Origin of the sequence: Lentzea sp. NPDC005914 (assembly GCF_040629405.1) — a bacterium.
Classification (GTDB): Bacteria; Actinomycetota; Actinomycetes; order Mycobacteriales; family Pseudonocardiaceae; genus Lentzea.
The window spans coordinates 1-56,930 of record NZ_JBEXVQ010000029.1; the positions used below are offsets into that span (position 1 = coordinate 1).

Sequence of the window (56,930 nt, forward strand, 5' to 3'; positions counted from 1 at the left end):
TTACTCTCAAAGGAACTACCTCGACGAGGAGGTAATTCATATATTACTGGCTGTGTTATCGGCACGCTGTTGAGTTCTCAAAGAACACGCGCTCATCATCACGAGGACGCCAGACGGCGACTCGATCCAAGGCTGTGTCGTACATAAGCTTGTATATGAAACTTCGACGCCCTTGGCCTCTGAGCTCAGACGAGCTACCGGCTGGGTCTTCATCGTTTCGCAGTCACCCACTCTACCACAGTCCGCGGAAGCTTGGTTCGTGACCCTCGTCGCGCTCCGTTCCGGTGTTCCCGGCCCGTTCCGCGCTGACATGGAGAAAGTTACACGCACGCCAACTCGGGGTCAAATCGGGGGCAACCCTGCGCCCTGCGGTTTAGAAACCGCAGGTCAGCAGCCCCATACAGGACCCAGGAACACGCTATCGCAGGCCCACTCCCGCGCACACTGTGGCCGCCGTCACACCAAGAAAGATCGAAGGCCGCCGGTCCCGAGTGGGACCGACGACCTTCAGAGCACCGAACGTGCTGGTCAGAGCTCCACCTGGACGCTCGCGTTGTTGCGCTTGCCGCGACGAAGCACCAGCCACTTGCCGTGGAGCAGGTCCGACACCGCCGGCTTCCACTCCTCGTCGGTCACCTTCGCGTTGTTCACGTAGGCACCGCCCTCCTTGATCGTGCGCCGCGCGGCACTCCGGCTGTCGGCCAGCCCGGACGCCACCAGCAGGTCGACGATCGTGGGCTCGTCGGCCAGGCGGACAGTGCCCTTCGGCGCCTCGGCCAGCGCGGCGGACAGCACCGACTCGTCGAGGTCACGCAGCTCGCCCCGGCCGAACAGCGCCTGCGAGGCCAGCTGCACCTGCTGCGTCGCGCGCTCGCCGTGCACCAGATCCGTGAACTCCTGCGCGAGACGCTTCTGCGCGGTGCGCAGGTGCGGCGCCTCCGCCGTCTGCTTCTCCAGCTCTTCCAGCTCCTCCCGCGAGAGGAACGTGAACAGGCGCAGGTAGTTCAGCACGGTGACGTCGTCGACGTTCACGAAGTACTGGTACCAGGCGTACGGCGAAGTCATCTCCGGGTCGAGCCACACGCGCCCGCCACCGGTCGACTTCCCGAACTTGCGGCCCTCGGCGTCGGTGACCAGCGGTGCCGTCAACGCGTGCACCTGCTTGCCCTCGACCCTGCGCACCAGGTCGACACCGCTGACGATGTTGCCCCACTGATCGGAGCCGCCGATCTGCAGCGAGGTGCCGTACCTGCGGTTGAGCTCCAGGTAGTCGTTCGACTGCAGCAGCACGTAGCTGAACTCGGTGTACGACATGCCGTCGGTCTCGAGCCGCCGCTTCACCGTCTCGCGCGACAGCATCACGTTGACCGAGAAGTGCTTGCCGACGTCGCGCAGGAACTCCAACGCGCTGACCTGGCCGGTCCAGTTCAGGTTGTTCTCGACGACCGCGCCCGTGGGCGAGTCGTCGAAGTGCACGAACCGCTCCAGCTGGCCGCGGATCCGGTCGGCCCACTCGGCGACCGTGTCCAGCGAGTTCAGCGTGCGCTCACCGGTGTCGCGCGGGTCGCCGATCATGCCCGTGGCCCCGCCCGCCAGCACGATCGGCCGGTGGCCCGCCATCTGGAAGCGCTTGAGCATCAGGAGCGGGACCAGGTTGCCGGCGTGCAGCGACGGCGCCGTCGGGTCGAAGCCGCAATAGAGCGTGAGCGGGCCGGCGTCCAGGTCCTTCCGGAGTGCGTCGAGGTCGGTGGACGTCGCGATCAGGCCGCGCCAGGACAGTTCGTCAAGGATGTGCTCGCTCACGTCACTCATTGTCGCCTACCTGGTCGAACGGGTTTCTACCCGGTACTCGTACGGGTAACCGGCGGTCATGACGGAGCCACGTGACGAGTTGCGGCGGCCGACCGAGCGCATGCCGCGCGCGAACGAGCCAGTCGTCGAAGAGGTTGTCGAACGCGACGACACCTATCGAAGGGTGCGCACGGTCAACACCGTCTGCGCCGTGATCGACATCGTGTGTTGGGCGTTCGCCATCGTGCTGTTCGTGCACATCTTCCTAGTGGTGGCAGACGCGAACGCCAGCAACGGGTTCTTCCAGTTCGTCTCGGGCTGGGCGAGCGGGATCACCCTCGGCCTGGACGGTCTCTTCACGCCGGAGAGCCCCAAGGTCGCCGTGCTCTTCAACGAGGGCCTGGCCGCCGTCCTGTGGCTGGCCATCGGCGCGTTGCTGACCAACCTGATCGCACGTCTCGCGCTGCCGGTCGAGCATCGGCGAGCCTGGTACCGCCGGACCGTGCGGCCCTAACAGAATGACGGGGTGACCGACTACCGCTGGGACGTCGCCCCGTCGTTCGCCGAAGAAGACCGCACGCGCGTGGAGCCGATCGTCCGGCGTCTGGAAGAGCTGGGCGTCAAGGTCTACTACGACGAAGACCAGATCGTCGCGCGCTGGGGCCTGAACCTGGTCGAGCACATCGCCGAGACGTTGACGCACAAGGTTCGGTACGTGCTGATGTTCGCTTCCCAGCACTACGTCGGGCACTCGTGGGCGCGGCACGAACGCCAGACCGCCCAGGCGAGGGCGTTGGCGCAGCAGAACGAGTACGTGCTGCCGATCAAGCTCGACGACACCGAGGTGCCGGGATTGCTGTCCACCACCGGTTTCCTGGACCTCCGGGTGCACTCGCTCGAAGTGATCGCGCAGGCCGTGGTGCAGAAGCTCGCGCAACACCGCGCGGAGTTCACCGCCTCGACGCCGATCACGCCCAAGTCGGTGGCGGCACTGGTGCGGGAGAAGCCGCGCGGCTGGGAGTACCTGCTCTACGTGACCGTTGTGTCGCAAGGACTTGCCGAGCTGGAGTCGAAGTACTGGGAGCACTTCCTCCGCTATGCGCCGCGCAACGGGGACGTCGAGCACGGCAACGGCATCGAGCTGATCCGCGACCGCAACGTGGTGCTCAGCGAGATCATCAAAGTCGCGGTGGAGTCGGTGTTCACGGGCGACACGCAGGAGGCGGCGTTCGGCGCGCCCGGCGAGGCCGGCGATCCGGAGCGGATCGTGCACCTCGGCGAGCTGTTCGTGCGCACGTTCGACGAGATCCTGGAATGGGCCCGGCGGATTCACGGCACGAGCTACGCGTCAGAACCCGCGCGGTTGGCGGCTCGGATTCAGGCTCAGTTCGCGGACCAGCAACTGCGGGCGATGCACGCGGTGGCACAGGACCTGCGGCGGGTGGCGGACACGCTGATCGAACGGCTGGCGGCCGGCGAGCAGATCAACATGACCGTGCCGCTGGTGTTCGAGGTGGATCCGGAACTGGAGCAGGAGTTCCGGGTGGCGCTTGATCGGCTGTCCCCCTGACGACCTCACGCGGCAACTTCGCTCCCAAGCTCTCGGCCCAGTCGAGCGCACGAGCGAGAGAAGGTTCGCCCACCAGCCGTGCGGCCGCGGGACGCACGTCGCAACGCCGCCACTGCTCGGTGTTGAGCACGAGGTAGTCGAGATCAGCAGGCAGCCGAGTCACGTCGACGTCGGCTTCGGCCACCTCCAACATCCGCACGTGGGGTAGCGATGGCAGGGCAACGCGCGCACCGCGGACCTCCACCGAGGTCAGCTGGTCCAGCTCGCTCAGGTCCGCCGTGGTCAGGTCGACGTCGTTCTTCGCGATCACGGTGAGCTTGCGGATGTCCTTCGGCAGCGCTTCGAGCTCGGCCGGAGTCGGGTCGTGCACCGTCATCGACACGTTGTTGTAGTACGGATCCACCTCGAGTGGCGTCGGGTCGGCGATCCAGTCGGTGACGGAGTCCGCGACGAGCCGGCCGTGGTCGACCAGCTGTCCGACCCTGCCGTTGGGGCCTGGAGCGAGATCGACGCAGCGTGCGCCCTGGTAGCGCGGATTGTGGGAGATCGGCACCCACAGCGGATGGAACCCGACCCTCTGAACCACGCCGGGGTGGCTGACCGACGTCGACTCCCCGCGGTCCCAGCGGCGTGGCTCCTCGTAGAGCCAGTGCTCGATCTCCAGCATCTCCTGCCGGATCGCGAGGATCTTGCCGGCCGGGATGATCTCCTGGTCGGCCAGTGTCGTCCGGCCGCTGCGGTACAGGTCGTGGACCTCGGCCGGGATCTGTACGCCGAGCTCGGTTTCGACGTGCGCCAACGGCCCGTCGCCGACCACTTCGGTGCGCTCGTACGGCTCGAAGAGGTGACGTGGCCGCGGTTGCAGGACAACGGTGTACGACGGCGGCAAGTAGCCGGTGAACTGCTTGATGCCGTCCGTCAGAAGTGCTTCGAACGTGCCGTCGCGCTCGATGCGCATGTCCAGGACGACGTCCGGCAAGGTGCGCAACGCCAGTGGATGCCTGCAACGAACGTGTTCCTCTGACGGTCCAGAGGTGAGCCGGTGGTTCATCCGGTTGTTGGACTCCCTCGCGCCACGACAGACCGTGGCGCGCAAGCGAAGGAACTCCCACGGCTTGCGGGTGCTGGCGATGGCGTCAGCGGCCAGTGCCGCCAGCTCGTGCGCAACAGCTGCGAACTCAGCCTGCACGGCGCTTGCCTCCGCGTTTGTAGGTCGACACGGCCGGCGAGTCGATCCAGAACCGCCACGGCACGTCCATCGCCACGGCAACGCCCACCCGCGGCCCCGAACGCACCTCGGTGACCGGATCGCCCGCGTACAAGCGCACCGGCGAGTCGGCGGACGTCAGGTCCACGCCGTTGGACGAACGATCCAGCCCAAGAACCTTGCACAGCCGTGCGGGTCCCTTGGCCAGTTCGGCAGCCGAGCGCGAGGCGGGGCGTCGAGAGAACGCAACGTCCTCGCCCTCGACGACTTCGCCCGCGCGCAACAGCACGGCACCAGGCACACCATCGACCAAAGACACCACGTTGGCGCAGAAGTGCATGCCGTAGACGAAGTAGACGTACAGGAAGCCCGCGGGGCCGAACATGACCTCGTTGCGCGGGGTCATGCCTCGATAGCAGTGGGACGCGGGGTCGTCGCCGCCCCGGTACGCCTCGACTTCGACGATGCGCACCCGCAGGTCGCCCGCTTCCAGGAACGAGCCGAGGAGGAGCTGGGCGGCATCGACCGGGTCGATGGCCAGCTCCTCCCTGGTCAGCAGCCTAGAACTCACGTGCCGCCGCAGCCTTGGCCACCAGCGCGTCCAGCTGCTCGCGGACGCGTTCCGGGGCCGTGCCGCCGTGGGCGTTGCGGGAGGCGATGGAGCCTTCGACGGTCAGCACCGAACGGACCTCAGGGGTCAGCGCGGGCGAGATGGCGAGGAACTCGTCGTCGGTCAGGTCTTCCAGGCCCACGCCGCAGGACTCGGCGGCACGCACGCAGGCACCGGCGGCCTCGTGCGCCACGCGGAACGGAACTCCTTGGCGCACAAGCCATTCCGCGATGTCGGTGGCCAGTGTGAACCCGGCCGGAGCCAGCGAGGCCATGCGGTCGACGTCGAAGCGCAGAGTCGCGACCATGCCCGCGAACGCCGGGAGCAACAGCTCCAGCTGCTCGACCGAGTCGAACAGCGGCTCCTTGTCCTCCTGCAGGTCGCGGTTGTACGCCAACGGCTGGGCTTTCAACGTCGCGAGCAGCCCGGCCAGGTTGCCGATCAGGCGCCCAGACTTGCCTCGCGCGAGTTCCGCGACGTCCGGGTTCTTCTTCTGCGGCATGATCGAGCTGCCGGTGGACCAGGCGTCGTCCAGCACGGCGAAGCGGAACTCCGCCGTGGTCCAGATGATGATCTCTTCGGCGACGCGCGAGAGGTTCACGCTGATCATGGCCAGCACGAACGCGATCTCAGCGGCGAAGTCGCGGGAGGCGGTGCCGTCGATGGAGTTCTCGACCGGGGCGTAGAAGCCCAGGTCAGCGGCCACCTTCGCGGGGTCCAGGCCCAAAGACGAACCAGCGAGCGCACCCGAGCCGTACGGGGAGAACGCCGCGCGCTTGTCCCAGTCGTGCAGTCGGTCGACGTCACGCAGCAGCGAGTGCGCGTGGGCCAGCAGGTGGTGCGACAACAGCACGGGCTGCGCGGACTGCAGGTGCGTGCGGCCCGGCATCACGGCACCGAAGTGCGTCTCGGACTGCGCCGCGAGTGCGTCGACGACGTCCAGAACACCAGCGGCGACACGGCGAGCGGCGTCGCGCAGCCACATGCGGAAGAGGGTCGCGACCTGGTCGTTGCGGGAACGGCCCGCGCGGAGCTTGCCGCCGAGGTCGACCCCGGCGCGGTCGATCAGGCCGCGCTCCAGCGCCGTGTGGACGTCCTCGTCCTCGAGGACCGGCGTGAACGCACCGGACTCGACGTCGGCCAGCAGTTCGTCCAGCGCCTTCTGCATGCCGGCCAGCTCTTCGTCCGTCAGCAGACCCGCCGCGTGCAGCACACGGGCGTGCGCGCGCGAGCCGGCGATGTCGTACGGCGCCAGACGCCAGTCGAAGTGCGTCGACAGCGACAGGCGGGCCATCGCCTCGGCCGGCCCCGACTCGAACCGGCCACCCCACAAGGAACTCATTGCACGCAACTTTCTAGCTGGCGAAGTCGTAAAGAGATTCTTCCGAACGGGCTACGAGGCCGACCACGCGCCCCTCGTACAGGGTGATGTCGACCTCGCCCGAGCCCGAGGGCAAAGCCATCCGCGCGACCCGGACCGCGACGGATCCCAGGCTGGACCTGACCACGCCCGCGCGAAAGTTGAGCTCGCGGACCGCCTCGGCCACGGAGACGGTCTCGCCGTCCACCGCGACCGGGACACCCGCGTCGAACGTCAGGACGGCGTGCACGGGGTCATTCATCGACAGAACCCGACGAGAGCGCGGCGATCCGCTCGGCGAGTTCGGCACCCGTCATCGGCTCACGGGCCACGACGAGGATCGTGTCGTCACCGGCGATCGTGCCGACGACCTCGTGCAACGCCGCGCGGTCCAGGGCCGAGGCCAGGAACTGCGCGGCGCCCGGCGGAGTCCGCAGCACCGCCAGGTTCGCGGACGAGTCAGTGGACACCAGCAGCTCACCCAGCACGCGCGCGAGACGAGTGGTGCCGCCCTGCACGCCGCGCACCGGGCTGCCGTCCTCGGGAATCACGTAGATCGGCGCACCGCCGTCGGGACCGCGCAGCTTGACCGCGCCGAGCTCGTCCAGGTCGCGCGACAACGTGGCCTGGGTGACCTCGATGCCTTCCGCGGCGAGGAGTTTCGCGAGCTCGGACTGGCTGCGGATGACGAGCTGGCTGACCATCTCGACGATGCGGCCCTGCCGTGCGGTGCGGGTCATGACGACTGCTCCAGCAACCACACGAGCAGCGCCTTCTGCGCGTGCAGACGGTTCTCGGCCTCCTGCCACACGAGCGACTGCGGGCCGTCGAGCACGTCGTCGGTGATCTCCCAGCCGCGGTGGGCGGGCAGGCAGTGCAGCACGGTCGAGTCGGGCTTGCCGGTGGCGGCCAGCAACGAAGCGTTCACCTGGTACGGGCGGAACGGGCCGACGCGGTCCTTGCCGTCGTTCTCCTGGCCCATCGACGTCCACGTGTCGGTGACCAGCACGTCCGCCCCGTCGACCGACGCCTGCGGATCGTTGATCAACGCGACCGAGCCACCGGTCTCCGCGGCACGCTTCTTGGCGTCCTCGAGGAACTGCGGGTTCGGCACGAACGATGCCGGCGCACCGATGCGAACGTGCATACCGGCCGTGGCACCGCCGAGCAGCAGCGAGTGCGCCATGTTGTTGGCGCCATCGCCCAGGTACGTCAACGTGAGGCCGGCCAGCTTGCCGTAACGACGGCGGATCGTCTGCAGGTCCGCGAGCACCTGGCACGGGTGGAACTCGTCGGTCAGCGCGTTGACCACGGGAATGCGCGAAACGCTGGCCATCGCTTCGATGCGCGCCTGCGCGAACGTCCGCCACACCACCGCGTCGACGTAGCCGGATAGGATCCGCGACGTGTCCTCGATCGTCTCCTCACGGCCCAGCTGCATCGAGCGGCCGTCGATGATCACCGGGTTGCCGCCGAGCTGCGCGATGCCTACCTCGAACGACAACCGGGTGCGCGTCGAGTTCTTCTCGAAGATCACCGCGACGGACTTGGGGCCTGCCAGCGGTTTCGCGGTGAACCGGTCCGCCTTGTAGGTGTCCGCGAGGTCCAGGACCGCCGACTGCTCGCCGGGGGTCAGGTCGTCGTCGCGGAGGAAGTGCCTCGGGCTCATGCCTGCTCCTCAAAGAAAGTCGGGAGCGCGGCCACGAACGACAGCGCGTCGGACTCGTCGAGCACCAGCGGCGGTGCGAGGCGGATGACGTCGGGCTGAATGGGGTTGATCAGGTAACCGGCCTTCTGCGCGGCAGCCGCGGCCTTCGCCGAGACCGCCTCGCGCAGCATGATGCCGAGCAGCAGGCCGGCTCCCCGAACACCGGAGATCGCCGGGTGGCGCAACGCCTCCACACCGGCCGCGATCTCCTTGCCCACGGACGAGGCGTGCTCCAGCAGGCCTTCCGAGGCGATCGTGTCGAGCACCGCGAGGGCGGCCGCGCAGCACACGGGGTTGCCACCGAACGTCGTGCCGTGGTGACCAGGCTGGAACAGGTCGGCCGCCGCGCCGAACCCGATCGTCGCGCCGAGCGGCAGGCCGCCACCGATACCCTTGGCCAGCGTCATCACGTCCGGCACGATCCCGGCCTGCTGGAACGCGAACCACGTGCCGAGGCGGCCGATGCCGGTCTGCACCTCGTCCAGGATCAGCAACGCGCCGTGCTCGGACGTGATCCGGCGCGCCTCCTGCAGATAACCCTCGGGCGGAACGACAACGCCCTGCTCGCCCTGGATCGGCTCGACGATGAACGCCGCAGTGTCGTCGTCGATCGCGGCTTCCAGCGCGGCCACGTCACCGAACGGGATATGCGAAACGCCAGGCACCAACGGTTCGAACGGCGTGCGCTTGCCGGGCTGCCCGGTCAGCGTCAGCGCGCCCATCGTGCGGCCGTGGAAACCGCCGATCGTGGCGACGACCTTCGTGCGGCCGGTGCGGCGCGACATCTTCAGCGCCGCCTCGTTCGCCTCGGCACCGGAGTTGCAGAAGAAGACCTTGCCCTGGACACCGGAAAGGTCCAGCAGGCGCTCGGCGAGCTGCAGCGCGGGCTCGTTCACGTAGAGGTTCGAGGTGTGGCCGATCTTCGAGATCTGCGCGGTCACCGCCTCGACGATCTTCGGGTGCGCGTGGCCGAGCGCGTTGACCGCGATACCCGTCAGCAGATCGAGGTAGCGATTGCCGTCGGTGTCCCAGACGTAGGCGCCCTCACCTCGTTCCAGCGCCAAAGAAGGTGTGCCGTAGTTGTCCATCATGGACTGTTGCCACCGCGAGGTCATTTGTCCCCCAAGACCATCGTTCCGACACCTTCAGTGGTGAACACTTCGAGCAACACGCTGTGGGCGAGCCTGCCGTCGATCACGTGCGCCTGCGGGACCCCGCCGCGCACCGCCCGCAGGCAGGCCTCCATCTTCGGCACCATGCCGCTTTCCAGGTCCGGCAGCATCTTCTCGAGGTCCGAGGCGCGCACCTGGTTCAGCAGCGACGACTTGTCCGGCCAGTTCGCGTACAGACCCTCGACGTCGGTCAGCACGACGAGCTTCTCCGCGCCGAGAGCAACCGCGAGAGCGCCCGCCGCCGTGTCCGCGTTCACGTTGTGCGGCACGCCATGCACGTCCGGCGCCACCGACGACACGACCGGAATCCGGCCCGCGCGCACGATGTCGAGCACGGCGTCCGGGTTGACCTCGGTGATGTCGCCGACGAGACCGATGTCGACCTCTTCGCCGTCCACCAACGCGCCGCGACGCGTGGCCGTGAACAGGTGCGCGTCCTCGCCGGAGATGCCGACCGCGTAAGGACCGTGCTGGTTGATCAGGCCGACGAGCTCACGTCCGACCTGGCCGACCAGGACCATCCGCACGACGTCCATGGCCTCGGGGGTCGTGACGCGAAGACCGCCGCGGAACTCGCTGTGGATGCCGAGCTTGTCCAGCATCGACTTGATCTGCGGGCCGCCACCGTGCACGACGACCGGGCGCAGTCCGCACAGCCGCAGGAACACCATGTCCTCGGCGAAAGCCTTCTTCAGCTCGTCGTCGACCATGGCGTTGCCGCCGTACTTGACGACGACGATCGCGCCGCGGAAACGCTGCAACCACGGCAGGGCCTCGACCAGGACCGCCGCCTTTTCTTGTGCGTTCATGAGGAGTAAGCGCTGTTCTCTTCGACGTAGTCGTGGGACAGGTCCGTGGTGAGGACGGTGGCCTCGGCGTCACCGACGTTGAGGTCGATGACGATCTCGATGTCACGCCCCGAAAGATCCGCCTCGGATCGGTCTCGGTCGCGGGTTCCGTTGCGGTACAACGACACGCCGTTGATGATGATCTGCAGAACGTCCGGGTCGATCTCGGCGTCCGCGCGGCCCAGCGCCATCGCGATGCGGCCCCAGTTCGGGTCGCTGCCGAACAGCGCGGTCTTCACCAGGTTGTCCTCGGCGACCGTCCGTCCGATGTGGACGGCCTCGGCCTCGGTCGCGGCCTGCTTGACCGTGATGCTGATTTCCTTGGTCACGCCCTCGGCATCACCCTGCAGCTGCTTGACCAGGTCGGCCGAGACCTCGGTCAGCAACGCGGTGAAATCCTCGAACGAGGGCTCGACACCCGATGCACCGGAAGCCAGAACCAGCACCGTGTCGTTGGTGGACGTGCCGCCGTCGACGTCGAGCCGGTCGAAGGTCCTCGAAGTGGCCAGGCGCAACGCCTTGTCCAGCGAGTCGCCGGAGATCTTGGCGTCGGTCGTGATCACCGACAGCATCGTGGCCATGTTCGGCGCGAGCATGCCCGCGCCCTTCACGAACCCGCCGACCGACCAGCCCTGCTCGGACGCCTTCCACGACTGCTTGGGGCGGCTGTCCGTGGTCATGACGCCGGTGGCGGCGTTGAGACCGGCCTGGTCCGTGGAGTCCAGTTCCTTCGCGACGTTCTCGACGCCGGTGAGGATCTTGTCCATCGGCAGGCGCTCACCGATCAGGCCGGTGGAGCAGACCGCGACGTCGACGGCGCCGGTGCCGAGCACCTCGGCGACCTTCTCCGCGGTGGCGTGGGTGTCCTGGAAGCCTTCGGGACCGGTGCACGCGTTGGCGCCGCCGGAGTTGAGCACGACCGCGGTGAGCCGTCGGGACCCGATCACCTGCTGCGACCACAACACCGGCGCGGCCTTCACCTTGTTCGTGGTGAAGACACCCGCAGCGGCGTCGGCCGGCCCGTCGTTCACCACGAGCGTGAGGTCGAGTGCACCGGATTCCTTGATCCCGGCGGCGATCCCGGCGGCCCGGAAGCCCTTGGGGCCGGTCACGCCCTTGTTGCGGTTCACGGAGCGACTCCAACGATCGAGAGGCCGGACGTTTCCGGCAGGCCGAGAGCGAGGTTCATGCACTGGACGGCGGCACCCGCGGTGCCCTTGGCCAGGTTGTCGACGGCGGCCACGACCACGAGCCGGCCCAGGTCCTCGTCGACGGTGACTTGCATCTGGACGGCGTTCGAACCGAGAACGGCGTTCGTCGTCGGCCAGAAACCTTCGGGCAGAACGTGCACGAACGGCTCGTTCGCGTACGCCTTCTCGTAGGCCTCGCGAACGTTTGCGCCGTCTTTCAGAGTCGCTGTGCAGGTCGCGAGGATGCCCCGCGACATCGGTGCGAGCACCGGCGTGAAGCTGACCTTGATCGGACGGTCCGCCGCGGCACTCAGGTTCTGGGTGATCTCGGGCGTGTGCCGGTGCGCGCCACCGACGCCGTATGCACTGGCCGAGCCCATGACCTCGGACCCCAGCAGGTTCGGCTTCAAAGACTTGCCGGCACCACTGGTGCCCGACACGGCGACGATGACGACCTCGTCCTCGATGAGGTCCGCGGCCGGTGCGAGCGCCAAAGAAGAGACGGTCGGGTAGCAGCCGGGAACGGCCACACGGCGCGCGTTGACCAACTTGTCCCGCTGACCGGGAAGCTCGGGCAGCCCGTACGGCCAGGATCCGGCGTGCTCGCCGCCGTACCACCGCTGCCAGTCATCGGCGCTGGTCAGCCGGTGGTCGGCGCCGCAGTCGATCACCACCGTGTCGTCGCCGAGTTGCTCGGCGAGCTCGGCTGAGTGACCGTGGGGCAGTGCGAGGAACACCACGTCGTGGCCCTTGAGGGTCTCGGCTGTGGTGTCTTGCAGCTGTCGGTCGGCGAGCGGCAGGAGGTGCGGCTGGTGCTTGAGCAGCTTGTCGCCGACGCTGCTGTTGGCGGTCAGCGCGCCGATCTCGATGTCCGGATGAGCCAGTAGCAGGCGGAGCAGCTCGCCACCCGCGTACCCGCTGGCGCCCGCGACCGCGATCCTCACTGTCATACGCATGATTATGCACGGTCATGCAAACTCACTCAACTGGAATGCATGGCCGGGTGGCTGTGTGATTGAGGACAGGTGGCGCTGGGGTCGTGAGGCGGGGGCGGCCATGATGATCAGCGTGAACGTGAAGGTGCGCGACGGGCTGTGGGCGGCAGGTGCGTTGCTGTTCGGGCTGGTGACGCTGCTGGCGCCGCTGGGCAGGCCCGTCGAGTCGTGGCTGGTCGTGGCGTCCGCGGTGTGGGCGGCCGCGCTGGTGCCGATCAGCGCCCGCTGGCCGAAGTGGGCGATGGTGCTCACGGCTCCCCTGCACGCGGTGAACAACCTGCTCGCGATCGCCCCGACGTCGCTCGTGATCTTCCGCGCGGCCCGCACCGTGCGTTCGCAGGCGCAGTTGTGGGCGTTGCTGGCCACCACCGCCGCCCTGCAGGCCGGGTTCAGCGCGCTGAACGCCCTGCGCGCCGGGGACGCCCTGGACGAGTACCTGGTCGAGACCGCGTTCACGACCACGTTCCTGCTGGTCTTCCCCGCCGTGTCGGGCGCGCTCCTCGGGCGGCGCAAGCCGTTGACCCAGGTGTTGATGGAGCGCAACGACTACCTGGAACACGCGCGTGTGTTGACCGCGAGCACGGCTCGTTCCGACACGCGCGCGCACATCGCGAGCGAGATGCACGACATGCTCAGCCACCGGCTCCGGCAGCTGACCGCGCACGCGTCCTCGTTGGAGGACTCCGCGCGTGTGCAAGCTCCTGAGCTGCGCGAACAGGTCGAGTTGATCCGCAAGACGTCCGCGGTCGCGATGGACGAGCTGCGGGAGATCCTTGGCGTGCTCGGAACCATCGAGGCCGACGAGGACGCCGGTACGCGCGCGGATGTCGAACGGCTCGTGGCTGCGTCGGTTGGTGCGGGCGTCTCGGTGTCGTTGGAGTGGTCCGGTTCGGATCTGGCCGATGCCGACGCACGGTTGCGACGCGCGGTGCATCGGGTCGTGCGTGAAGCACTCACGAACGTGCACAAGCACGCGCCGTCAGCTCGCACGCGCGTGTCCGTGGACGTTGGCGAACGGGTGCGCGTCGAGGTGGTCAACGGTCCGAGCTCCGAACCCCGCGGTGGTGGCACCCGGCGCGGGCTCATCGGCCTGGAGGAACGCGTCGGCCTGATCGGCGGGTCGTTCGCAGCCGGGCCGTCCGCCGGTGGGTTCCAGGTGCTGGCCGACCTGCCGCTGCACCCGGTGGCGCAGGAGGAAACGGGCGCGGCGGGTGCCGTGGCGGAGGCGCCCCCGCCGATCACCGCCGACATCCTGACCGTGCCGCGCGTGGTCGGCAGCGGGTGTCTGGCCCTGCTGTCCGTCGTGCCGGCGCTCGGCACGGCGTTCGTCCTGATCATCGTCGCGATCTTCAGCCGTGGCGAGATGAGCAGGCAGGAGTTCGACTCGTTCCAGGTGTCGGTCGCGAACAAGGAGGAGATCACCGAGACGCACGGGTTCGGCGTGCTGTCGGACAACGCCGGGTGCTACCGCTACCACGTGCGCGACTCGTCCGACCGCGACTTCGAGCTCTGCTTCGACAGACAGGGTGTGCTGGCCGCGAAGAAGGAGCTGGCCCGATGAGGTTCGTCTGGCCCGCGTTGGCGTTCCTGGTCGGTCTCGTGCCGCTGGTCGCTCCGCTGGCACCTGTCCCCCACCCGGCGCTGACCGTCCTGACCGCCGTGTGGATCGCCGGGCTCGTGTGGTTCGCCCCGCGCAAACCGGAGTGGGCACTGCTGCTCACCGCGCCGCTCTTCGCGATCAACAACCTCTGGGCGATGGCCACCACCGCGTTCGTGGTGTTCGCCGCGTCCCGGCGCATCTCCCGCCTCGGCCGCCTGTGGGCGCTGCTGGGGGTAGCGGCGGTGCTGCAGACCGGGTTCAGCCTCTTCCAGGTCCACGAGACCCAGCCGTTCTTGGTGAGCGTGATCGGCGGAATCGCCGGCTCGGTGTTCTTCGTGTTCTTCCCCGCCATCTCCGGCATGCTGCTCGGCCGCCGCAAACCGATGGTCCGCCTGCTGCAGGAACGCAACGAGTACCTCGAACGCGCCCGTGCGCTGACCGCCGCCTCGGCCCGCTCCGAGGAACGCGCGCACATCGCGGGCGAGATGCACGACATGCTCGGGCACCGGCTCAGCCTGGTCTCCATCCACGCGGGCGCTCTGGAGCTGGCGACGGCGCGGAAAGCGCCCCAGCTGCAGGAGCAGGCCGAGCTGATCCGCACCACGTCGTCGCTCGCGATGGCGGAGTTGCGCGAGATCCTCGGCGTGCTGCGGACGAACCCCGAACCGGAGTCGCTCGACGAGGACACCGGCACCCGTTCGGACATCACCGCGCTGGTCGAGGGCTCGGCCACGCTCGAATGGTCCGGCGAGGACCTCTACGGCGCCGACCCGCGGACACGCCGTGCGGTGCACCGGGTCGTCCGCGAGGCGTTGAGCAACGTGCACAAGCACGCCCCCGGTGCGCGCACTCGGGTGCAGGTCTCGGTCCAGGGTGGACGGGCGCGGATCCAGGTGGTGAACGGGCCGTCGCCCGCGGTGCCGGGCAAGGGCACGCGGCGAGGTCTCATCGGCCTGGAGGAACGCGTCGGGCTGCTCGGCGGGTCGTTCAGCGCGGGTCCGCCGATCGAGGGCGGGTTCCGGGTGGCGGCGGACGTGCCGCTGCACCCGGCCGCGCAGGCTTCGGTCGAGGCCGAGGTGGCCGAGGTACCTCCACCGCTCGCCGCCGAGGTGCTCACGGTGCCGCGCGTCGTGGGCGGTGGATGCCTCGGGCTGCTGACGCTGGTGCCGATCAGCGGGGCGTTGATCGTGTTGCTGCTCTTCGCGTTGTTCAACCCGACGCAGATGAACGCGCCGTACTTCGACTCGCTGCGGGTGGGCGTCACGTCCGAGGACGAGATCATGGACCAGTACGGGGTCGGCCAGCTCGGAGCGGACGGGTGCTCGCGGTTCCAGGCCTCGCACAACGCGGAGCTCTACTACAAGCTCTGCTTCCGCGACGGCAAGCTGCACTCGAAGGAGCAGGAAGGCCCGTAGTGTGCGAGGCGTGATCCGAGTCCTCATCGCCGACGACGAGACGCTGATGCGTGCCGGGATCCGGTTGATCCTCGAGAACGACCCGGAGATCACCGTCGTGGCCGAGGCGAGCGACGGCAAGCAGGCCGTCGAGCTCACCCTCCAGCACTCCGTCGACGTGGCGCTGCTCGACATCCGCATGCCCGGCGGCGACGGCCTCAAAGCCGCCGAGCAGATCGCGTCGAGAGCCCACGTCGTCATGCTCACGACGTTCGGCGAGGACTCCTACGTGGCCCAGGCCATGAGGGTCGGCGCGACGGGCTTCCTGCTCAAGGACACGCCACCGCAGGAGCTGATCAACGCCGTCCGCAAGGCCGCGAACGGCGAGCCGATCCTCGCCCCGCAGATCACCAGGCGCCTGATCGAACGCCACCTGGCGGCCCCGGACGACGGGTCGGAGGCGCGCCGGAAGATCGACACCCTCACCGACGCCGAGCGCAACGTCCTGAAGCTGGTGGGTGAGGGCCTGTCCAACACCGAGATCGGTGAGCAGCTCTACATGGCGACCGGCACGGTGAAGGCGCACATCAGCCGGATCCTGCCCAAGCTGGAGTGCGCCAACCGCGTGCAGGCCGCCATCGTGGCCCACGAGGCCGGCCTCACCCGGTCGTGATCACCGGGTCGTGAAGCGGTCCAGCGCCCGGATCTTGTTGGTGGCGTCCAAAGCGGCGACCTTGTAGGCCTCCGACAACGTCGGGTAGTTGAAGACCGTGTCGACGAGGTAGTCGACCGTGCCGCCGCAGCCCATCACGGCCTGGCCGATGTGCACCAGGTCGGTCGCACCGGTGCCGAACACGTGCACACCGAGGATCTTGCGGTCCACAGTGGACACCAGCAGCTTCAGCATGCCGTACGCGTCACCGACGATCTGCCCGCGCGCGAGCTCGCGGTAGCGGGAAATGCCCACCTCGTAAGGAATCGCGGACGAGGTGAGCTCGGTCTCCGTCGCGCCGCAGTACGAGATCTCCGGGATCGTGTAGATGCCGATGGGCTGCAACGCGGTCAGGTCGTGCACCGGCTCGCCGAACGCGTGGTACGCGGCCAGGCGGCCCTGGTCCATCGACGTCGCGGCCAGCGCCGGGAAGCCGATCACGTCACCGACGGCGTAGATGTGCTCGACCGGCGTGCGGTAGTGCTCGTCGACCGACAGCCTGCCCCGGTTGTCGGACTCCAGGCCGGCGGCGGCCAGATCCAGCTGCTCGGTGGTCCCCTGGCGGCCCGCCGAGTACATGACGGCGGCGGCCGGGATGCGCTTGCCCGAGGCCAGCTGCGTGACCGTGCCGCCCTCGGACACCTGGACGTTCACGACCTTCTCGCCGAAGCGGAAAGTGACGGCCTGGTCGCGCAGGTGGAACTTCAGCGACTCCACGATCTCCGGGTCGCAGAAGTCCAGCATCTTCTCGCGCTGTTCGACGACGGTGACGCGGCAACCCAGCGCGGCGAACATCGACGCGTACTCGATGCCGATCACGCCGGCGCCGACGACGACCAGCGACGACGGGATCTCCGTCAGCGCGAAGACCTCGTCGGAGTCGAGGATCCGCTCCTCGTCGAAGTCCACCACGGACGGGCGCGCGGGCGTCGTACCGGTGGCGATGACGATGAACTCGCCGGAGATCGTCGTGCGGTCGCCGCGGTGACTTCCTTCCACGGCAACGGTGTGGGCGTCGACGAACCGCCCGAACCCGTTCAACAGGTCGATGCCGTTGCGGTGCAGCTGCGCGCGCACGACCTGGACCTCGCGGCCGATCACGTGCTGCGTGCGCGCCATGAGGTCGCTGATCGTGATGTCCTGCTTGACGCGGTAGCTCGCGCCGTACAGCTCGCGCTGGCTCATGCCCGTCAGGAACATGACGGCCTCGCGCAGGGTCTTGGACGGGATCGTGCCCGTGTTCGCGCAGACGCCGCCGACCATCTCCTGCTTGTCGATGATGGCCACGCGCTTGCCCAGTTTCGCACCCGCGATCGCCGCCTTCTGGCCACCAGGGCCAGAGCCGATGACGATCAGGTCGTAGTCGTACGGCGTCATGGTCCGCAGCCTACCGAGACGGATTCGATTCCACCTCTGAACGAAAAATGAACCTGTTCAACGGAATGTTCGTTCGTTGGGCCATGACCGAACTTCGCACCTTCCGTTTGCCCGAGATCGTCACCGGCTCTGACGACGACGTCGAGCTCGGCCGCCAGCTCATCGCGGCATGGCAGGCCGACGGGATTCTGCAGATCGCGACGGACGCGGTGCAGGACCGAACCACCGAAGAAGCCATGGAGGCCAGCAGAAGGTTCTTCCACGGCTTGTCGCTCGAGGAGAAGTCACGCCTGGTCAGCGACCTGACCTACGCCGGCTACATCGCGTCCGGCGAGGAGGTCACCGACGGCATCGCGGACTACTCGGAGATCTTCACGGTCTGCAAGGACGTCCCCCTCGACGACTCCCGCGTCGTCGACAAGTGGCCGTGTCACGGACCGGTGCCGTGGCCGGACAACCTCTACCGCGACGCCATGCAGGACTTCATGGCGATGCTCGGCGAGTCGGGCGAGAAGATCCTGAAGCTCACCGCACTGGGCTTCGGGCTCGACATCGACACGTTCACCCGGCTCACCGCCGACGGCTGGCACCACATGCGGGTGCTCCGCTTCCCCACGAAGTCCGAGACCGTCGACCGCGGCATCGGCGCCCACACCGACTACGGCATGCTCGTCCTGGCGGCGCAGGACGACGTCGGCGGCCTCTACGTGCGCCCGCCGATCGAGGGCGAGGAGCGGCCGCGCAACTGGCTGCCGGACGAGTCTGCGGCGGGGTGCTTCCAGGACGCGGAGGGCTGGAACTTCGTCGAGCCCGTCCAGCACGTCTTCACCGTGTTCCCCGGCGACATCCTGCAGTTCCTGACGGGCGGCAAGCTGCTGTCCACACCGCACAAGGTCCTGCTGAACACGCGCGAGCGGTTCACCATGGCGTACTTCCACGAGCCCAACTTCGAGGCCGTCGTGCGCCCGTTGGACAACCCCCACGGCGACGACGCCATCCACTACGGCACGCACTTCACGAACATGTTCATGCGCTGCTACCCCGACCGCGTCACCACGAAGCGGATCGAGGACGAGGACCGGCTGACGGTGCTCAGCGAACTCCGGTCTGGGGTTCGTCACTCCTGAACGGCACGATCAGGTCGAGCAGGCGGGCCGTGGCGCGGTACTCCGCGACGCGGTCCGCGAACGGCCGCTGCACGATCCGGCGCACGGTGTCCCCCGACAGCCTTTCGTAGGCCGGAACGGTGTCGTGGCTCAGGAAGTCCCAGCGGGCTTCCCGGTCCGCGTAGTTGAACGCGGGCAGCGGGCCGCCGAACAACGGCCGGTACTGCGCGGGAGTCTTGCCTCCGGGCACCGGCATCGGACCGGCCATCGTGATCGCGTACGTGATGACCTCACCGGGCGGCAGCAGCCGCGCGCGCATCCGGTCGAACTGGTCAGCGATCACCAGGTTCTGCTCGCGCGACGAGAACTCCAGGACGGCCTGCGCCGGGTCCGCCCACGCGGCGGTGGTGTCCGGGTCGATGATCCCCGCGTCCCGCATCTCCTCCACGGCCTTGACCCCGCCGTGCAGGTAGGCGGCGTGCATCGCGCCGAGGTCCATGAAGATGTGCTTCTGCATGGACATCAGCATCGACGAGAACCAGCGCAGCTCCGGGATCGTGCCGAGGTCGAGCATGCCGGCGGCGAACGCGGGCGCGCCGATGTTCGCGAATCCCATCCACCGCAACGAGTCCGGGTGCGTCAGGTACAGCTTCGCGTAGAAGTCGTAGACGGCGAAGATCACCGCGCGGTTGGCCTCGGCGCTGCGCTGCGGGTCCCACTCGGACAGCGCGACACCGGCGTCCTCGGCGGCGCGGACGATCCAGTACTGCCACAGCAACGCCCTGAACCTGTCCGGCGTGATGCCCTTGGTGCGATGGCGGTTCAGCGCGGCCTCGAGCACGGCTCGGTCGTAGGGCAGGTCGGGGTGCACCCCACCCCGCTCCTCACCGTTCCCGTTGGACAGCGGCAGATCCAGGTAGTCCACCGTGTCCGCCTTGGTGGCGCCCATGCTGGTGAGCACGAGCGCCGCCACAACCATGAGCACGCGCATGAATGCGAATGGTAGTCGGATCAAGCAGGCTTTCCGTTCACAGTGGTGCCGGGAAAAGTGATGTCTTGCGCGTTCGTTATCTTCTTGGCGCCCTTGGAGATCGAGGTGAACTTCGAATTCGACACGATGACGTTGGTCACTTTGGACGCCGATAGGCCATCAATCTCAACGGCGTACTCCTTTGAGCCCGCGACGGTGAGCCGTTCGAACGTCATGTTCCGCACGACCGGGTTCACGACCGGGCCTGAGTTGCCGGAACCGCTGTAGTTCAACGTGATGAAGACCGGCGACTTGGTCAACTTGTTCGCCGTGATGTCGCGGAAGTGGATGTTCTCGATGGTGCCGCCGCGGTACTTGCTGGTCTTGATGAAGGCCACATACCACAGCTGATCCGAGTTGTTCGCCGGGTTGACCGCGCAGTTGCGCGCGTAGATGTTGCGGGCGCCACCGGACGCCTCACTGCCGATGCAGATCGCACCCCGGTTCGAGAAGACGAACTTGTTGTTCTCGATGACGATGTTCTGCGATGCCATGTTCACGCGCCGGCCGTCGACGTCGCGGCCGGACTTGATCGCGATGCAGTCGTCGCCGGTGTTGAACGTCGAATCCTTGATGTGCACGTCGGTGCAGCACTCCGGGTCCACACCGTCGTTGTTCCCACCACCGCCTCGACTGTTGATCGTGACGCCCTCGACGGTGATGTTGCGCGACTTCACCGGGTGCACGCTCCACATCGGCGGGCGTTCGATCGTGATGCCGCTGATCAGGATGTTCTCGCAGGACACGAACTGGATCAGGTTCGGGCGCAGCTTGTGGCCGTCGCCGAGCTTGCGCTGCGCGACCGGAGTGCCGTCCGCGCCCCACTTCTGCAGCTGCGACCAGTCGGAACCGCCGCTGCCCCACGGCTTCCAGGTCTGCCCCTGGCCGTCGAGGGTGCCGCCGCCGGTGATCGCGATGTTCGTGGCCTTGTTCGCGTAGACGAACGCCTGGTGGTTCAGGCACTCGATGCCCTGCCACCGGGTCTCGACGACGGGCAGGTACTTCTTGGGGTCGGTGCTGAAGAGGAGCTTGGCGCCCTTGTCGACGAAGAGGTTCACGTTGCTGAGCAAGGTGATGCCGCCGGTGACGAACGTGCCGCCCTTGGCCGTCACGCGTCCGCCACCCGCCGCGTTCGCCGCTTCGACCGCCTTCTTGAACGCGGCGGTGTTGTCGGTCTTGCCGTCCGCCTTGCCGCCGTACGCGGTGACGTCGAAGTCGCGCGCGGGGAACACCGGTGGCTTGATGCGGGCGAGGATGGCGTCCACGTCGTCCCACGGGTCCGCGCTCGCCGCGCTCGCTGTGCCGTGGACGAGCATTCCCGCCGCCACCAGTCCGGACACCTTGAAGAAGGTTCGCCGGGAACCAGTCATGTCAGCCTCCACTGCAAACGTTTTCAGCGGCGGCTCGGTCGTCAGCGTATACGGTCTGCGCGTGGCTCCCAAGGATTCGTTCATCGCCGCTGTTCGGACCGGGTTGCAGGAGTTGGCGGACCCGGTGAAAGCGCCGGAGATGCAGGCGTACATGAAGTCCGACATGCCGTTCGCCGGCGTGCCGAAGCCGGGACGGGTGACCCTGCTGAAGTCGTTGCCCCGCCTGGAGTCCCGCGACGAGTGGCTAGATGTCGTGCGGACGCTCTGGCGGGAGGCGACGTATCGCGAGGAGCGGTACGTGGCGCTGTCGCTGAGCGGGGACCGTCGCTTCCAGGACGTGTCGCTGATGCCGTGGTTCGACGAGATGATCGTGACCGGCGCGTGGTGGGACTACGTGGACGAGATCGCGTCACGGCTGATCGGCCCGCTGCTGCGGTCCTCGCCCGAGGTGATCCGGCCGCAGATGCTCAAGTGGTCGACCGACGAGGACAGGTGGCGGCGGCGGACGTCGATCATCTGCCAGCTCGGGTCGAAGGACGCGACCGACGTCGAGCTGCTCACGGCGTGCATCGACGCGAACGTGGACGACCGCGACTTCTTCCTGCGCAAGGGGATCGGGTGGGCGCTGCGGCAGTTCGCGAAGACCGAGCCGGGGTGGGTGCGGTCGTTCGTGGAGGCGCGGCCGGGGCTGTCGCCGCTCTCACGGCGTGAGGCGTTGAAGCACCTCTAGGGTTGATCACCACTGGACGTGTTGTGGGGACGACGTCGTTCTACGAGGTGGTGCCGGAGCATCGCGGGCTGGTGATCGGCTACACGATCGTCGGCCGCGAGTGACACGGCACGGCGATCAACCCCGAGGCCAGGCTCCTGTTGCTGTCCGAGGCGTTCGACGTGCGCGGCTGACTAGCCGTGTTTCGCGCGGCCCGAGTAGGTGAGCGGGAACACCAGCTCGGCGCACGCGTTCGGCACGTCCTTCGCGACCTGGACCTTCATGGTGACCTCGACCGCGCCTCCGGCCGGGATCTCCACGATGTCGGTGAGCGGCACGACCGTCAGCACTCCAGCAGGGCACCCCTCGACGCGCTGCTGGGTGGCGTCGAGTGGCTGGCCGGGGATCGCGGACAGGCTCTCGACGATGATGTCGACCGGGTTCGGGTTGGACAGCCGCACCTTGCGCTCGCCCTCGGCACCCGGACGGAGCTCCACCGCGGCGCCGGAGATGTCGTTGATCTCGAACGGCTTGAGCTGCTGCATGTCCGACTCGCCGCTGCTCACGGAATACGCCATGGCGGGCAACTGCTGTTCGGGCCACGTGAGGTGCATGGCCGCCACGACGGCCGCGCCGACCATGAGAATCGTCAACGACACGGCGATCTCAAGGCGCGGACCCAGACTACGCATGGCGCAACTCTCCAGAGTTGTTGCTCCAGGCGGTGGGTTCGCCTCTAGCTCCCCACCGGACCGGCGACCAACTCGCCCGGTGGTTCATCGCTTCGCCCCTCGGCCCTAGCGGGCCGCGTCGACAATCTTGGAGAAGCTTCACGTACTGCGCAAGCGTCTGACGGGCGCCGATTTCCCTGTGTAATGAGGGACTTTTGGCACCTTGACAGCTACGCAGGGCTACCACCTGCTGGTTTGATCCCAAATCCCGATCTCCGGGACTCAGCCGATCGAGCGAATTATCAGTTACAAATCTTTCCGGCCGACTCGGCCTGGACCGACCACGAGCCGACAACGGCCTTCACGAGAACGTTGACCTTACCGGGTGCAGTTGCGGTGGTACCGGCGGTCACCACGTCCGGGTTGGGCGGGTAGTTGTTGTTGCCGTTGGCGAAGTAAACGGAGTACGTGACGGGTCCGCCGGCGGCAGTCCACCGCACCGTCGTGCCGGTGCAGGTGATCGGTGTGACCGCGCCGAGCTGTCCGGCCTTCGCGGGGGCGTTGCCCTGGCGGGAGGTCGTCCAGGCCGCGGAGGCGGGCTGTGCCGCGATCAGGCACAGCACCGCCGTTCCCACGATGACCGCCCGCATCACGCGCTCGCGATCGTGACGGTCACCGGCACGGCGAAGTCCGCGCCCTGACACGCGTTGGCGGCGTTCGCGATCATCGCGACCGAGTTCGGCATGGTGATCGTGACGGTGCCTCCGGCGGCGATCGCGGTGCCCGGAGCCTGCGCGGTGAAGCTCACCGTGCTCGCCGGGCACGAGCCCACGGCGGGAACGGGGCCGTTCGGTGCGACCGAGGCGACGACGACCGGGTAGGGGTTGGGGTTCTGCACGGTGACGACCGCGGTGCCGATGGCCGTGCCGGTCGGGTAGAGCAGACCGGTGGTGACGGCGCCGCCCGACACCACAGGAGCCTGGGCGGTGCCCGCCTTGGTGGTGGCACTGCCGTTGCCGGAGCTCGTCCACGCCGCGTAGGCGACCCCCGAGCCCAGCGCGGCCGTCATGACCGCGAAGACGATGACGCCTCGGCGGACGTACCGCCGGCGGGCGAGTTCCTTGAAGCTGATCATGGCTTGATCGCCGTTCCCGAGTAGGTGAGGGGGAAGGTGAGGTTTCTGCAGGCGTTGGGGGCCGACGCGGCCATCCGGACGGTCAGCGGCACGTCGGCGGAAGCGTTCTTGGCGATGACGAACGGCACGGAGAGCGGATCGACGGTCACGGCGTTCGCGGGGCACGAGGTGGACGGCCGCCCCACCGAAGTGGTCAGGCCGGTGACCTTGATGTCCTGGTTGTTGGGGTTGGTGACCCGGACCTTCCGGGTCACCGTCCCACCGGGGACCAACCCCGTCGCGGTGCCGACGTCCGCGATCGTGAACGCCTTGGCCGGGTTGTCCGCCGCGCTGGACGTCGGCGAGAGGACCAGCAACGTGGCGAGCACGATCAGGGCGCGGCGCATGACTCAGGCTGCCGACTCGAGCGTGGCGGTCAGGGGCATCGAGAAGGACTGGCTCTTGCACTCGTCGGTCGCGCCGGCGCTCATGGTCGCCTGCAGCGTGTACGTGCCGGACTGGCCGGCGGCGATCGTGCCCGCCGGGTTCGTGACGGCGGGGCTGGTGACGGTGCCGGCGGCGCACCCGTTGACCAGGGCCGAGGAGCCTGCGGAGATTCCGGTGACGCGAACCGGGTAGCTGTTCGGGTTGTTGATCGTGACCTGGTAGCTGACGGTGTGGCCGGGGTAGAGGCCGCCCGCGCCGTCGACCGCGCTGATGGTCGAGTTGGCGCTCGTCGTAGATCCGACCGAACCGGAGCCGGAGCCGGTGCTCGACCAAGCGGCGTAGGCGACGCCCCCGCCGATGGCGACGACTGCGACTGCTGCGATGACTGCGGTGCGCTTGCGCATTTCGTTCTCCCTGGGTCGTGCTCGGTGGGTACGGCGCCCAGTTTGAAGAACGTTCAATCACTACACAGCGTGCACAAGACCCCAGAAGAAGGACCCGCCCGGCACTGTTGTCAACCGGCATGGATCGGTTACTCGCGTACGCGGGCTAGAGGTCAGCGCGTTGCTTGCGCGAAAAAACCCAAGATCTTCGAAGAATCTCGGGTCTCACCGAGTGTAACAGATCGGGTGTCCGAAGAGATATGCACACTATTTGTCGCTACGTCTGTATCAGACTGCGCCCGTCACGCGTGGAAACCGCAAGAAGCAACAAAAACGGCGGCCACGACGAATTACCCGTCATGACCGCCGTCGTCGAGAACTCACGCGCGGAGAGCAGCCCCGAGGCGTTCTCCGGCGGCTGCGACGGCCGCGTCACGGGCCGACGTCGCCTCCTCCACCGTCAGCGTGCGGTCCGGCGCGCGGAACCGCAGGGAGTACGCGAGCGACTTCTTGCCCTCACCCACCTGCTCGCCCGTGTACACGTCGAACAGGCGGATGTCCTCCAGCAGCTCGCCCGCGGAACCGCCGAGAACCTCCGACACCGACTGCACCGGCACGGAGGCGTCCACGACGAGCGCCACGTCCAGCAGCACCGGCGGGTACGGCGACACCATCGGGGCAGGGCGGTGGTCCTCCAGCGGCAGCGCGTCGAGGTCGAGCTCGAACGCCACGGTCCGCTTGGGCAGGCCCAGCGCCTCGACCACCTTCGGGTGCAGCTCGCCCGCGTGGCCCACCGGCCAGTCGCCGACGCGCAGTTCCGCACAACGACCGGGGTGCCACGGCAGCAGGTCCGACGCCACGACCCGCAGCGTCACCCCGTACGCGGCACCGACCCGGCGAGCTGCCTCCACGGCGTCCGACCAGGTGGCCATGCGGCCCTTGCCCCACCAGCCGGCCAGCTCGCGGTGGCCCGTGAGGACACCCGCGACGTGCAGCGGCTGCTGCGGCAGCGCGGCCTGCAGCGAGGCCACCTCGGCCTCGGTGGGACGGCGGTCGACACCCAGCGACGGCACCGGAACCTGTTGCGCGCGCGGCAAAGTCACCTGCGCGACGTTGTACAGCGCGACATCGCGAGCACCGCGGGCCAGGTTGCGCTGCAACGTCTCCAGCAGACCCGGCAGCAGCGTCGTCGCGAGGACGTTCTTGTCCGCCTCCAACGGGTTCAGCACGCCGACGGTGTTGCGGCGGATGTCGTCCGCCGCCAGACCGAAGGCGTCGAACACCGACGGGTCGATGAACGGGAACGGCTTGACCTCGACGAAACCGTCCTCGGCCAGCGTGCGCCACACCGTGCGGCGACGGCGCTGCTGCTCGGTCAGGCCACGCCCGGCGGGAGCGGGCGGCAGCGTCGAGGGAATCGTGTCGTAGCCCTCGAGACGCAGCACCTCCTCCACCAGGTCGGCGGGCTGCACGAGGTCGGCGCGCCACGTCGGCGGCACGGCCGTGACGATCGTCTGACCGTCGTCGGACGTGGTCACCGAGACCTGGCACCCGATCTGGCCCAGACGACGGGCCGTGACACCCCGCGCGTAGGGGACGCCCGCGACGCGGTCCGGCAGGTCGATCGGCATCGACACCGGCTCGGGCAGCGCGGGCACACCGACGTCGGTGCGGCCCGGCTTGATCTGGCCCTCGGCGTAGTGGTTGAGCAGCTTGGCCGCCCGTTCCAGCGCCACCGGAGCCAACGCCGGGTCGACCGTGCGCTCGAAGCGCTTGGCGGCCTCGGACGGCAGCTTGTGGCGGCGGACCGTGCGCGCGATGGACGCCGGGTCCCAGTTCGCGGCCTCCAGCAGGATGTCCGAGGACGAGTCCTGGACCTCCGTGGACGCGCCACCCATGACACCGGCCAGCGAGATCACGCCGGAGTCGTCGGCGATCACGATGTCGTCGGGGTCCAGAGCGCGCACCGAGCCGTCCAGCGTCGTGAGCTTCTCGCCGGCGACAGCGCGCCGGACCTTCAAAGCACCCTGGATCGAGGCCGCGTCGAACGCGTGCAGCGGCTGGCCGAGCTCGAGCATCACGTAGTTCGTGATGTCGACCGGCAGCGAGATCGAGCGGATGCCCGCGAGCATCAGGCGGCGGCGCATCCACCACGGCGTGGGCACCGTGGGATCGACACCGGTGACGCGACGTGCCACGAACCGCGAGCAGCCGGTGCGGTCCTCGATGTGGACCGGCCACACCTCGCCCTCGGCCTCGGGGATCTCGACGACACCGGGGTCGCCGAACGGCACGTCGAGCGCACAGGCGATCTCGCGGGCCAGGCCGCGGACCGAGAACGCGTAGCCGCGGTCCGGGGTCGGCGCGAGCTCGATGACCGTGTCGGTGAGACCGAGCAGTTCCAGCGCGTCGTCGCCGGGCTGCGAGGTGCCGGTGGGCAGCACGAGGATGCTGGAGTGGTCGTCGCCGATCCCGAGCTCGTCGGAGGCGCAGATCATGCCCTGCGACACGCGGCCGTACGTCTTGCGCTCGGCGATCTCGAAGCCACCGGGCAGCACGGCACCGGGCAGCGCGACGACGACCGAGTCGCCCTCGACGAAGTTCGTGGCGCCGCAGATGATGTTGTTGACCTGCTCCGGGCCGACCTCGACCTGGCAGTAGCGGATCGGCTTCTTGAACTCGGTGAGCTCCTCGATGGCGACGACGCGACCGGCGACGATCGGGCCGGTCACGGGACCGAGCGGGCTCACCTCCTCGACCTCGATGCCGATGCGGGTGAACGCGTCGGCGAGCTCGTCGGGTGTGGGGACTTCGTCGAAACCGAGGTGTTCGACCAGCCAGCTGACCGGAATGCGCACCGGATCAGGCCTCCGTTCCGAATGGCTGGGTGAAGCGGATGTCGCCCTCGACCATGTCGCGCATGTCGGGAAGGCCGTTGCGGAACTGCAGGGTGCGCTCGAGGCCCATGCCGAACGCGAAGCCGGAGTAGACGTCCGGGTCGACGCCGGTGGCGCGCAGGACGTTGGGGTTGACCATGCCGCAGCCGCCCCACTCGACCCAGCCGGCGCCGCCCTTCTTCTCCGGGAACCACACGTCGACCTCGGCCGACGGCTCGGTGAAGGGGAAGAAGCTCGGCCGCAGACGGGTCTTCGAGTCCTCGCCGAACATGGCGCGCGCGAAGGCGTCCAGGGTGCCCTTGAGGTGGCCCATGGTCAGGCCCTTGTCGACCGCGAGACCCTCGACCTGGTGGAACACCGGGGTGTGCGTCGCGTCGAGCTCGTCGGTGCGGAACGTGCGGCCGGGGCACACGACGTACACCGGCGGCTCGCGGTCCAGCAGCGTGCGGGCCTGCACCGGCGAGGTGTGCGTGCGCAGGACCAGCGCGGAGTCGGCGGGCGCGATGTAGAACGTGTCCTGCATCGAGCGGGCCGGGTGGTCCTTGCCGAAGTTCAGCGCGTCGAAGTTGAACCACTCGGTCTCGAGCTCGGGCCCCTCGGCGATCTCGTAGCCCATGGCCACGAAGACGTCGCCGATGCGCTCGGCGAGGGTGGTGATCGGGTGGCGCGCGCCGCGGGGGAAACGGTCCCAGGGCAGCGTGACGTCGACGGACTCGTCGCGCAGCACCCGCTCGTCGCGTTCGACCTGGAGCACGGCGTGGCGCTCGTCGAACGCGGTCTTGATCGCGGACTGCGCCTCGTTCACCCGCTTGCCGGCCTCGGCCTTCGCCTTGGGCGGCAGTGCACCGATCTCACGGCGGGCCAGCAGCACGGGCGACCGGTCACCCAGGTGGCCCGGCTTGACCGCCGCCAGGGCCTCGAGGTCGGCAGCTCCGGCGAACGCCTCGCGCGCCTTCTGCACGGCCGCGTCGAGGTTCTCGGCCGACAGCGCCGCGACCTCCTTGGGGTCGTACGGGTCGTTGGCTCCGGACATGGTTGGACAACAGCTCCCAGTCTTAATTCCACCCGCGGACATCAGGTACTCAGCAGACCGATCCTAGTGGGTGCGCTCTTGACCGCTCCCGGACGTTCCATTAAAGGGCGGCACCGGCCCCTCGCCGATCTCTAGGATGGCGGCATCATGTCGCACACTTTCCGCGTCGACCTGCGCGGCATCATCGACCTGCTCAGCCATCACCTCTACAGCAGCCCGCGCGTCTACGTGCGGGAACTGCTGCAGAACGCCGTCGACGCGATCACGGCGCGGCGTGAGCTCGACCCGTCGTGCCCCGCCGAGGTGACGATCACCTGCGGCTCGGAGCTCAGGATCACCGACACCGGTGTGGGGCTCACCGAGGACGAGGTGCACGAACTGTTGTCGACGCTCGGCCGCACCTCGAAGCGCGATGAGCTGGGGTTCGCCCGCGAAGGGTTCCTCGGGCAGTTCGGCGTCGGCATGCTGTCGTGCTTCCTCGTGGCTTCTTCGGTGACGGTCATCACCCGGTCCGCTCGCGGTGGTTCCGGGGTGCGCTGGGAAGCGGATTCCTCCGGCAACTACACGGTTTCCGTCGTGGAGGGTGAGGTGCCGATCGGGACGACGGTCGTGCTCGCGGCCTCGCACGGCAACGAACACTGGCTCGAGGCGGACGTCGTGCGGCCGTTGGTCAGCGACTACGGCGATCTGCTCCCCGCCGTCGTGACGCTGGACGGCACGGCTGTCACGCGGGGCGAGCGGCCGTGGGACGACGAGGACGCGGACCTCTCGGCGTACTGCGAGCAGATCTTCGGGTTCACGCCGTTCGAGGCGATCCCGATCGAGGTCGAGGCCGCGGGACTCACCGGCATCGCGTTCGTCCTGCCGGAGGGCGTGCATCCCGGGACGCGGCAGACGCACCGGGTCTACCTGAAGCGGATGCTGGTCGGCGACAACGTCGAGGGCCTGCTGCCGGACTGGGCGTACTTCGTGCGGTGCGTGGTCGACGCTTCCGCGATCCGGCCGACGGCGTCGCGCGAGTCGCTGTACCAGGACGAGACGCTGCTGGCGGTGCGCGAGGAGCTGGGCGAGCAGATCCGCGACTGGCTGATCAGGCTGGACGCGATCGAACCGCGCCGCGCCAGTGAGCTGCTGGCCGCGCACCACCTGGGCATCAAGTCGCTGGCGCGGTCCGACGACGAGATGCTGCGGCTGGTCGAGCGCTGGCTGCCGTTCGAGACGACGGACGGGCCGCTCCCGTTGCGGCAGTTCAGGCGCAAGCACGGCGCGATCCTCTACATCCCCGACGTCGACGAGTTCCACCAGCTGGCACCGGTCGCGGCCGCCCAGGGGCTGGGGCTCGTGAACGCCGGCTACGCCTACGACCTGGAGCTGCTGAACCGGCTGAGCGCGTTGGACGGTCCGTCCATCGCACGCCGGGTCGCTCCGTCGGAATTGCTGGCGGCGCTGGCCGATCCGGAGCCGGACATCGAGACGGCGTTGCGGCTGCGGCTGTCCGAGGGCGCGGCGGCGCTGGAGCGGCACGACTGCGACGCGGTGATCCGCGACTTCGACCCGGTCTCGTTGCCGGCATTGCTGATCAGCAACGCGGAGCAGCAGCGCAAGCTCGACACCGAGCAGACCGCCGAGGAGGTCTCGGACCCGTTGTGGGCGGAGCTGCTGGGACAGCTGACCGCGGACTCGGGTTCGGCACGACCGGAGCAGCTGGTGCTGAACTGCCGCAACCCGCTCGTGCAGCGGCTGGCACGGCTGAACGACCCCGCTCTGGTCGAGCTGACGCTCGAGTCTCTTTACGTGCACGCCGTTCTGCAGGCTCGGCGAGCGATGCGACCGAAGGACACGGCGGCGCTCAACCGTTCGTTCCTGGAACTGCTGGACCGCGCCGTGGGGGGCAAGTGATGAGCGACTTCACCAACGAGGACGCCGAAAGAGCGTTCGTCGAGGCGTACAACATGCCCACCGGCATGCCGAAGCACGAGGCGCTGGAACGTGCCGCGCGCATGTCCGACGCGCTGGGGCACCTGCCGCTCGGGGTGTCGTGCCGGATCGCGTTGCTGGACTCGGCCTACTACCTGTCGCGCTACGACCTGATGCTCGCGCCGTTCGCCTGGGCGCTGACCGCGCAGGAGAAGGACCCGGAGTCGTTCGACGACAACGAGCGGCACCGGCTGGACTGGGCGCACAAGTGGATCGGCAGCGGGTTGCGGCGCGACCCCCGGTTCTCGCTGGAGCAGATGCAGTCGGTGATCCGGCAGCTCGCCGACCGCTACGGGCAGCGCGGGTACTCGGTGCAGCCGGTGCACGGGGCTCGCGCCGAGCACGCGTACCACGTCGGTGACATGACGGGCCTCGCCGAGCACCTCGGCAAGTACCTGGCCACCGAGCGCGGGCCGATGGCGGACTGCGCGGCCTGCGTGGTGGAGGAGCAGGTCTGGATGCTGGCCCGGCTGGGCCGGTTCCAGGAAGCCGCCACGCACGGCTGGGAGGGGTTGTCCGGCGACTCCGGCTGTTCCACGCAGCCGCAGGGCATCCTGACCGCGCTGCTGTGGCCATTGCTGGAGATCGGGGACGTCGAGCGGGCCGCCCACGCGCACACGACGGCGTACCGGTTGATCAAGGAAGACGACATCACGTCGTACGTGCACGAGCACATCCGGTTCTGCGCGTTGACGGGCAACGTCGCGCGGGGCGAGGAGATCCTGCGCCGGTCGCTGCACAAGGTCACCGCGACCCAGCTGCCCGCCGACGAGATGTCGTTCGCGCAGTCCGCTTCCGTTCTGCTGCAACGGATTCCCGCCGACACGGTGTTCGAGGTGCCTTCGGTGGGCACGCTGACCGCCGCCGCGTTGCTCGACCGGCTCACGGCGCGGGCGCTCGAGCTGGCCCAGGCGTTCGACGCGCGCAACGGGACGCCGGCGTGGGTAACGCGGGTGACGGAGGCGTTGCAGCGGGCCGACTACTCCCCCGTGCCGCTGGCGGTCCCTCCCGCGGCGGCCACCGAGGTGGTGGAGGAGCCCGTGGTGTTCGGCGATCCCGTGGAGATCGCCCAGGCCATGGTGACGCTGTACGAGCAGGGCGACTTCGTGAAGGCGCGGCGGATGCTCGACTCGCTGCCCGCCGACATGGACGCGTTGCTGCCGCCCGATCTCGCGGCGCACGCGGGCATCCGGCGGATGACGACGGGGCTCGTGCCGTTCGACACCGACGCGTTCGACTCGCTGCTCGCGGTGCTGCCGCACGATCTCGCGCTGCGGTACCGGGCGCGGATGGCGATCGGGCTCGAGGACGGCATGGAGACGGCCGAGCGGTGCCTGGCCGAGGCCGAGTCCGACTTCACGCGGGCGATCGCGGCGTTGACGCTGGCCGAACTGCTGGACGAGGCGCACTCGCACGAGCGGGCGTCGGAGATGATCGCACTCGCGTCCTCTTTGGACGTTCCGGAGCTGCGCGGCCGGGTCCTCGTCGAGGCGGCGGAACACCGTGCGCGGCAACAGGATCTCGAAGGCGCGTACGCGGACGTCGTGGCGGCGATGGCGGGCGAGCTGCCGGTGAGCGCGCGGTTCGAGGGCTACCGGCTGCGGTTGCGGCTGGAGACCCTGCTGCGCAAGGTGCCCGAAGCGCTGGCGACCGCACGGGAGTTCGTGGCGGCGTTCCCGCTGCCGGAAGCGTCCGAGGCGCGCTGGTACCAGGTGGCGTCGATCCAGGAACTGGACCAGGAAGCGGCCTGTCTTGCCGACCTGCGCGAGGCCGTGGCGGTCTCGCGCGTGCACCTGTCCCCCGGCCACACCGCGCACTTCTGCTTCGCGCTGAGCGGCGGGTACGTGCAGACGGACCGGTTCGTCGAGGCCGCCGAAGTGCTGGAGGAGTCGTTGCGGCTGCTCCAGGAAGGTCAGGAGGACCTGCGACTGCAGGTGGTGTTCCGGCTCGGGCAGGTGTGCCGCAGGCTGGGTGAGCTCCCCGCCGCCGAACGGTATCTGCGCGAGGCGGCGGAGCTGCTGCCGCCCGAGGAAGTGGGGCGCCGGGCGTTCCTGCTGGACGCGCTCGCCTCGGTGCAGGCCCGCGCGCACAAGCACGAGGAGGCCACCGCGTCGTGGCGGGCGGCCGCCGCGTTGTGGCAGCAGGAGGGCGACGTCTCGGAGGCGATCGGCTCACTGATCGAGCTGGCGTCCGCGTTGCCGGACGAGGAGGTCCGCGAGACCCGTGCGGCCGTCGACGAGGCCGAGGCGTTGCTGGCGTCGCTGGACGATCCGAGCGAGGTGGCGCGCAGGCAGGCGGAGATCGTCGCGATCCGCGCGTGGGTGCACGGGCAGGCCGGTGAGTTCGCGCTGGCGATGAAGCACTACCGCGACGCCGAGGCGCTGGTGGTGTCGCTGGGAGACGAGGGCTGGCGGGTGTTCATCGTGCTGCGGGCGGCGAACGTGCTGCTGGGGGCGGACGACGCCGAGGGCGCGGAGGCCGAGGCGCGCCGGGCGGCATCGCTGCTGCCCGACGACACCCAGGTCGGGAACGTGCTGTCGGTGCTCTCGGAGGCGTTGCGGCGCCAGAACAAGCCGTCCGGCACCGATCCGCTCGTGCGCGAACTGACCGCTCGGCTGGACTAGTCGCTGGGGTCCTTCGAGGTCGCCTTCTCGTAGGCGACCTCGAACGCCTCGTCCGCCGGCACCGCGATGTGCGGGACCACGCCGACGGCCTCCCAGTTCGTGCCGGAGATCGGGTTGATCGAACGGCCGTTGGGGACCGCGGACTTGAGGTGCGGGCCGACCCGGTAGCGGCTGCCGGGGTGGGCGCCTCCCCTCGTGGTCTCGCCGATGAGGGTGGCGCGCTTGGTCTGCTGGAGGTTGTAGCTCAGCTCCTCGGCGGCGGAGAACGTCCTGCTGCTGGTGAGGACGTAGATCGGCTTCTTGCCGCCGAACTTCGGGCCCGGCACGTGCGGCAGCGTCCAGTACTGCTCGGTCTTGTCCTGCGGGCGGTCGTAGATGTCGTTGAGGTGCAGGCGCTCGTCGAACAGGTAGCTGCAGATCAGCGCCACCGTGTTGGGGTCGCCGCCGACGTTGTCGCGCAGGTCGATGATCAGTGCGTCGGTGTGGGCGACGAGGTTCATGGCCGCGGTGATGGCGGGCGTCGCGATCTCGGCGTCGTGCAGCATGCGGAGTTTGAGCAGGCCGATGTTGCCCTCGAGGCGCTCGATCCTGGTGATGCCGAACGCGTCCTGCTCCGCTTCCTTCTGGTACGCCTCCTGGTCCCAGGCGAACTCCTGACCGTTGTCAGGGACCTCGGCCTCGCTGTGGAGCAGGCGAAGGTGCTTGTCGCCGTTGACCGACTGCAGGTCCTTCGTGACCCTGGTCGCGAACTCCTCGTCGTCCGTCGCGTCGGCGTAGGCACCCTCGGCCAGCCGGGTGCGCAACACGGTGATGATCTCGTTGGCCGTGTCCGGGAAGACGTAGTAGGAGGCTAGCTGGGAGCACAGGAGGTCGATCTCTGGTTCACGCACCGGCACACGATACGAGACGCACTGCGAACCGCGAGCGGATTTTCGGCGTGATTGCGTGTGTGCATCCCGACTGGCAGTTCGACCACATCGACCCGTTGTTGGCCAACCCGTTGAACGAGGTGTTGGCCGGCCTGCGCGCGCAGTGTCCTGTCGTGCATTCGACCAAGCATGGTGGGTTCACGGCGGCGCTCACCTACGACACGATCAAGCAGATCCTGGGCGACCACGGCACGTACAGCTCAGTCGACGGCATCGCGATCCCGCGGCTGACGATGACCGGGAAGCCTCCCATCGACTTCGACCCGCCGCTGCACACCATGTACCGCAAGATCCTGCAGCGGCACTTCACGCGCACGGCCGTGGCGCAGTACGACGACACGTTGCGGACGTTGGTCCGTCACCGGATCAAGGAGCTGGTGGCGAAGGGGGACGTCGACCTGGTGCCCTCGCTCGCGCACTACCTGCCGCCGGCCGCGATCGCGTTGATCCTGGGCATGCCGCCCGAGGACGGGTCGCTGTTCCTCGGGTGGGTGGACAGGCTTTTCCTGGCCGCGCGCACCGGGGAGCGGGAGGACGGCGACCTGGCGTTGCAGGAGTTCAAGGGCTACATCGCCGACCAGCTCGAACGGCAGCGCGCGGCGGGAGCGGACACGGTGGCGCTGGCGATCGCGGACGGGACCGTGGACGGACGGCCGCTGTCGCCGGAGGAGCAGATCGGGATGTTCGTGTTCCTGATCATCGCCGGGCACGAGACGACCGTGCACGGGCTCAGCGCGATGCTCTACTTCCTGCCGACCGTTGACGGGCTGCGCTCACGGGTTCTCGAGCAGCCGGAGTTGATCCCGCGGATGGTCGAGGAGTGCCTGCGGATCGAGTCGCCGGTGGTGGGGATCGCGCGGACCAAGTTGCCGGACGGCGGGCGGGTGCTGGCGGTGCTCAACGCGGCCAACCACGATCCGGCGGTGTTCGCGCGGCCGGCCGAGTTCAGCTGTGAGCGCGACCGCAATCCGCACCTGGCGTTCGGGTACGGCGTGCACCGGTGTGTGGGCGAGCATCTCGCGTTGCTGGAGATGCGGATCGTCGCCGAGGAGGTGCTGAGCCTGATGCCGGACTACCGGTTCGAACCCGGCTTCCGTCCACAGTGGAGCGGCGGGAAGATGACCCGGGGGATCGAGTCGCTTCCCGTTCAGCTGCGCTGATCCCGCGCCGAGGCGTAGAGGCAGACAGCGGCGGCCGTCGCGAGGTTGAGGCTCTCGGCGGCCCCGTACAGCGGCACCTTCAGCGAGGTGTCGAGGGAAGCCACCACGTCGTCGGGCAGACCGTGGGCCTCGCTGCCGAACACCCACGCGGTGGGCTGCTTCAGCTCACCCTTGACAGAGGCTTCGACGAGGTCGGTCTTCGCGTAGCCGTCGGCGGCGACGAGCTTGAGGCCCGCGGTGCGGCAGGCGGCGAAAACCTCTGCGGCGTCACGGGAACGCGCGATCGGCAGGTGGAAGAGCGAGCCCGTGGAGGCGCGCACGCACTTGCCGTTGTGCGGATCGACCGTGTCGCCCGCGAAGATCACCGCGTCGGCACCGGCCGCGTCCGCCACGCGCGTGACGGTGCCCGCGTTGCCGGGGTCCGACACGCCGTAGAGCACGGCGACGAGCCGCGGGGTGCCCTGCAGCGCCTGGTCGAGCGGCTGCGGCACGAGGTCGCAGACCGCGACGAGGCCCTGGGGCGTCACGGTTTCCGACAGCGACTCGGCGGCCTTGTCGGTGACCTCGGTGATCCGGACGCCTGATTCTTCGGCGGTCCGGAGCAGGTCGGCGTTGCGTTCCGCGGCCGTCGCGGTGAAGAAGAGCTCGTGCACCTCGCCGGACTTCCAGGCGAGTGCCTCACGCACGGCCTGGGCGCCCTCGACGAGGAAACGCCCCGCCTTGTCACGGCCCTGGCGACGCGTCAGGTGGCGCGCAGCAACGACCCGAGGCGTCCGTTCGGTGAACGGAGCTGCCTCGGGTCGGTGTCGGCGATCGTGCTGGCTCAGGCCTGGTCCCCGGCCGGAGCGTTCACGTCTGCGGGCAGGGCGCCGCGGGCGATCTCGACGAGAGCCGAGAAGGCGTTGGCGTCGTGCACGGCGAGGTCCGCGAGGATCTTGCGGTCGACCTCGACGCCACCCAGGCGAAGGCCCTGGATGAGACGGTTGTAGGTCATCCCGTTCGCGCGGGCGGCGGCGTTGATCCGCTGGATCCACAGCTTGCGGAAGTCGCCCTTGCGCGCACGCCTGTCGCGGTACGCGTAGTTGAGCGAGTGGAGCACCTGCTCCTTGGCCTTGCGGTACAGCCTCGAGCGCTGGCCGCGGTAACCGCTCGCCAGCTCAAGGGTGGTACGACGCTTCTTCTGGGCGTTTACAGCCCGCTTGACGCGTGCCACGGGTCCATCCTGTCGATCTCATGGGGAACGGAGTCGGGGCTCCGGTTCCCGAAATTAGCTAGGGGATACGAAGCGGGTCAGAGACCGAGCAGCTTCTTGATGCGCGGCGCGTCGTTCTCCGACACGACCGCGGTGCCGCTCATGCGACGCGTCACCTTGCTGGACTTCTTCTCCAGGATGTGGCGCTTGCCGGCCTTCTCCCGGAGGATCTTGCCGCTGCCGGTGACCTTGAAGCGCTTCGAGGTCCCGCTGTGCGTCTTGTTCTTCGGCATTTCCGTCCTCGTCTCGTGCTACCCACCGGGTCGGGGGCGGGGCAATGCGTTCTACTCGGCGGCTTCGGCGGCGTCGTCACCTTCGACGGCGTCGTCCTGGTCCTGCTTGGCCGAACGCGGCTTGATGTTCTTGTGCGGCGCCAACACCATGATCATGTTGCGGCCGTCCTGCTTCGGGTTGGACTCCACGAAGCCGAGCTCCGCGACGTCCTCCGCCAACTTCTGCAGCAACCGGTAGCCGAGCTCGGGGCGCGACTGCTCTCGACCGCGGAACATGATGGTCACCTTGACCTTGTTCCCGTGCGAGAGGAAGCGGGCCACGTGGCCCTTCTTCGTCTGGTAGTCGTGCGGGTCGATCTTCGGCCGGAGCTTCTGCTCCTTGATCACAGTCAGCTGCTGGTTCCGACGAGACTCGCGAGCCTTCTGCGCCGTCTCGTACTTGAACTTGCCGTAGTCCATGAGCTTGCAGACCGGCGGTCGAGCCTGCGCGGCGACCTCGACGAGGTCCAGATCCGCTTCCTGCGCGAGTCGGAGCGCGTCCTCGATGCGAACGATCCCGACCTGCTCGCCGTTCGGCCCGACCAGTCGGACCTCAGGCACGCGGATGCGGTCATTGATGCGCGGCTCGGTGCTCACAGGAGCACCTCGGTTCGAGGGACTTGTCATTCACGTCCTTTAAGACTCGTTTGCGCCAAAGACAAGAGCCCCGTCGTCGATGTCGACGACAGGGCCCGCTTCCGACCGATCACAAACCTGCCTGCTCGGACGCCCGTGCGCCCTGACTGCCAGGATGACCGGACCCGGCCACCTCAAGAAGCGGTGATCGCGGGTGGGAGCGGGGCTCCACTTGCCGCTCTCGCACTAACGAGAGCTGGTCGCGTCCGAAATAGTAGCAGACGCCCTTGTCAACCCCCGAATCGCGGCCCTGTGACGTCGGCTTGCTTGAATGTCGGGGTGACCGATCCGCTTGAAGACAGTGTCCGTGACCTGGGTGATGTTCCCAGCATCGAGGTGATCAGCCGGGCGGCCGTGATGCTGTTGTCCGCCTCCGCCGAACGCCTCGGCCTCGCCGACCCGGACCCCGACGACTCGCCGCGCCGCGACCTGGACGAAGCCCGCCGCCTGATCACGGCCCTGGCCGGCCTGATCACCGCCTCCGGCGAGTACCTCGGCCCGCACGCCGCGCCCCTGAAGGACGGCCTGCAGTCCGTGCAGCGCGCGTTCCGCGAGGCCTCCGCGGTGCCGGACGAGCCCGGCCAGGGTCCCGGCGAGAAGTACACCGGCCCGGTCTACTGATCCGCTCTGACGACGACGGGCTCCCACGGCTCGGCCCTGATCTGGAACACCGCGCTGGCCCGCTGGCCGCTGGCCGCCCTGAACGTGATGGCGCTGCCGTTGTACAGCGGGCCGAGCGCGAGGTGCTCGGCCGGGGGCTCGTCGTACTGGGAGAGACCGAGGACGCGTGAGCCCGGCACCACGGACACCGTGAGCTGCTCGATGACCGCGGGCCCGCCGAAGTAGCTGAGCCGGAACTCGTCGGGCGCGCCGGGCGTGATCGCGAACGTCGGCATGCCCCGCCTCATGCGTTCCGCGTTGAGGCTCTCCGTCAGGTCGTTGACCTGTTGCGTCGCCTGCTGGGCCGTGCGCTGCGCCTCGTCCGCGAGCATCCTCGACGCTTCCGCCGCCTCCTGGGCCTGCGCGGCGGCCTGCTTGGTGTCTTCCGCGACCTTCTTGGCTTCTTCCAGAGCCGTCTTGGCCTGCAGCGCGCTCGTCGCGGCCTGTTCGACGGCCCTGCGCGCGGCCTGCGCCTCCGCCTCGGACCTCCCGGCGGCCTCCTCGGACTTCCTGGCGGCCTCCTGGGCGTTCTTCGCATCCTTGGCCTGCCACAACGCGATCGCCGTGGCGCACATGGCGACGACCGCCGCGATCACCGAGAGCGCGATCATGCCCGCACTCCCAGCGCCGCGAGCTGCCTCTTGGCCAGCTCTTCGATGACGTCGAGGTCGCCCGTCCGCCAGCCAACCGCGGGGTCCTGGTCGAACTTGGCGAGTTCCTTCGGCTTCAGGCTGGTAAGCGCTCTCAGGGCGAGCAGGTCGGGCTTGTTCCGCAGCTTCGCGGTGTTGGCGGCCTTGCGCGCGTAGTTGAGCCTGACCGGCAGCCACGTGATCAACAGGAACAGGACCGGAATCGTGATGATGGCCACCTGAAGCCAGAACGCGGTGTCCTGCACCACACCGATCTGGGTGTTGCCGACCCCGATGAGCGTCTCCCCGGCCTTGCTGCCGTTGCCCAGTGCCCCGGACAGGTCGTCGCCCACGAACGGAACGCCCCGGGCCTTGCTGGCCGCGTTGGTGAAGACGTCGCGGATGTCGCCGCCCGCGTTGACCAGGCCATCGCCGGGAGCTCTCAGTTCGAGAACCCAGTCGTGGGCGGTGGTGGCCACCCAGAGCCAGGTGGCCACCCAGGCCACGGCGAGGAGGTCGGCGATCAGCTGACGCGTGAGCCTGGCGGGTCGGTCCGCGTACCACTTCATGACGTGGATGCTGTCACGTGACCCATCAGTCGTCGATGATCACGTCGGCTGCGGGACGAGAGAGAAGAAAGTGCTTCGCCGGCCAATGGAAAACGGCAACGACAACGAGATCTGCACGCCTAGGCCTTCACGATGAGCCGCGCCCAGTGCTCGCCCGTCTGCTGCCCTATCCAGCCGCCGTACAGCAGCGCCCACCGCCGGCTCGGCTCGCCCCAGAACTCGTTGACCCTGGCGACCGCCTCCTGCCTGGTGAGACCTTCCCGTCCGAGCGCTTCCGCGGTCTCGGCCATCGCCTTCTCCTGCTCGTCGCCGGACGCGTACAGGAAGTCGGTCTCCTCGCTGCTCAGCACCATCAACGGCTGACCGTCGTTCTCGAACTCCCGCAGATACGGAACTCCGGGCCGCTCAACCCAGAACGTCACCTTCGTCGTCACCGGAATGACGTTGTCGTACGGCTCGGAGATGGAGAACAACGCGGTGACAGGGCGGTTCGCTACTCGCAGGCACGCCCGCGCGTAGGCCATCGACACGCCCAGCAACTCGGCCAGGTCGTCCATCCCCGGAATCCCCCAGCCGTTGACCCGCGCCTCGTACCCCAGCAGGTCGTCGCCGGGCCCGTCCCTGCAGTAGCCCTCGAACATCGACCGCAGCAGGTAGGCGCCCGACGGGTGCTCGATCCATCCATTCGCGACGATCGCGGCGAGCGAATCCGGCAGGACGACGGCACCGGGCCTGATCGCGTGCAGCGCCGCCCGCATCCGGAAGTTGGCCTTCTCCGAGATCACCGGGGCCTCCAACCCGCTGATGGCGTGCCTCCCGAGTGGAGGGCACGCCATCAGCAAAGCACTCGGCGATCGCGGTCCGCGCGCCGAATTCCGGTCAGCAGACCATTAGGCCAGCTCAGTCGACGACGGCCAGCGCGTCGATCTCCACCAGCAGACCGGCCGGGAGTCCGACGTAGACGGTCGTGCGGGCGGGCGCGGGCTCGGTCACGAACTCGCCGTAGACCTCGTTCAGCTCAGCGAAGTGCGAGGTGTCGGTGAGGTAGACGCGGATCATCACCACGTCGTCGATGGACGCGCCGCCGGCGGCCAGCACCGCGTGGAGGTTCGCGAACGTCTGGCGCGTCTGCTCGGCGACGGTGGTGCCGACGATCTCGCCCGACTTCGGGTCGAACGCGACCTGGCCGGCCACCTGCAGGATGTTGCCCTTGCGCACACCCTGCGAGAACTTCGCCACCGGCTGCGGCGCGTCGGCGGTCTTGATCTCAACCTTGGACAACGTGTTTCCCCTTATCTTGGAACGTAACCGCACTCGAGTGACGCGGCTTCCGCGGTGGCCAGCAGGTCGGGAAGGTGGGCGAGCAGCCCGTCGAAGTCGAGCAGCACCTTGGGAACCGACATCGACACGGCCGCGAGCACCTCACCCCGCGCGCCCTTGATCGGCGCGCCGATGCAGTGGATGAAGTCCTCGTGCTCGGCGTTGTCGACGGCGTATCCGTTGGCGCGCACCCGTTCCAGCTCGGCCATGTACGCGGTCGGGCCGATGATGGTGTTCGCCGTCAGCCTCGGGAACTCCATCGTCGCCAGCACCTTCTGCAACGCCGCGGCGGGCAGGTCGGCCAGCAGGATCTTCGCCACGGCCGTGCAGTGCAACGGTGCCCGGCGGCCGATGCGCGAGTACATGCGCATCTGGTGCCGTGACTCGTACTTGTCGATGTAGATCACCTCACCGTCCTCGTAGGACGCGAGGTGGACGGTGTGGCCCAGGCGGGCGTTGAGGTCGCGCAACGCGGGCTCGGCGGCACGCCGGACGTCGCGTTCCTCGAGGGCGAGGTTGGCGAGGTCGAACAACGCCGTGCCGAGACGGTAGTGGTGCACGCCGTCGCGCTGCACGAACCGGTGCGACTCCAGCGTGCGCAACAACCGCAGCGTCGTCGACTTGTGCACACCGATCACGCCGGACAGTTCGTCCAGCGTCTTCGGGCCCGTCGCGAGCTGGCTCACCAGCGTGAGCGCGCGGTCGAGGCTCTGGCTCATTCACACCTCCAGGCGGGCGGACGCCCAGGTCTGCGGGTCGGCGTGCAGCAGCGGTTCTGTCACGTCGTCCGGCAAAGGATCTCCGACGTCCTCGGCGGTGAGCAAAGCGGAGGCCGCCTGCAGGTGCCCCGCACGCAGCCGGACCGAGGGCGACTCCCCCGCCAAGGTAGCCGCGAGGAACCCCGCCGCGAACGCGTCACCGGCGCCGACCGGCTCCACGACCTCGACTTTCAGCGCCGGTTCGAAGTGCGACGAACCGCTTTCCAGCAGCGTCGCCCCCTCCGCGCCCTGCTTCACGACCAGCGCGGACGGCCCGGGCAGGAGCTTGCGCAGCCTGGCCGGATCGCCGGTCCCCCACACCAGTTCCGCCTCGTCGGAGCCCGCCAGCACCACGTCGGCCATGTCCGCGAGTTCCCGCAGCACGCGCGGGTCGCGATCGGCCCACAGCGCGGGCCGCCAGTTCAGGTCGAACGAGATCTTGAACCCGTGCCGCGGCCTGCGCAGCAGCTCTCGCATCATCGCGAGGCACGAATCAGACAAAGCGGCGGTGATTCCGCTGAGATGCACCAGCTTCACCTCGCCGAGGCCGAGCCGGTCGATCATCTCCAGGCCCATGCCGGACGCCGCCGAGCCGCGCCGGTAGTAGCGCACCGGGCTGCCCTCCGGTGAGGCCTCCTTGACGTAGAGGCCGGTCGGGCGGGTCGCGTCGATCCGCACCCGTGAGGTGTCGACGCCGAAGCCGCGCACCGTGCCGAGCACCGCGAGCCCGAACGAGTCGTCACCGACCGCGCTGACCCACGACGACCGCACTCCCAGGCGCGCGAGGTGGCAGGCGACGTTGGACTCGGCGCCACCGACGGCCCGGTGCCAGGTGCGCACCAGATGCACAGGACCGGGTTCAGCCGGAACCATCATCACCATGGTCTCGCCGAGACACACCACACCGCCGACGTGTTCGAACCGCATGCGTGCTCCAGAGGTGTTCGTTGACGGCGGCGCTACCGAATGCTACACACTCCAGCATCACATCGCGCAATGGGAGTTGCAAAATATGCAACATCTGATGGAGATGGACCTCTCGGCCGTCGCCGACATCAGGCAGGAACGGGTCAGCTGGCGGTTCAAGGGCCTGCCGTCGAGCACCTTCGGCTCGACCATCGGCGAGGTCGCCGACCGGCGGCTGGACCTCTTCGCCGACGAGTTCGTCGGGCCGCTCGTCGTGCTGGACGCGGACGCGTTGACGCACAACCTGACGACGATGTCCAAGTGGTGTGACAACCACGGCGTCAAGCTCGCGCCGCACGGCAAGACGACGATGGCGCCCCAGTTGTTCCAGCGGCAGATCGAGCACGGCGTCTGGGGCATCACGGCCGCCAACGCGTCGCAGTTGCGCGTCTACCGGGCGTTCGGCCTGTCGCGGATCCTGCTGGCGAACCAGCTGCTCGACCCGGCCGCGCTGCGGTGGCTGGTCACCGAACTGGACCACGACCCGCGCTTCGAGTTCAGCTGCTGGGCGGACTCCGAGGCCGGGGTCGCGTTGATGAGCGAGACGCTGCAGGAGCTGCAACCGTCACGGCCGGTCGACGTGCTGGTCGAGCTCGGCGCTCCCGGCGGCCGGACCGGTGCGCGCGACCTGGAGACGGCGCTGTCCGTGGCACGGGCCGTGGACCAGAGCCCGGTCCTGCGACTGGCCGGCGTCTCCGGTTACGAAGGTGCCCTGGCGCACGACGCCTCCGAGTCGTCGCAGTCCATTGTGGACCGTTATCTGGCCGACCTGCGGACGTTGGTGCTGCGCATGGCCGACGCGGGGATGCTCGACGAGCTGGACTCGGTGATCGTCACCGCGGGTGGCAGCGCGTACTTCGACCAGGTGGCGGCGACGCTGAGCCAGCCGTGGCCGGTGCCGGTGACCCCCGTGCTGCGCAGTGGCGCGTACATCACGCACGACGACGGCTTCTACCGCGGGATCTCGCCGTTCGCCCGGATCGACGGCGTGGAGCCGTTCCGGTCAGCTTTGCGAGCGTGGGCTCAGGTGACGTCACGGCCGCAGCGCGACCTGGCGTTGCTGACGATCGGCAAGCGCGACGCGTCGTTCGACGAGGGCCTGCCGGAGCCGCAGCTGATCCGCCGCCGTGACGGTGCGATCGCGCCGCTGACCCAGGCTCGGGTGTCCGCGTTGAACGACCAGCACGCGTTCCTCCAGCTCGGCGCCGAGGCCACGGTCCGGGTCGGCGACTGGGTCGGGCTCGGGCTTTCCCACCCCTGCACGGTGTTCGACAAGTGGCAGCTCATCCCGGTCGTCGAGGGCACGACCGTGGTCGACCTCATCCGCACCTACTTCTAGGAGTGCACCGATGGACGACGTCGTCCTGCGCGGACCACTGATCGCCGACGGCACCGGCACGCCCGCCTACCGCGCGGACGTGGCCATCAAGGACGGCGTGATCGCGGAGATCGGGCACGGGCTGAGCGCGACTCGGTCGATCGACGCGGACGGCCTGGTGCTCGCGCCGGGGTTCATCGACATGCACTCGCACTCCGACCTGCGCGTCCTGGCCGAACCCGACCACCTGGCGAAGGTCTCGCAGGGCGTCACGACCGAGGTGCTCGGCCAGGACGGCCTGTCGTACGCGCCGGTCAACGACGAGGTGCTCGCGACGTTGCGCGGCCAGCTCGCCGGGTGGAACGACGACCCGGCGGGCTTCGACTGGAACTGGCGCTCGGTCGGGGAGTACCTCGACCGTCTCGACCAGGGCATCGCCGTCAACGCCGCCTATCTCGTGCCGCAGGGAACTCTGCGGATGCTGGTGGTCGGCTGGGACGACCGCCCGCCGACCGAGTCCGAGATGGACAGCATGAAGTCCGTTCTCGCGCAGTCGCTCTCCGAGGGCGCGATGGGCATGTCGTCCGGGCTCACCTACACGCCGGGCATGTACGCGGACACGTCCGAGCTCGTGCAGCTCTGCGAGGTCGTCGGGCAGCACGGCGGCTTCTACAGCCCGCACCACCGCAGTTACGGCGCGGGTGCGTTGGAGGCGTACGCCGAGATGGTGGACGTGTCGAAGAGATCCGGCTGCCCGCTGCACCTCGCGCACGCCACGATGAACTTCCCGGTCAACAAGGGCAAAGCACCCGAGCTGCTCGCGTTGCTGGACGACGCCATGGCGAACGGTGCCGACATCTCGCTGGACACCTATCCGTACCTGCCAGGCGCGACGTACTTGAGCGCCCTGCTGCCGTCGTGGGCGACGGAAGGCGGTCCGGAACGCGCGCTGGCAAGCTTGTCCGATGTGGACACCCGTGAGCGCATCCGCGAGGAGATCGAGGAGATCGGCTCGGACGGGTGCCACGGCGTACCGGTCGACTGGGACTCCATCGAGATCAACGGTGTGCGCAACGAGCGCAACGCGCACCTGGTCGGCGCCAGCGTCCTGCAGTCGGCCGCGAGGCTGGGACGCAATCCGGCCGACCTGTACTTCGACGTGCTGGCCGACGAACGCCTGGGTACCTCGTGCCTCATGCACGTGGGCCACGAGGAGAACGTGCAGGCGATCATGAAGCATCCGGCGCACACGGGCGGCAGCGACGGCCTGCTCGTCGGCGACCGGCCGCACCCGCGCGCGTGGGGCACGTTCCCCCGCTACTTCGCGCGCTACGTCCGCGAACTGGGCGTGCTGAGCCTGGAGGAGTGCGTCGAGCACCTCACCGGCCGTGCCGCCCGGCGTTTGCGGCTCACCGACCGAGGTCTGGTCCGCGAGGGCTATGCGGCCGACCTGGTGCTGTTCGACGCCTCGACGATCGCCGACACGGCGACGTTCGACCAGCCTCGGCAGCAGGCCGCCGGCATCCCGTACGTGTTCTGCAACGGGGTGACGGTAATCGATGACGGAACCGCCACCGGCGCATTGCCAGGCCATTCACTCAGGAGCCGCCCGTGATCGACTGGTTGCAACACTCAACAGGGGGCTTGCTCACCCTCGCGGTAGTCAGCATCGCGGTGCTGCTGCTGCTCATCATCAAGGTCAAGGTCGAGCCGTTCATCGCGTTGATCATCGTGGCGCTGCTCGTCGCCCTGGCGGCGGGCGTTCCGACGGAGACGCTGGTCGGGTCGGCGCAGAAGGCCTCGGACTCGTTGCTGGAGAAGGGCTTCGGCGGCATCCTCGGCCACATCGCCGCGATCATCGGTCTCGGCACGCTGCTCGGCGCGATCCTGGAAGCGTCCGGCGGTGCGCAGGTGCTGATGGACAAGCTGATGCAGGCGTTCGGCGAGAAGCGGGCGCCGGTCGCGATCGGTCTCGCCGGCTTGATCTTCGGCGTGCCGGTCTTCTTCGACATCGGCATCTTCGTGCTGGCGCCGCTCGTCTACGTGGCGGCCAAGCGCAGCGGCAAGTCGATCGTGCTGTTCAGCATGCCGTTGCTGGCAGGTCTCTCGGTCATGCACGCGTTCATGCCGCCTCACCCAGGACCGGTGGCGGCGGCCGGTCTGCTGAAGGTGTCGCTCGGCTGGATCATCATCATGGGTCTCGCGGTGGCGATCCCGTCGTGGTTCGTCGGCGGTGTCCTGTACTCGTACTGGATCGGCAAGCGAATCAACGTGCCGGTGCCCGAGGAGATGCTGGTCGCGGCCGAAGCTGCCCGCGCCGAGAACGGTGACCGCGAGCCGCCGTCGCTGGGCCTGGTGCTCTCGATCATCGGCCTGCCGCTGGTGCTGATCCTCGCCGGCACGTTCGGCTCGATCCTGCTGCAGAAGGGATCGCGGCCGTACTCGGTCGCGACGTTCTTCGGCACACCGGCCGTGGCGTTGACGATCGCCGTCCTGCTCGCGTTCTGGCTGCTGGGTTTCCGGCGCGGCATGACGCGGGACAAGATCGCGGAGATGGCGGGCGCGTCACTGCGCCCGGTCGCGATGATCCTGCTCGTGGTCGGTGCCGGCGGCTTCTTCGGCGCCGTGCTGGCCGCGACCGGCATCGGCAAGACCCTGGCCGGCGAACTTTCGGACCTCGGGCTGCCGGTGATCGCGCTGGCGTACGTGATCAGCTGCGTCATCCGCATCGCCCAGGGCTCCGCGACCGTCGCGATCGTGACGACCGCGGGCATCGTGGCACCGGTGCTGGCGGACCTGAACTACTCGCAGCCGCAGCTGGCGTTGATCGTCATGGCCATCGCGTCCGGCTCGATCATCGCCTCGCACGTCAACGACGGCGGGTTCTGGATCGTTTCGCGGTACTTCGGGCTGTCCGTCAAGGAGACGCTGCAGTCGTGGACGGTCCTCGAAACCATCCTCTCGGTGGTCGGTTTCGTGGCCGCCGCGCTGCTCAGCCTGGTTGTCTGATCGGACACAACTCAACAAGTTCGAACGCTTGACAACGCGAGCCCCGCATCACAGGATCGGCGCAATGTTCATTTGTGTTTGATGTGGACGGGGCCCGCATGAACAACACGGAGGTCGTGCACCTGCACGACGACACCTCCAGCGTCGTCATCAACCTCGAGAGCACCGGCCTGCCGGTCGTCACCCACTGGGGACGAACGCTCGGCGACGTCGGCCAGGACGCCCTGCGCGCCCTGGCCGACGTGGTGACCGGCACCATCCCCAACAGCTCACCCGACCACGTCGTCAAACTCGCACTGCTACCGGACGCGGCCGCGGGGCACTCCGGCCGCCCCGGCCTGCGCGGGCACCGCGGCGGTGAGCACTTCGCGCCCGCTCTGACGGTGACGTCGCACTCGGCCGAGGACTCGATCTTCCGTTACACGGCCGAGGATTCGGCCGCCGAGCTGACGGTGACCGGTGTGGTGGAACTGGCGCCGTCCGGGATGCTCCGGCTGCGGCACACCGTTCGCAACGACGGCTCTGCCCCGTATGCGCTCGAAGCGCTGGAGACCGCGCTTCCCACGCCCTCTCACGCCACCGAACTGCTCGACTTCACCGGCCGCTGGGCGCGCGAACGCTCGCCGCAACGGCACCCGTTCTCCTACGGCACCTGGGTGCGGGAGAACCGCCGTGGCCGCACCGGGCCCGACGCGACCATCGGGCTGCTCGCCGGGACGCCGGGGTTCTCGTTCCGCTCCGGTGAGGTGTGGGCGCTGCACGTCGCGTGGAGCGGCAACCACGTCACGTACGCGGAGAACTTCCCCGACTCGACCCCCGTCCTGGGTGGCGGAGAGCTGTTGCTGCCCGGCGAGATCATCCTGGCGCCCGGCGAGACGTACGAGTCGCCATGGCTGTACGCGGCCTACTCCTCGGAGGGCATCGACGGCATCAGCGCGGCTTTCCACCGTCAGCTGCGCGAGCGTTCGCTGCGCCCCCGCCCCGTCGTGCTCAACACGTGGGAAGCCGTCTACTTCGACCACGATCTCGCACGGCTGACGTCGCTCGCCGACACCGCCGCGGACATCGGTGTCGAGCGGTTCGTGCTCGACGACGGCTGGTTCCGCCACCGCCGCGACGACACCGCCGGCCTCGGCGACTGGTACGTGGACGAGACCGTGTGGCCCGACGGCCTCACCCCGCTGATCAAGCACGTCCGCTCGCTGGGCATGGAGTTCGGGTTGTGGTTCGAACCCGAGATGATCAACACGGACTCCGACCTCTACCGCGCCCACCCGGACTGGGTGCTCGGCCCTCGTCCCGGCGTGCTGCCGCCGTCGTGGCGCAACCAGCAGGTGCTGAACATCGCGCATCCCGAGGCCTACGCGTACATCCTCGACCGCGTCTCGTCCGTGTTGTCCGACAACGACATCGCGTTCGTGAAGTGGGACCACAACCGCGACCTGATCGCTTCACGGGTGCACGACCAGACCGAGGCGTACTACCGGCTCCTCGACGAACTGCGGCTGCGGCACCCGCACGTGGAGATCGAGAGCTGCTCGTCCGGCGGCTCCCGGATCGACCTCGGCGTGCTCTCGCGCACCGACCGCGTGTGGACCTCCGACTGCAACGACGCCCTGGAACGCCAGCTGATCCAGCGCTGGACCGGCGTGTTCCTGCCGCCGGAGCTGATGGGCGCGCACGTCGGCCCGACCCACTCGCACACCACCGGCCGGGTGCACGACCTGTCGTTCCGGGTGGCCACAGCGATGTTCGGGCACTTCGGCATCGAGTGGGACATCAACTCGGCGACCGACGACGAGCGCGCGGGCCTGCAGGCGGCGATCGAGTACTACAAGGACGTGCGCTCCCTGGTGCACAGCGGTGTCTCGGTGCATTCCGACCACCCGGACCCGGCCGCGTGGGTGCACGGCGTGGTCGCCGCCGACCGGTCCGAGGCGCTGTTCTGCTACGCGCAGATCGCGACTTCGGTGCAGCACAGGCCGGCACGGGTGCGCTTCCCCGGCCTCGACCGCACGCGGACGTACCGGCTGTCGTTCGACGCGCCCGCCGGTCTGCCGAGGCTGATCGGGCGGGAGGGGACGTGGGAGCCGGTCTCGTTGCCCGGCTCGGCGCTCGCGGACGTCGGGATCCAGCTCCCGGTGCTCGAGCCGGAGCAGGCGATCCTCATGCGGTTGCGCTGACGGTGTGAAGCCCCGGCGAGAAGTTCCCGCCGGGGCTCTCCCTCTTACCTGTTACTTGCCGGCCCGACTTCCGTCGGCCCGAGTAGCCCACCACTTGCCGCCAACGCCCTGTCCGTTGGCATCACCGCAGACCTTGTCACCTGAGAAGAGGTACTGCGGCGATCCTGCGATGGTGAGCTGCTTCTTCCCGTCCCGCTCGATCGTCCCCACTAGCGAGGAATCCACGCCCTGCACCTGGAAACCCTCGCCGACGTAAGCGGGCGGCCATTGCGCCGCGCACGCGCCGGAGCAGTTGCTCACCGGCGGGTTCGCGGAGTCGTCGTCGAACCGGTAGAGCGTCATGCCGTCCTTGTCGGTGGCGACGACGCCGAGATCCTTCACGGTCGCGCTGGTCAGCGCGATCGCCTTGTTCTGCTGGGCCTTCTTGCCATCGATGGCCGTGGCGAACCACTTGGGCACGGTCACGCCCTTGGCCTCACCGGGCTTGGTGTCGTTCTTGAACGTGTACTGCGGCCAGTTCGCGACCGTCAGCTGCTTCTTGCCGTCCTTGCGGGTGATCATCCCCAGCAACTTCGGGTCGACGCCCTTCACGCGCGGCTGCTCGCCCTCGACGTAGACCGGCGGCCACGACTCGGCACAGCCACCGTCGCAATTGGACGCTGAAGGCTGCGCCGTGTCCCCGTCGAACCGGTACAACGTGAGCCCGGCGTCGTTGGTCAGCACCGCGCCGAGGCCCGCGATGACACCCGTCCTGGCGGCGAGCCTGGTGCGTTCGCCGCTCTTGCCGGTGGCGAACCACTTCCCCTGCAGGCCCTGGCCCTTGGTCTCGCCGGGCTTGGTGTCCTTGGCGAACCGGTACTGGGGCATCCCGTCGACGGTCAGCTGCCGGGACCCGTCCCTGCGGACGATGGAGCCGATCTTGTCCACCCCGGTGGCCGTGAAGTTCTCGTCGGCAACCGTTGCGGGAGGCCAGGTCGCGGCGCACTCACCGTCGCAAGTGGACTCGCCGGGCTTGTCGCCGTCGAACCGGTAGAGCGTGAACCCGTTGACATCGGTGACCACCGGCCCCAGGTCGTCGATCTCCGCGACGGTCAGCGCCACAACGCTTTCCCGCTGCTGAGCCACCGGCTTGCTCTCCGGCGTGCCGGCGCAAGCGGTCAACGAGACCAACCCCAGCACGACGACCGCAACGCTCTTGCGGATCATCTCGAACCTCCTGGCTAGTGCCCTCCAACGCCCAGCACACGTAGGGCACGCCAGTTCGGTTCAATCTTTTTTCAGAACATCGCGCGCTTCAACGCGGGCACGGCGCTCGCGGTCCTCAGCACGGTCTTGAAGATCGTCCGCGCCACCGGCCCACCGTCGGCGAACTGCTTCGCCGCCCGCAGCGAGTCGCGCACCGCGGCGAACCCGTACTCGTACATCTCGGCCTCGTACCTGGCCACGGCGTCGCCGCCCTCGCCGATGCACCGCGCGAGCAGCTGCGCGTCCCGCAGTGCGACGTTGGCCCCGATGCCCCTCATCGGCGTCATCGCGTGGATCGCGTCCCCGAGCAACGTCACCCGAGTCGGTCGCCACCGCTCGATCGGCTTCGACGACCGGATCCGCCACTCGCTGATCGTGTCCGCGGGCGAGGCCGACACGATCCGGCGAAGATCCGGGCTCCACCGCGCGATCCGCGCCAGGACCGCCTCCCGCAACTCCAGTCCGTCGTGGACGGTCAGGTCCGCCGCCGCGTAGGCCCACATCAGGTAGGGACGCACGTTGTCGAACAACAGGTCGTCCGGGTTGTCGGTCACCCCCAGTCCGTCGTGCGCGGCCAGGAACATCCCGGCCCGCCCGGTCGGAATGATCGAGTTCGCACGCTCCACCAGTTCCGCGGGCACCCAGTCGTTCTCGTCGAGGAACAGCTTCCCCGCGATCGCCGTGACCCCGACCTCCTCGGTCCCGGCGTGCGGCAGGTACTGCTGCCGCACCCGCGACCGGATCCCGTCCGCCCCGACCAGCACGTCGCACGAGGCGGTCGACCCGTCCTCGAAGTGCAGCGTGATGTCGTCGCCCTCCTCGTAGCGCTCGAACCGCTTGCCGAACTGGACGTCCAGCCCGTCGAGCAGCACCTGCCGCAACGTGATCCGGCTCGCCGAGTAGTGCTGCTCCACCTCGGGGTCCAGCACCAGCAACGGCTTGAGCTGTTCCGTTAAGAACCCAAATCCGTTGCCTCCACCACCGCAACTGCGCTCGAATCGTTCCCAGCTCGCCGCGGGCAGGCACTCCCGCAGAGCCGCGGCGCCGTGCGGGTTGATGTGCACCCGATAGCCCTGCAGGCGGTCCGTGCGCGAGAGATCGCGCTCGTACACCGCCACGTCCACGCCGGCCTTGCGCAACCCGTGCGCCAGGCACAGCCCGCCGATTCCTCCGCCCACCACTGCGATTCTCATGTTCTGCAGTTTCAACCGTAAGGTTGATTAAGTCAACCCGTTGGTTGAAAACAGCCCGTCGGCTACCTTGTGACGGTGGATCAACGCCGTTCTCCCACCGCCTCGGAACGCAAGCGCGACCCGGAACGCACGCGGGCGCGCATCCTGGAGGCGGCTGCGGCGGAGTTCGGCGCGAAGGGGTACGCGGCCACGCGCACGACGGACATCGCGGCGCGCGCGGGCGTGAACAAGCAGCTGATCTCGTACTACTTCGGCGGCAAAGAGGGCCTGTACAAGGAGCTCGCGACGAGCTGGCACAACTCGGCGGCCGAGATGGCGAGCGAGGAGCAGCCGCTCGACACGGTGCTGGCGAGTTTCGTGGCGACCACGCTCACCGACCACGGCCGCCTGTGGGCGTGGTCGAACCTGGCCGGTGACAGCCCGCCCACCGACGAGGCGTTCCTGCGCGGCCAGGTCGACCAGATGCGCGACCGCCAGGCCAAGGGCGAGCTCCCCGCGGACCTCGACCCCGGTCTGCTGCTGCTGGCGCTCATGGCGGCCGCCGCGGCACCGTTGACCCTGCGGCAGACCGCGAGCCAGATCACCGGCGAGGACCCCGCGACGCCCGAGTTCGCCGAGAAGTACGCGGAACAGCTGGCGTTGCTGGTGAGGCACCTGTCCGGCCGAAGCTGACTTCTTTCGCACCCGAACTCGATACCTTGAGCTTCATGGACGAGTTCAGGCTGTCCGTCAACGCGACGAACGAGCTTTCGCCGACAGCGTCCGATGCGATCGAGGGCGCGCACGGAAAGCTCAAGCCGCCTGCGGACACCAAGCCCGAGTACACAGTGCACCTGGGCAAGGCCAAGGGCGTCATCGTCGGTGACAACGCACGCCAGTGGAACACGTTCTGGGAGCTGCCGAAGAACGTCCGCAGGCTGCTGATCGTGCTGCTCGTCGCCATTCTGGTCGCGGGCACCGGGTTCGTCGTGTTCCGCTGGGTTATCCCGATGTTCGCGCCCATCTACAAGACGACGTTCCTGATCGATGCGGCCGAGGGTGACCTTGCGAGCGTCACAGGCGCGTTGACCACCGTCGTCGGCAACTCGGGCGAGCACGACTCCCAGTCGCTGCGCAGTTTCGGCGGCGAGTGCGGCACCGACGAGAACACCACGCAGCTCGTCGGGTTCGGCACCGGCAACCGGCAGGAGATCGCCGACGCGGCGAAGTCCGTGCGCCAGGGCACGAAAGCCACGCTGCAGCGCGGAATCGTCGAGGCGGTCAACGACTTCACCCCGCCGCTGTCGCTGAAAGCCAAGCAGGTCAACCGAATCATCGTCGTCACCAGGCACGGCAAGGACGCCTGCGACCCGGACGACGAGTTCGTCCAGGCCCAGATCCGGGACCGGGTCGCGGCCGCCGGGCTGACCATCGAGTTCCGGTTCATCGGCTACCAGGTCCGCGACGAGGACGACGAACGCCTGAACGAGCTGACCAGGCAGCTCAAGACGCAGGAACCGACGTACACGAGCACGCCGGAAGACCTGAAGCGCGTGCTCGCCTGGTTCACCACCATCGAGCCGGTGTTGCGGTCCTCGCAGTCGGTCGTGAACGTGCTGAACCCGACCGTCGACAAGCTGAACTCCGCGACCGAGGCCCTGAAGAGCGGCCGGTTCGACCTCGCGGACAGCGCGCTGGCCGAGGCCAGGGCCGCCGTCGTCGACATCGAGATCAAAGACCTCGACGGCCGCACCACCTCGGACGAGGCAGTTCGGTTGCGGGACAGGGCAGTCAGGCTGCGGACGCTCCAGGCGGCGGTGATCGAGGCCGCCGACACGCTGGCCGACCAAGCCCGTTCGGGACGGAACCTGACGGAGCCGCTCGCCGTCTACACCAAGGCCGCCAACGCGTACAACGCCGAGGCGCGGGAGATGACGGAAGCGCTGACCTCGTTGCGCGCGAAAAGCCCTGGGGGAACGGGATGAAACGCTGGATGCTGGTGGCGGCCGCGGTCGTCGTGCTGCTGGGGCTGGTCACCGGTGGCCTGTGGGTGTTCCTGCCGCCCGACCACCGCACCACGTTCCTCGTCGACGCCTCCGAGTCATCTGATTTCCGCGAGGTGGCCGACGCGGTCGGCTCCGCGGCGTCGAACATGTCCGGCGACGACTCGCTGGCGCTGCGCCGGTTCGGTGGCTCGTGCGACTCCGCGAACACCTCGGAGCTCGTCTCCCCCGGCACCGGTCAGGCCGCGAAGATCGCCGACGCGGCCCGGTCGATCACCCCGAGCGGCAAGGCAACGCTGCTCAGCGGGATTCTCGCCGCGATCGACGACTTCGCGCGCACCTATCCGTTCCGCGGCGACAAGACGAACCGCGTGGTGGTGGTCGCGCGCGGTGAAGCCGACGCGTGCGGCAAGAGCGCTGACGAGGTCCGCGCGATCATCAAGGAGCACACGCTGCGAGCCGGCGTGAAGCTCGACTTCCGGTTCGTCGGCCACCGGCTGACCCCGGAGCAGGCCAAGGCGCTCACCGAGATCGCGGCCGCGGCAGACGCTCAGCAGCCACGCCTGACCAAGACCTCCGACGAGCTCGTCACCACGATGAAGGAGGTCTCCGTCCCCGCCGACCTGGTGGCGAAGGAGATCAAGACCTCGTCGTGCGACTCGGCGACCCCCGAAGCGCTCGCGGCGGCGCACAAGCTGGAGACCGACAGGATTCGGTACTTCGACGTGAAGTGCCAGCAGGACCGATATGTCCTCGCGCTGGCGAACACGGAGCCCAAGCTGTCCGACGACCTGATCATCGTCTTCGAGTACAAGAGCGACGCGTGGCGGTACGTCGTCTCGGGGACCGACCTGCCGTGCGGCGACGTGCCGAAGGACGTGTGGAAGGCGTGGAACTTCCCGTGCAACTTCGAACCCGTCGTCTGCCGTGACACCCAGGACAGCAAGGTGATCGACCTGGACGGAGCCGGCTGCCCCGCCGCCCTCGACATCGCGGACCGCTACAAGGCGGCGATCGAGGCCGGGCAGGCAGAAGGTCAGGGCCTGTTCTGGCAGTCCGGCGACTGGTCCTGCTCATGGCCGTACGAGAACGGTTATGCGCACTCGCAGGTGCCGCAGAAGTGCGTGCGCACGACCGACAAACTGGTCGTGCAGCTCGGTGACTACCAGCGGTAAGAGATCAGGATTCGCTGGCCGCGCGGTCCGCGAGAACCTGCTTCAGGCCCTTGAGGCCGCCGCGCATCATCAGGTCGTGGTTGCCGCGGAAGAACGGCTTGGCGATCAGCACGAGCCGCCGCAGCAGGGCCTTGTTGACCACGACCTCCTGGTCGAACACGAGGTCGGTTCCGCCGTCGCGGCCGATGATCTCCCAGCTGGCGAAACCCTCGAGGTCGCCGGACAGCGTCGCGCGCAACAGGCCGGCCTGCTGGTTGTCGATGCTGTGCCGCACCTGCACGATGATGTCGAACGGCAGGAACGACCGGCACCTGAGCACGCCGGCCTCGTCGTCGATCCTGGTCGCCGACCGCACCTCGGGCCACCACTGCGGGTAGTTCGCGATGTCGGACAGCACGTCGTACACGGCTGCCGGAGACGCGCAGACGTGCCACGTGCTGCGGAACCGGTAGCGGTTGAGTGACACGGGCGACATCATCCCGGATAGCTCGTTCAGGTGACAGCTTCTCGACACATCTCACAGCACCGGGAATTCTTCACGGCCTGTCATACGGCTCCAGTGAGACTTGAGCGTCTCACTAGGCCGCACGAGTTGACTGTCGCTACCGATCGAGGAGCCGAGGGAGCCGTTCGAGGGTTCGCAACCAGCCCACGGCCGCGACGCGGCGGAGTGCCTGCTCCGACGAGTCGAGCACCTCTACGAGGTTGATGGGGTATGCCACGGGCTCGCCGCGCGACGCCTGCAGAGCGCGCTCGCGGTGGGCCAGGGCGTCGAGTGGAATCATCACCCTGCCGCTGACACCTCCTCGTTTTCGAGCACCTGCAGCAAGAACTGCCCCGTGTAGCTCTTCTCGACCTCGGAGATCTGCTCGGGCGTGCCCTCTGCTACGACCATACCGCCGCCGGAGCCCCCTTCGGGACCCATGTCGACGACCCAGTCGGACGTCTTGATGACGTCGAGGTTGTGCTCGATGACGATGACGGTGTTCCCCTTGTCCACCAAGCCGTTGATCACGCCCAGCAGCTTGCGGATGTCCTCGAAGTGCAGACCCGTCGTGGGCTCGTCGAGGATGTAGACCGTCTTGCCCGTCGACCGCTTCTGCAGCTCCGACGCGAGCTTCACACGTTGCGCCTCACCACCGGACAGCGTCGGCGCCGGCTGACCCAGCCGCACGTAGCCGAGACCGACCTCGACCAGCGTCTTCAGGTGGCGGTAGATGGCGTTGATCGGCTCGAAGAACGTCGCGGCCTCCTCGATCGGCATGTCGAGGATCTCGGAGATCGTCTTGCCCTTGTAGTGCACTTCCAGGGTCTCGCGGTTGTACCGCGCGCCCTTGCACACCTCGCAGGGCACATAGACGTCCGGGAGGAAGTTCATCTCGATCTTGATGGTGCCGTCGCCCGCGCACGCCTCGCAGCGGCCGCCCTTGACGTTGAACGAGAAGCGCCCCGGCTGGTAGCCGCGGACCTTCGCCTCGGTCGTCGCCGCGAACAGCTTGCGGACGTGGTCGAACACGCCGGTGTAGGTGGCCGGGTTCGACCGCGGGGTGCGGCCGATCGGCGACTGGTCGACGCGCACCAGCTTGTCGACCTCGCCCAGGCCGTTGATGCGGGTGTGGCGGCCGGGCACCTGGCGCGCGCCGTTGAGCTTGTTCGCGAGCACGGTGGCCAGGATGTCGTTGACCAGCGTCGACTTGCCCGAACCGGACACGCCGGTGACCGACGTGAGCGTGCCGAGCGGGAACGACACGTCGATGCCGCGCAGGTTGTGTTCGCGGGCGCCGACGACCGTCAGCTGGCGCTTCTTGTCGATCTTGCGGCGCTTGGCGGGCATCGGGATCGACTTGCGCCCCGACAGGTACGCGCCGGTGATCGACTCCTTGTTCGTCAGCAGCTTCTTGTACGGGCCGCTGTGCACGACCTTGCCGCCGTGCTCACCGGCGCCGGGGCCGATGTCGACGACCCAGTCCGACGTGCGGATGGTGTCCTCGTCGTGTTCGACGACGATCAGCGTGTTGCCGAGGTCGCGCAGCCTGGTCAGCGTCTCGATCAACCGGTGGTTGTCGCGCTGGTGCAGGCCGATCGACGGCTCGTCCAGCACGTACAGCACGCCGACGAGACCGCTGCCGATCTGCGTGGCGAGCCGGATGCGCTGCGCCTCACCGCCGGACAGCGTGCCGGACGCTCGGTCCAGCGACAGGTAGTCGAGCCCCACGTCGAGCAGGAAGTGCAGGCGGGCCTGGATCTCCTTGAGCACCGCGCCCGCGATCATCGACTCGCGCTTGCCGAGCTTGAGGCCGTCGAGGAAGTCCGAGCACTCCGCGACGCTCATGTTGCAGACCTCGGCGATGGACTTGTCGCCCTTTTTGCCGTGGTGCAGCGTGACGGCGAGGATCTCGGGCTTCAGCCGGGTGCCGGCACACGCGGGGCACGGGACCTCGCGCATGTAGCCCTCGTACTTCTCCCGCATGTACTCGGACTCGGTCTGCTCCTGACGCCGCTCGAGGAACGGGATCACGCCCTCGTAGTTGGCGTAGTAGGAGCGCTCACGGCCGTAGCGGTTCTTGTACCGGACGTGCACCTGCTCGTCGATGCCGTGCAGGATCGCCTTCTGCACCTTGGCGGGCAGCAGCCGCCACTGCTGGTCCATGCGGAAGCCGATGGTCTCGCCGAGCGACTGCAGCAGGCGCGTGAAGTACTCCGCGGTCTGCCCGCCGGCCCACGGTGCGATGGCGCCCTCTTCGAGCGTCATCTCGTCGTCCGGGACCACGAGCTCCGG

The 56,930-nt window shown here is 68.4% G+C and carries 54 protein-coding genes and 1 pseudogene (1 of these 55 running past the window's edge); 18 read left to right on the forward strand and 37 right to left on the reverse strand.

The features are described from left to right. Window positions 1–528 precede the first annotated feature (528 nt). Window positions 529–1,803: a tyrosine--tRNA ligase gene (tyrS, locus tag ABZ345_RS32980; RefSeq protein WP_359857434.1), complete on the reverse strand. Its 1,275-nt coding sequence runs from the start codon at window positions 1,801–1,803 to the stop codon at window positions 529–531. Between the two features lie 67 nt (window positions 1,804–1,870). Between tyrS and ABZ345_RS32985 the strand changes: the two genes are divergently transcribed. Both ABZ345_RS32985 and ABZ345_RS32990 read left to right on the forward strand, forming a co-directional pair. Continuing rightward, the gene (locus ABZ345_RS32985) at window positions 1,871–2,305 is read left to right on the forward strand and encodes a hypothetical protein (RefSeq protein ID WP_359857436.1); all 435 of its coding nucleotides are present in this window, start codon (window positions 1,871–1,873) and stop codon (window positions 2,303–2,305) included. Between the two features lie 12 nt (window positions 2,306–2,317). After that, window positions 2,318–3,361, forward strand: coding sequence for a TIR domain-containing protein (locus ABZ345_RS32990; protein ID WP_359857439.1), 1,044 nt, complete (start codon window positions 2,318–2,320; stop codon window positions 3,359–3,361). Here ABZ345_RS32990 and ABZ345_RS32995 read toward each other — a convergent pair. From ABZ345_RS32995 to argC, 10 genes and pseudogenes are all read right to left on the reverse strand, one after another. Further along, a complete protein-coding gene (locus ABZ345_RS32995; RefSeq protein WP_359857442.1) occupies window positions 3,276–4,550 on the reverse strand; it encodes an SMI1/KNR4 family protein in 1,275 nt (424 codons plus the stop codon). The genes ABZ345_RS32990 and ABZ345_RS32995 overlap by 86 nt on opposite strands. Next, window positions 4,540–5,139: a DNA-3-methyladenine glycosylase gene (locus tag ABZ345_RS33000; protein WP_359857445.1), complete on the reverse strand. Its 600-nt coding sequence runs from the start codon at window positions 5,137–5,139 to the stop codon at window positions 4,540–4,542. Before ABZ345_RS33000 ends, ABZ345_RS32995 begins: the two co-directional genes overlap by 11 nt. Then, window positions 5,129–6,520 carry an argininosuccinate lyase gene (gene argH, locus ABZ345_RS33005; RefSeq protein ID WP_359857447.1) on the reverse strand — a complete coding sequence of 464 codons (1,392 nt, stop codon included), beginning with the start codon at window positions 6,518–6,520 and terminating at the stop codon, window positions 5,129–5,131. The genes ABZ345_RS33000 and argH overlap by 11 nt, the downstream gene beginning before the upstream one ends. A gap of 166 nt (window positions 6,521–6,686) precedes the next feature. After that, window positions 6,687–6,779 (reverse strand): annotated as a pseudogene (locus tag ABZ345_RS33010) (argininosuccinate synthase); the annotation flags it as partial. A 13-nt stretch (window positions 6,780–6,792) separates the two neighbouring features. After that, window positions 6,793–7,278, reverse strand: a complete 486-nt coding sequence (locus ABZ345_RS33015) for an arginine repressor (protein ID WP_086663943.1) — start codon at window positions 7,276–7,278, stop codon at window positions 6,793–6,795. After that, window positions 7,275–8,207, reverse strand: a complete 933-nt coding sequence (gene argF / locus ABZ345_RS33020) for an ornithine carbamoyltransferase (protein WP_359857451.1) — start codon at window positions 8,205–8,207, stop codon at window positions 7,275–7,277. The genes ABZ345_RS33015 and argF overlap by 4 nt, the downstream gene beginning before the upstream one ends. Then, on the reverse strand, window positions 8,204–9,361 hold the full coding sequence (locus ABZ345_RS33025; RefSeq protein ID WP_359857454.1) for an acetylornithine transaminase: 1,158 nt from the start codon (window positions 9,359–9,361) through the stop codon (window positions 8,204–8,206). The genes argF and ABZ345_RS33025 overlap by 4 nt, the downstream gene beginning before the upstream one ends. Continuing rightward, entirely contained in the window at window positions 9,358–10,227 is an 870-nt protein-coding gene (argB, locus tag ABZ345_RS33030) for an acetylglutamate kinase (RefSeq protein ID WP_359857457.1), read from the reverse strand. The genes ABZ345_RS33025 and argB overlap by 4 nt, the downstream gene beginning before the upstream one ends. Beyond that, window positions 10,224–11,396, reverse strand: coding sequence for a bifunctional glutamate N-acetyltransferase/amino-acid acetyltransferase ArgJ (argJ, locus tag ABZ345_RS33035; protein WP_359857460.1), 1,173 nt, complete (start codon window positions 11,394–11,396; stop codon window positions 10,224–10,226). The genes argB and argJ overlap by 4 nt, the downstream gene beginning before the upstream one ends. After that, the gene (gene argC, locus ABZ345_RS33040) at window positions 11,393–12,406 is read right to left on the reverse strand and encodes an N-acetyl-gamma-glutamyl-phosphate reductase (RefSeq protein WP_359857462.1); all 1,014 of its coding nucleotides are present in this window, start codon (window positions 12,404–12,406) and stop codon (window positions 11,393–11,395) included. The genes argJ and argC overlap by 4 nt, the downstream gene beginning before the upstream one ends. A 61-nt stretch (window positions 12,407–12,467) precedes the next feature. Between argC and ABZ345_RS33045 the strand changes: the two genes are divergently transcribed. The 3 genes from ABZ345_RS33045 to ABZ345_RS33055 are packed head-to-tail and all read left to right on the forward strand — an operon-like array spanning window position 12,468 to window position 16,118. Continuing rightward, complete coding sequence (locus ABZ345_RS33045; RefSeq protein WP_359857465.1) at window positions 12,468–14,012, forward strand: histidine kinase; 1,545 nt, start codon at window positions 12,468–12,470, stop codon at window positions 14,010–14,012. Further along, window positions 14,009–15,466 carry a histidine kinase gene (locus tag ABZ345_RS33050; RefSeq protein ID WP_359857467.1) on the forward strand — a complete coding sequence of 486 codons (1,458 nt, stop codon included), beginning with the start codon at window positions 14,009–14,011 and terminating at the stop codon, window positions 15,464–15,466. The genes ABZ345_RS33045 and ABZ345_RS33050 overlap by 4 nt, the downstream gene beginning before the upstream one ends. A gap of 10 nt (window positions 15,467–15,476) precedes the next feature. Continuing rightward, window positions 15,477–16,118, forward strand: coding sequence for a response regulator transcription factor (locus ABZ345_RS33055; RefSeq protein WP_359857470.1), 642 nt, complete (start codon window positions 15,477–15,479; stop codon window positions 16,116–16,118). Here the strand turns inward: ABZ345_RS33055 and sthA are convergent, their stop codons facing one another. After that, entirely contained in the window at window positions 16,119–17,534 is a 1,416-nt protein-coding gene (gene sthA / locus ABZ345_RS33060) for a Si-specific NAD(P)(+) transhydrogenase (RefSeq protein WP_359857473.1), read from the reverse strand. An 83-nt stretch (window positions 17,535–17,617) separates the two neighbouring features. Here sthA and ABZ345_RS33065 point away from each other — a divergent pair, with 83 nt between their 5' ends. Continuing rightward, a complete protein-coding gene (locus ABZ345_RS33065; protein ID WP_359857476.1) occupies window positions 17,618–18,661 on the forward strand; it encodes a 2-oxoglutarate and iron-dependent oxygenase domain-containing protein in 1,044 nt (347 codons plus the stop codon). Here ABZ345_RS33065 and ABZ345_RS33070 read toward each other — a convergent pair. Further along, window positions 18,627–19,631, reverse strand: coding sequence for a hypothetical protein (locus ABZ345_RS33070; RefSeq protein WP_359857479.1), 1,005 nt, complete (start codon window positions 19,629–19,631; stop codon window positions 18,627–18,629). The genes ABZ345_RS33065 and ABZ345_RS33070 overlap by 35 nt on opposite strands. A gap of 20 nt (window positions 19,632–19,651) precedes the next feature. Continuing rightward, window positions 19,652–21,040, reverse strand: coding sequence for a glycoside hydrolase family 28 protein (locus ABZ345_RS33075; RefSeq protein ID WP_359857482.1), 1,389 nt, complete (start codon window positions 21,038–21,040; stop codon window positions 19,652–19,654). Window positions 21,041–21,101: 61 nt separating this feature from the next. On the opposite strand from ABZ345_RS33075, the gene ABZ345_RS33080 reads away from it, so the two are divergent. Further along, complete coding sequence (locus tag ABZ345_RS33080; protein ID WP_359857485.1) at window positions 21,102–21,770, forward strand: DNA alkylation repair protein; 669 nt, start codon at window positions 21,102–21,104, stop codon at window positions 21,768–21,770. Between the two features lie 173 nt (window positions 21,771–21,943). On the opposite strand, the gene ABZ345_RS33085 is transcribed toward ABZ345_RS33080, so the two are convergent. From ABZ345_RS33085 to pheS, 7 genes are all read right to left on the reverse strand, one after another. Next, a complete protein-coding gene (locus ABZ345_RS33085; RefSeq protein ID WP_359857488.1) occupies window positions 21,944–22,441 on the reverse strand; it encodes a hypothetical protein in 498 nt (165 codons plus the stop codon). Between the two features lie 281 nt (window positions 22,442–22,722). Next, a complete protein-coding gene (locus tag ABZ345_RS33090) occupies window positions 22,723–23,070 on the reverse strand; it encodes a hypothetical protein (protein WP_359857491.1) in 348 nt (115 codons plus the stop codon). Beyond that, a complete protein-coding gene (locus ABZ345_RS33095) occupies window positions 23,070–23,555 on the reverse strand; it encodes a hypothetical protein (RefSeq protein ID WP_359857494.1) in 486 nt (161 codons plus the stop codon). Before ABZ345_RS33095 ends, ABZ345_RS33090 begins: the two co-directional genes overlap by 1 nt. Next, on the reverse strand, window positions 23,552–23,941 hold the full coding sequence (locus tag ABZ345_RS33100) for a hypothetical protein (protein ID WP_359857497.1): 390 nt from the start codon (window positions 23,939–23,941) through the stop codon (window positions 23,552–23,554). The genes ABZ345_RS33095 and ABZ345_RS33100 overlap by 4 nt, the downstream gene beginning before the upstream one ends. Before the next feature lie 3 nt (window positions 23,942–23,944). Continuing rightward, window positions 23,945–24,385: a hypothetical protein gene (locus ABZ345_RS33105; protein ID WP_359857500.1), complete on the reverse strand. Its 441-nt coding sequence runs from the start codon at window positions 24,383–24,385 to the stop codon at window positions 23,945–23,947. A 359-nt stretch (window positions 24,386–24,744) separates the two neighbouring features. Beyond that, window positions 24,745–27,222, reverse strand: coding sequence for a phenylalanine--tRNA ligase subunit beta (gene pheT, locus ABZ345_RS33110; RefSeq protein WP_359857503.1), 2,478 nt, complete (start codon window positions 27,220–27,222; stop codon window positions 24,745–24,747). A 4-nt stretch (window positions 27,223–27,226) separates the two neighbouring features. Further along, the gene (gene pheS, locus ABZ345_RS33115; RefSeq protein WP_359857506.1) at window positions 27,227–28,294 is read right to left on the reverse strand and encodes a phenylalanine--tRNA ligase subunit alpha; all 1,068 of its coding nucleotides are present in this window, start codon (window positions 28,292–28,294) and stop codon (window positions 27,227–27,229) included. Between the two features lie 147 nt (window positions 28,295–28,441). On the opposite strand from pheS, the gene ABZ345_RS33120 reads away from it, so the two are divergent. Further along, on the forward strand, window positions 28,442–30,193 hold the full coding sequence (locus tag ABZ345_RS33120; RefSeq protein ID WP_359857509.1) for an HSP90 family protein: 1,752 nt from the start codon (window positions 28,442–28,444) through the stop codon (window positions 30,191–30,193). Beyond that, window positions 30,193–32,895, forward strand: coding sequence for a hypothetical protein (locus ABZ345_RS33125; RefSeq protein WP_359857512.1), 2,703 nt, complete (start codon window positions 30,193–30,195; stop codon window positions 32,893–32,895). Before ABZ345_RS33120 ends, ABZ345_RS33125 begins: the two co-directional genes overlap by 1 nt. On the opposite strand, the gene ABZ345_RS33130 is transcribed toward ABZ345_RS33125, so the two are convergent. Further along, complete coding sequence (locus ABZ345_RS33130; RefSeq protein WP_359857515.1) at window positions 32,892–33,785, reverse strand: S41 family peptidase; 894 nt, start codon at window positions 33,783–33,785, stop codon at window positions 32,892–32,894. The two genes, ABZ345_RS33125 and ABZ345_RS33130, sit on opposite strands and share 4 nt — an antisense overlap. 59 nt (window positions 33,786–33,844) lie before the next feature. Between ABZ345_RS33130 and ABZ345_RS33135 the strand changes: the two genes are divergently transcribed. Next, entirely contained in the window at window positions 33,845–34,984 is a 1,140-nt protein-coding gene (locus ABZ345_RS33135; RefSeq protein WP_359857518.1) for a cytochrome P450, read from the forward strand. Here the strand turns inward: ABZ345_RS33135 and ABZ345_RS33140 are convergent. From ABZ345_RS33140 to infC, 4 genes are all read right to left on the reverse strand, one after another. Next, a complete protein-coding gene (locus ABZ345_RS33140) occupies window positions 34,972–35,730 on the reverse strand; it encodes an RNA methyltransferase (protein WP_359857765.1) in 759 nt (252 codons plus the stop codon). The genes ABZ345_RS33135 and ABZ345_RS33140 overlap by 13 nt on opposite strands. Before the next feature lie 77 nt (window positions 35,731–35,807). Next, the gene (gene rplT / locus ABZ345_RS33145) at window positions 35,808–36,197 is read right to left on the reverse strand and encodes a 50S ribosomal protein L20 (RefSeq protein WP_086663967.1); all 390 of its coding nucleotides are present in this window, start codon (window positions 36,195–36,197) and stop codon (window positions 35,808–35,810) included. Between the two features lie 77 nt (window positions 36,198–36,274). Further along, a complete protein-coding gene (rpmI, locus tag ABZ345_RS33150) occupies window positions 36,275–36,469 on the reverse strand; it encodes a 50S ribosomal protein L35 (RefSeq protein WP_086663968.1) in 195 nt (64 codons plus the stop codon). Between the two features lie 51 nt (window positions 36,470–36,520). Next, window positions 36,521–37,135 (reverse strand): translation initiation factor IF-3, encoded by a 615-nt coding sequence (infC, locus tag ABZ345_RS33155; protein ID WP_359857522.1) that lies wholly within the window; start codon window positions 37,133–37,135, stop codon window positions 36,521–36,523. Window positions 37,136–37,423: 288 nt separating this feature from the next. On the opposite strand from infC, the gene ABZ345_RS33160 reads away from it, so the two are divergent. Beyond that, on the forward strand, window positions 37,424–37,765 hold the full coding sequence (locus ABZ345_RS33160; protein WP_359857525.1) for a recombinase RecA: 342 nt from the start codon (window positions 37,424–37,426) through the stop codon (window positions 37,763–37,765). Here ABZ345_RS33160 and ABZ345_RS33165 read toward each other — a convergent pair. From ABZ345_RS33165 to ABZ345_RS33190, 6 genes are all read right to left on the reverse strand, one after another. Continuing rightward, the gene (locus ABZ345_RS33165) at window positions 37,759–38,415 is read right to left on the reverse strand and encodes a hypothetical protein (protein WP_359857528.1); all 657 of its coding nucleotides are present in this window, start codon (window positions 38,413–38,415) and stop codon (window positions 37,759–37,761) included. The two genes, ABZ345_RS33160 and ABZ345_RS33165, sit on opposite strands and share 7 nt — an antisense overlap. Continuing rightward, window positions 38,412–39,002 carry a hypothetical protein gene (locus ABZ345_RS33170; protein WP_359857531.1) on the reverse strand — a complete coding sequence of 197 codons (591 nt, stop codon included), beginning with the start codon at window positions 39,000–39,002 and terminating at the stop codon, window positions 38,412–38,414. Before ABZ345_RS33170 ends, ABZ345_RS33165 begins: the two co-directional genes overlap by 4 nt. 119 nt (window positions 39,003–39,121) lie before the next feature. Beyond that, complete coding sequence (locus tag ABZ345_RS33175; RefSeq protein WP_359857534.1) at window positions 39,122–39,787, reverse strand: hypothetical protein; 666 nt, start codon at window positions 39,785–39,787, stop codon at window positions 39,122–39,124. A 115-nt stretch (window positions 39,788–39,902) separates the two neighbouring features. Next, entirely contained in the window at window positions 39,903–40,283 is a 381-nt protein-coding gene (locus ABZ345_RS33180) for a Rid family detoxifying hydrolase (protein ID WP_359857537.1), read from the reverse strand. 11 nt (window positions 40,284–40,294) lie between these two features. Further along, window positions 40,295–41,041, reverse strand: coding sequence for an IclR family transcriptional regulator (locus ABZ345_RS33185; protein WP_359857540.1), 747 nt, complete (start codon window positions 41,039–41,041; stop codon window positions 40,295–40,297). Further along, the gene (locus tag ABZ345_RS33190) at window positions 41,042–42,007 is read right to left on the reverse strand and encodes a sugar kinase (protein ID WP_359857543.1); all 966 of its coding nucleotides are present in this window, start codon (window positions 42,005–42,007) and stop codon (window positions 41,042–41,044) included. Window positions 42,008–42,092: 85 nt separating this feature from the next. Between ABZ345_RS33190 and ABZ345_RS33195 the strand changes: the two genes are divergently transcribed. The 4 genes from ABZ345_RS33195 (at window position 42,093) to ABZ345_RS33210 (ending at window position 48,556) form a co-directional block, all read left to right on the forward strand. Next, window positions 42,093–43,385, forward strand: coding sequence for an amino acid deaminase (locus ABZ345_RS33195; RefSeq protein ID WP_359857545.1), 1,293 nt, complete (start codon window positions 42,093–42,095; stop codon window positions 43,383–43,385). Window positions 43,386–43,395: 10 nt separating this feature from the next. Further along, window positions 43,396–44,979 carry a D-aminoacylase gene (locus tag ABZ345_RS33200; RefSeq protein WP_359857548.1) on the forward strand — a complete coding sequence of 528 codons (1,584 nt, stop codon included), beginning with the start codon at window positions 43,396–43,398 and terminating at the stop codon, window positions 44,977–44,979. Next, window positions 44,976–46,373 carry a gluconate:H+ symporter gene (locus ABZ345_RS33205; RefSeq protein WP_359857551.1) on the forward strand — a complete coding sequence of 466 codons (1,398 nt, stop codon included), beginning with the start codon at window positions 44,976–44,978 and terminating at the stop codon, window positions 46,371–46,373. Before ABZ345_RS33200 ends, ABZ345_RS33205 begins: the two co-directional genes overlap by 4 nt. A gap of 98 nt (window positions 46,374–46,471) precedes the next feature. Next, window positions 46,472–48,556, forward strand: coding sequence for an alpha-galactosidase (locus tag ABZ345_RS33210; RefSeq protein WP_359857553.1), 2,085 nt, complete (start codon window positions 46,472–46,474; stop codon window positions 48,554–48,556). A gap of 51 nt (window positions 48,557–48,607) precedes the next feature. Here ABZ345_RS33210 and ABZ345_RS33215 read toward each other — a convergent pair whose 3' ends face one another. Together ABZ345_RS33215 and ABZ345_RS33220 are read right to left on the reverse strand one after the other, a co-directional pair. Next, complete coding sequence (locus ABZ345_RS33215) at window positions 48,608–49,762, reverse strand: hypothetical protein (RefSeq protein ID WP_359857556.1); 1,155 nt, start codon at window positions 49,760–49,762, stop codon at window positions 48,608–48,610. Window positions 49,763–49,833: 71 nt separating this feature from the next. Continuing rightward, a complete protein-coding gene (locus ABZ345_RS33220; protein ID WP_359857559.1) occupies window positions 49,834–50,994 on the reverse strand; it encodes an NAD(P)/FAD-dependent oxidoreductase in 1,161 nt (386 codons plus the stop codon). Between the two features lie 75 nt (window positions 50,995–51,069). Here ABZ345_RS33220 and ABZ345_RS33225 point away from each other — a divergent pair, with 75 nt between their 5' ends. The 3 genes from ABZ345_RS33225 to ABZ345_RS33235 are packed head-to-tail and all read left to right on the forward strand — an operon-like array spanning window position 51,070 to window position 54,151. Beyond that, window positions 51,070–51,666, forward strand: coding sequence for a TetR family transcriptional regulator (locus ABZ345_RS33225; RefSeq protein WP_359857562.1), 597 nt, complete (start codon window positions 51,070–51,072; stop codon window positions 51,664–51,666). Window positions 51,667–51,701: 35 nt separating this feature from the next. Next, window positions 51,702–52,958, forward strand: coding sequence for a VWA domain-containing protein (locus tag ABZ345_RS33230; RefSeq protein WP_359857564.1), 1,257 nt, complete (start codon window positions 51,702–51,704; stop codon window positions 52,956–52,958). Beyond that, window positions 52,955–54,151, forward strand: coding sequence for a hypothetical protein (locus tag ABZ345_RS33235; protein WP_359857567.1), 1,197 nt, complete (start codon window positions 52,955–52,957; stop codon window positions 54,149–54,151). Before ABZ345_RS33230 ends, ABZ345_RS33235 begins: the two co-directional genes overlap by 4 nt. A gap of 4 nt (window positions 54,152–54,155) precedes the next feature. Here ABZ345_RS33235 and ABZ345_RS33240 read toward each other — a convergent pair whose 3' ends face one another. From ABZ345_RS33240 to uvrA, 3 genes are all read right to left on the reverse strand, one after another. Then, a complete protein-coding gene (locus tag ABZ345_RS33240; RefSeq protein ID WP_359857570.1) occupies window positions 54,156–54,617 on the reverse strand; it encodes an SRPBCC family protein in 462 nt (153 codons plus the stop codon). A gap of 136 nt (window positions 54,618–54,753) precedes the next feature. Further along, window positions 54,754–54,939, reverse strand: coding sequence for a hypothetical protein (locus ABZ345_RS33245; RefSeq protein ID WP_359857573.1), 186 nt, complete (start codon window positions 54,937–54,939; stop codon window positions 54,754–54,756). Further along, window positions 54,936–56,930 carry the 3' portion of an excinuclease ABC subunit UvrA gene (gene uvrA / locus ABZ345_RS33250; RefSeq protein ID WP_359857575.1) on the reverse strand. Its footprint extends 885 nt past the window's final position, so the window shows 1,995 of its 2,880 coding nt (coding positions 886–2,880); the start codon falls outside the window, past its right edge — the gene reads right to left on this strand; its stop codon occupies window positions 54,936–54,938. Before uvrA ends, ABZ345_RS33245 begins: the two co-directional genes overlap by 4 nt.

Bases quoted from the DNA above. Each gene is read 5' to 3' on its own strand.
- ABZ345_RS32985 (WP_359857436.1), top strand. From the start codon at position 1,871: ATGACGGAGCCACGTGACGAGTTGCGGCGGCCGACCGAGCGCATGCCG.
- argH (WP_359857447.1), bottom strand. From the start codon at position 6,520: ATGAGTTCCTTGTGGGGTGGCCGGTTCGAGTCGGGGCCGGCCGAGGCG.
- ABZ345_RS33015 (WP_086663943.1), bottom strand. From the start codon at position 7,278: ATGACCCGCACCGCACGGCAGGGCCGCATCGTCGAGATGGTCAGCCAG.
- argF (WP_359857451.1), bottom strand. From the start codon at position 8,207: ATGAGCCCGAGGCACTTCCTCCGCGACGACGACCTGACCCCCGGCGAG.
- ABZ345_RS33025 (WP_359857454.1), bottom strand. From the start codon at position 9,361: ATGACCTCGCGGTGGCAACAGTCCATGATGGACAACTACGGCACACCT.
- argB (WP_359857457.1), bottom strand. From the start codon at position 10,227: ATGAACGCACAAGAAAAGGCGGCGGTCCTGGTCGAGGCCCTGCCGTGG.
- argC (WP_359857462.1), bottom strand. From the start codon at position 12,406: ATGACAGTGAGGATCGCGGTCGCGGGCGCCAGCGGGTACGCGGGTGGC.
- ABZ345_RS33050 (WP_359857467.1), top strand. From the start codon at position 14,009: ATGAGGTTCGTCTGGCCCGCGTTGGCGTTCCTGGTCGGTCTCGTGCCG.
- sthA (WP_359857473.1), bottom strand. From the start codon at position 17,534: ATGACGCCGTACGACTACGACCTGATCGTCATCGGCTCTGGCCCTGGT.
- ABZ345_RS33065 (WP_359857476.1), top strand. From the start codon at position 17,618: ATGACCGAACTTCGCACCTTCCGTTTGCCCGAGATCGTCACCGGCTCT.
- ABZ345_RS33070 (WP_359857479.1), bottom strand. From the start codon at position 19,631: ATGCGCGTGCTCATGGTTGTGGCGGCGCTCGTGCTCACCAGCATGGGC.
- ABZ345_RS33075 (WP_359857482.1), bottom strand. From the start codon at position 21,040: ATGACTGGTTCCCGGCGAACCTTCTTCAAGGTGTCCGGACTGGTGGCG.
- ABZ345_RS33085 (WP_359857488.1), bottom strand. From the start codon at position 22,441: ATGCGTAGTCTGGGTCCGCGCCTTGAGATCGCCGTGTCGTTGACGATT.
- ABZ345_RS33090 (WP_359857491.1), bottom strand. From the start codon at position 23,070: ATGCGGGCGGTCATCGTGGGAACGGCGGTGCTGTGCCTGATCGCGGCA.
- ABZ345_RS33095 (WP_359857494.1), bottom strand. From the start codon at position 23,555: ATGATCAGCTTCAAGGAACTCGCCCGCCGGCGGTACGTCCGCCGAGGC.
- ABZ345_RS33100 (WP_359857497.1), bottom strand. From the start codon at position 23,941: ATGCGCCGCGCCCTGATCGTGCTCGCCACGTTGCTGGTCCTCTCGCCG.
- ABZ345_RS33105 (WP_359857500.1), bottom strand. From the start codon at position 24,385: ATGCGCAAGCGCACCGCAGTCATCGCAGCAGTCGCAGTCGTCGCCATC.
- pheS (WP_359857506.1), bottom strand. From the start codon at position 28,294: ATGTCCGGAGCCAACGACCCGTACGACCCCAAGGAGGTCGCGGCGCTG.
- ABZ345_RS33120 (WP_359857509.1), top strand. From the start codon at position 28,442: ATGTCGCACACTTTCCGCGTCGACCTGCGCGGCATCATCGACCTGCTC.
- ABZ345_RS33125 (WP_359857512.1), top strand. From the start codon at position 30,193: ATGAGCGACTTCACCAACGAGGACGCCGAAAGAGCGTTCGTCGAGGCG.
- rpmI (WP_086663968.1), bottom strand. From the start codon at position 36,469: ATGCCGAAGAACAAGACGCACAGCGGGACCTCGAAGCGCTTCAAGGTC.
- infC (WP_359857522.1), bottom strand. From the start codon at position 37,135: ATGACAAGTCCCTCGAACCGAGGTGCTCCTGTGAGCACCGAGCCGCGC.
- ABZ345_RS33165 (WP_359857528.1), bottom strand. From the start codon at position 38,415: ATGATCGCGCTCTCGGTGATCGCGGCGGTCGTCGCCATGTGCGCCACG.
- ABZ345_RS33170 (WP_359857531.1), bottom strand. From the start codon at position 39,002: ATGAAGTGGTACGCGGACCGACCCGCCAGGCTCACGCGTCAGCTGATC.
- ABZ345_RS33185 (WP_359857540.1), bottom strand. From the start codon at position 41,041: ATGAGCCAGAGCCTCGACCGCGCGCTCACGCTGGTGAGCCAGCTCGCG.
- ABZ345_RS33190 (WP_359857543.1), bottom strand. From the start codon at position 42,007: ATGCGGTTCGAACACGTCGGCGGTGTGGTGTGTCTCGGCGAGACCATG.
- ABZ345_RS33195 (WP_359857545.1), top strand. From the start codon at position 42,093: ATGCAACATCTGATGGAGATGGACCTCTCGGCCGTCGCCGACATCAGG.
- ABZ345_RS33200 (WP_359857548.1), top strand. From the start codon at position 43,396: ATGGACGACGTCGTCCTGCGCGGACCACTGATCGCCGACGGCACCGGC.
- ABZ345_RS33210 (WP_359857553.1), top strand. From the start codon at position 46,472: ATGAACAACACGGAGGTCGTGCACCTGCACGACGACACCTCCAGCGTC.
- ABZ345_RS33215 (WP_359857556.1), bottom strand. From the start codon at position 49,762: ATGATCCGCAAGAGCGTTGCGGTCGTCGTGCTGGGGTTGGTCTCGTTG.
- ABZ345_RS33220 (WP_359857559.1), bottom strand. From the start codon at position 50,994: ATGAGAATCGCAGTGGTGGGCGGAGGAATCGGCGGGCTGTGCCTGGCG.
- ABZ345_RS33230 (WP_359857564.1), top strand. From the start codon at position 51,702: ATGGACGAGTTCAGGCTGTCCGTCAACGCGACGAACGAGCTTTCGCCG.
- ABZ345_RS33235 (WP_359857567.1), top strand. From the start codon at position 52,955: ATGAAACGCTGGATGCTGGTGGCGGCCGCGGTCGTCGTGCTGCTGGGG.